Raw genomic sequence first — 57,671 nt, forward strand, 5'->3', positions numbered from 1 at the left:
CCAAGAGAATAGGCCGTTTTAGCCGCTAGCAACTTCGATTTCATACCCCCTGTACCGACTTTTGAACCCGTATCTTCAGCACCGTTCAAAAGAGTATCCGTAATTTCCTCCAAATAATCAAAGCGCTGAGCCGCTGGATTACTATGCGGATTCGCATCATATAGTCCGTTAATATCCGTCAATATAATGAGTCGATCTGCATGAAGCAATCCACTTACAAGTGCAGATAGCATATCATTATCTCCAAACGTCAATTCATCTACAGAGACAGTATCATTTTCGTTAATAATTGGTAAAACACCTCGTTCCAATAACTCTGTCAATGTCGCAAAGGCATTTCTATAACGCTCACGGTTGGAAAAGTCACTGCGTGTCAATAAAATTTGTGCAGGCACAAGATGGTGCTTACGCAATTTCTCAATATAAGATTGCATTAATAAACCTTGCCCCACCGCGGCTGCCGCTTGCTTTCCTTTAATTGTAAGTGGTCTTGACGGATAGCCTAAACCCGCAAATCCCGCCGCCACTGCGCCGGAAGAGACAACAATCACCTCATGCCCTGCTTTTCGTAGTGCTGAAAATGCCTCAATATGATCGTCGAATTTCTCCTGATCGATTTCTCCTTTATCATTCGTTAAGGAGCTGCTTCCTATTTTGACAACAATTCGTTGTTTTTTCATATCAATATCCCCCTATAAGTAAACACAAAAAAGCCCAGTCATCCTTAATATTAAGGACGAAAGAGCTTTACTTCCGCGGTACCACCAAAATTGGATGCGTTTGAACGCACCCCGCTTTCCTCATAACGCCGAGGTTCGCGCCTATATTTTACATAGGACTCCAAAGGCAGGTTCTGTGGCTTGTTTATGGCGAAATCTTTCAGCTAATAAATTTCGCTCTCTGTCACAACAAGTTAGCACATACTAATCCTTCATCACTGTTCAATTTTCTAAGATTGTAAATAATCATACAATACAAAAAGGAATTGTCAAGCACCAACTTACAATTTTTTCTCCTAAAGCAATACTGGCGTTGCCAAAATACAGCCATTACTTTCTTTTATTTAATCAAACCAGCACTACCAGGCTGTCTTTTTTTTCTAATCCACGCGAATACGATTGCGGCAATCAAAGTGAAGCCCAAATAGCCCATTGCCGGGTACACTGTACCAACAAGCGTAATAAAACCGACGAAACTCGCACCATATGCAGCTAGTCCAAATACGACAACAGCACCTTTAAAGCGCATCGTTTCCGGTTTGACCAGGCGTGCTGAGAATGCATACAACATGCCAACTGCGGTGTTATAGATCATACCTAATAAGATAATGGACATGATTGCACCCATCATCGGATTTATATTGTTTGCTAAAAATAGCATCGGCATCGGTATACTAGCAATTTCTTTTAGCTGTGTCAGCATTGAGATATTGATAAGCAGGATAAGGAGTCCAAGACCTAGACCACCGATGATTCCACCCCATGCAGCTACTTTTTCGTTCTTAACCGTTCCCCCCATAACTGTCAGCATCGCCGCTCCAGCAGCAATATTATAGGAAACATATAGAACTGCACCTAATAGCCAATGAGAGGCACCTTGATTGCTCTTCGTAACAGCTGCTTGAATATCAGCTGACGAAAAATCAAAATTGGCAACGGAGTAAACCGTAATCACGATGACGAGCAATAACAAAAACGGTGTAAATGCGCTAATAAGTGTAATCACTTTCCGAACACTCAACATGACAGAGGCAATTGTCAAAACGGCCATAACAATACTTCCGATATAAGCAGGAATGTTAAATTGCTGCTCAAAAATGGCACCTGCACCTGAAAACATCACAACGGTGACTCCAAACAAGAAAAACGTAATAATGAAGTCAACAATCACTCCTAAATAACGTCCACAAATATGATAGATCACATTTTGATGAGATGTTGTCTGTAAACGGCTTCCGAGCTGCGTTAAGTTCATGCCTAGAAAAGCAAATAATGCCGTTGCAACAAGCGATCCAGCGATGCCGATTACACCAAAGCTAGTAAAAAATTGCAATATTTCTTGTCCGGATGCAAAGCCCGCCCCGACAATCACTCCGATGAAAGCCGCTCCGATTTGAAAACTTTTTCTCATACCTTTCCCTCCATTATCGGTGTCTTTCACCTATGTTTTTATTACGAGAATAGTGTTTTACACTAATGAATCAATTTCACAACTACTTGTTTTAATAAAAAAACAAATAATTATATGTTTACTTATTTAAAAATTCGTCATTATGACACTCTACTTTCGTTGATTGGAGCGCAAGTCGGCGACTCCTGCGGGAAGAGCATGAGCCTTGAGACCCCGCAGGGAGCGAAGCGGACGAGGAGGCTCAAGCCATGCCCGCGGAAAGCGTCCGACTGAAGCGAAAATCAACCTTGTTCGCATTTTAGAATTGTTCGTTCTATTATAAAATTGATTCAATTACCCCATAATAAAATATATATTCTGAATACTATAAGCGCAGTGGGTGAACATGCTCACCCAATCTACTTATTCCGCTTTAAAATGCATTTCTTCCACTGTGAAATTATCCATCGCTTCAAGATTTGGCTCATAGCCAATCCCATATGCCGTTGGAACTGTAATATAGCCTTGTTCAACAACAACCTCTGGTGAAATGACATCTTGTTCCCAATAACGAGATGAGCCTGCTGTATCGCCAGGTAGAATAAAGTTTGGTAGTGTAGTTAGCGCAACGTTATGAGCGCGCCCGATACCTGACTCGAGCATGCCGCCACACCAAACCGGAATGTTGCGTTCCATGCAATAATCATGAATTTTTTTCGCTTCAGTCAAGCCGCCGACACGACCAATTTTAATGTTAATGATTTTTGTGCTCCCCAGTTCAATCGCTTTTCGCGTATCTTCCAGAGAATGAATACTTTCATCCAAACAAATGGGTGTCTTCAACTGTTTTTGAAGTGTGGCATGATCGATGATGTCATCTGAAGCAAGCGGTTGTTCAATCATTGTCAAATTAAATTCGTCTAACTGTTTTAACAGCTCCACATCTTCAAGTGTATAAGCCGAGTTGGCATCCGCCATAAGCGGAACGTCTGGGAAATTTTTACGAAGCTCGCGTATAATCTCTACGTCATAGCCTGGTTTAATTTTCACTTTAATACGTTTATAACCTTCCTCAATAAAGCCTCCGACAGTCGCGACTAATTCAGCAACATTCTTCTGGATACCAATACTTATGCCAACTTCTATTCTTTCATGCTTTCCACCTAAAGCTTGTGCCAAAGTCAGTTCATTGCGCTTGGCATACAGGTCCCAAATCGCACCTTCAACAGTCGACTTCGCCATATTATTTTTACGAATGGCACTGAACAATTCACTCACCTCATCCGGGTGATTAATTTCATTCCCCAGTACGAGTGGAATTAAAAAATCTTTAATCATATGCACATTCGTTTCGAGTGTTTCTTCGTTATACCAAGGTGAATGAAAGGCAACCGACTCCCCCCACCCTGTATTGCCAAGCTCATCCTTCACTTCGAGCAAGAGAAAATCCTTATCCTGAAACGTACCAAAGCTTGTTGTAAACGGGTTTTTCATCGTCATTTTCATTTTACGAATATTAATTTCTTTAATAATCATTTAGATTTCCTCCTATTTAACTTGTAATGGAACAGTGCTTCTTTTTACAAATTGGTAGTAATGAACGCCCTCGTCGGTTTTTTTAACGCTTACCGCTACATAACCAGCGCCGAACAATGTTTGAAAAACAGTCCTGATTTTCAGTCGCCAATCTAGCGCAAGGCTTGGCTCTGTTTTTTTGATGAACTGAAAATCTTCTGGCACAGGAACTTCAATACCTTCACTATTTGTCGGAATCTTCGCCGGCTCCACTTCAATCGTTGGATTTCCTTGAGCAGAATAGCCTACTGCAAACGGTTGAACATATCCAGTAATTTTCGGCGTCCATTTCTCATTCACTCGTTCACTTGAAATCCACCACTCGATTTGCAGTCGATCAGACGGAAGTCCTTTATTCAAGCCGTCTTCCATTTCACCATAACAATTTTCTAAATACGTATCACAAATCCCATATAATTTCGACATATTTAAATACGCATTGCGACTTTCCAGCGGGTCAAATGTCCAAATCATTAAATCATAGCCCATCTCCAAGGCAAGTCTTCGCTGTTCCTCTTTCAAAAGCTTGCCAATTCCGATTGACCGATAATCCGGATGAATACCAAGCATATGTGAGCATAAATACGTTTTCCCTTTACTGAATCCAGGGAAAGCATAAGAAAAACCGACAATGTCTTCACCAGAAAATGCCCCTAACATTAATCCACCATTTTTCACTGCTGTAAAGGTTTGGTGTGTTGGAATGGGGTGAATTCCCCAGACTTTTTGCTCGAGCGTTTGGACCCAGCTCATTTCTTCATTCGTTTCTAATTTGCGTATGGATAGATTCGCTTCCATAAACTCACTGCCCCTTCTCTAACAGCTCAAACGTATGCATAACTGTTCGTGCGAGTATTTCAATACCCGTTTGTATACTGTCGTGATTGAATGTCATGTTCGGATGATGAAGCCCTGGCGACAAGTCGCATCCAAGACCGAGCATCGTCGTTTTGACAGTCGGCCTTTTTAACGTGTAATAATGAAAATCCTCGCCACCTGGCGTAACGATGGACGGTGCTAGAAACGCTTCACCGACTGTTTCCCTTATCGCATTTGCCATCAGTTCTACCGCAATCTCATCCACTTGAGCTGCCACAATTTCAGCTTGCACTTCATAATCAATGGTAACATCAGACATCGCCGCAACCGCATGAATGGCTTTTGCCACCTGGCTCATCAGCTGATCCATGACTTCGTTTGTTTGCGCGCGGAGGTCCAGGCTGAAACTTGCATTTCCCGGGATAATGTTCGCCGACTCTCCCCCCGCTTGAAACATCGTCATTTTCGCGGAGTGCGGCACCGTCGGATCGACATGGATGGACTGAATCGCCTGAACAAGACGAGCCATCACTTCAATGGCATTTTGACCGAGATGCGGTCTTGCTCCATGCGTATCTGTTCCAATAATTGACCCTTTTATCATTTTTGCTGAACCGTGCAAAATGGCAGGTGCTGAGTAACCATGACTGATTTCCTGAATCGGGCGCAAATGAATGCCATACAAATAATCGACATCGTTAACGACACCTTTTTCCACGAACGACAATGCACCTGTCCCTTTTTCTTCGGCAGGTTGAAAAATCACTTTCAATCGACCTGTTTTCGGGTAGCCGAGTTTTTTCAGTACAAGCAACGCACCCACCGTGATGGTCATATGCGCGTCATGACCACATGAATGATTCGCTTGGAAAACCCCATCGACTTCTTGCCAGAGTGCATCGATATCCGTACGAAGCCCTACACAATACTCTCCAGTCCCCATTGTCGCAACTAGTCCCGTAGAATCATCGAATGTCGTCACTTGAAGTCCTTCATTCTCCATCAATTGTTTTAGATACTTCGTCGTTTCAACTTCTTGCCAACTGATTTCAGGGTGTGCATGCAAATGATTGAACAACTCTTCGACTGTTGGTTTCACTTCTTGTAATACAGTTTTCAATTTCCTTCTACTCCTTCAACAAATAAGAAATCACTCGATATTGATTGATACGTTTGCTGTCGTTTTTCGAAACTTTCTTTTTCTTTTACAGACAACCCGGCAACAATCGCATTCATAAATGAAAACAAAGAAGCTGTTGCATCAAGCGTCGACTTATTTGGAGAATACATCGGGAATAGCACATCGCTAAACGCATGAATCGGTGCCAACAAAGAATCCGTGATGCCAATCATGAATGCACCTTGCTTATGAGCCAATTGCGCTATTTGTATCGTTTCTTTTAAATAGCGATGAAATGAAATGACAATGACAACGGAGTGATCATTCATTTGACTCAGCGTTTGAACGACATCTTCCGTTTCTGGTCGCAACAACTGGACATTTTCCCTCACTAAACCAAGTGTATAAGAAAGCCAATTGGCTGCGGTATACGATGAACGAAGGCCAAGAACATAGACCGTCTCAGCTGTAGAAAGGCGTTCAATGGCCGTTTCATAATCTGCTTCTTTTATTTGTTTCATTGTCTCCATAATATATCTCTGATCCTGCTCCATCACTTTTTCAAAAAAATGAGGTTCTTGCTCCAGTGCAAGCTTGGATTCTTGATAGGTTGTCAGACTGCTTTCCTGCGAAAACAATTGTTCACGTGTCATCTTCTGCAATTCTGCATAACCCGAAAGAGCCAGGCTATAGCAAAAGCGGATAACTGTCGTTTCACTGACGCCAATGGTCACCCCAACCTCTTGCGCTGAAGCCATCGCAACTCTTTTCGGATGATCAATGACATAGAGCGCAACTTTTTTCTGACTTTTCGACAGTTGGTTGTACTGTTCATGAATACGTGTTTTTAATGTCATTTTCTAACTTCCTTTTTTGAAGTGATACCTTTTTTATTTTATACAATGAAGTTTAAACTTCATATTTATTATAAATTAACTTACCACAAACGTTAGCAGAATTCAAACTATTTTCTGATATTTGTATCAGTGGCTCAGATTTATTCGCCGAACAGCGTGCCTTCTTGCCAATTATGTTAAAATGAAAGTGCTGGAGGGATTAGCATGAGTGAAAATAAAAAAATGCCTGGACATGAACGCCGTCAATTGATTATTGACACATTGCAAGCATCTGTTCAACCAATGACAGGGAAAGAGCTTGGAGAAATGACCAATGTCAGTCGCCAAGTTATTGTCGGGGATATTACATTGCTTAAAGCAAAAAATGAGCCAATCATTGCGACAAGTCAAGGCTACATTTATATGCATACACAAACAACACCGAGTAAAATCGAAAAAGTAATCGTCTGTCAACACAAACCGGAGCAGACCGAAGAGGAATTGAATATTCTTGTCGACAATGGTGTTACTGTTAAAGACGTAAAAATCGAACATCCTGTTTACGGGGATCTTAGCGCCTCAATCATGGTAGCTAATCGCAATGAGGTGCAACAATTTATTAAAAGAATTAGTGAGTCGAGTGCGGTTTACTTATCGAAATTGACGGAAGAAGGTATCCACCTTCACACCATCGTCGCAGACAATGAAGAGCAAATAAAAAATGCCGAAGATGCATTACGAAAAGCGGGTATCCTCGTCGAATGACAGATACCCGAAATTGAGCGAGCAGAGCATTTAGACTCCCTGCTCGCTCAATTTCGCTCGCCTGCGGATATCAATAAAACAGCCACACGAAAACTGGACCTAGAATAGAACCGATGATAGCACATAATGTCATGGAAACCGAGCTCATCGACGCTTCCTGCTCACCAAGTTCCAACGCTTTGGATGTACCAAGTGCATGTGCCCCAGCTCCTAAACCTATGCCCCGCCCCATCGCCGTATCGATTCGAGTCCATTTAAACAACATCGGTCCGAAAATGACTCCCGAAAAACCTGCAATCATGACAAATACAGTTGCTAATGAAGAAATACCTCCTACTGCCGCTGTAATTTGGATTGCAATAGGCGTTGTAATGGATTTCGGTAATAATGATAAAATTACATCTTGTGAAAAACCGAATAACTTGGCAAACAACACGCCACTCACCATTCCAGCAAGTACCCCCATTAACACTCCTCCAATAATCGGGAGTACATTCCTTTTAAGCAAATCCTGCTGTTTATATAACGGAATGGCCAATGCAACGATTGCTGGACCTAACAATACATCCAGCCACTTGCCCCCAATCATATACGTTGAATAAGGGACTTTGAACAACAGAAGGATTACAATTACAGTAACTGTCGATGTCAGGATGGGAATTAAAAAAGAACGACGATATTTTACATAGAAGAAATTCATCACCATATACGTGGAGATTGTCATGAAGAAAAAAAGGACGGTCAGCATCATTATTCGCATGGTACTTCCCCCCTCCTTTTAGCCGCTTTCCGAGCAATGAATTGACTTGTATAGCCCGAAATCCACATCGTCAAAAATGTACTAATTATTGTAATCGGGATTAACAGAAAGCCTTTGCCTTTGAAAATATGTCCATAGTCCATCCCCCCGACTGTCGCAGGTAAAAGAAAAAGCGGGATAAAGGATAAAAGAAAATAAGAGCCCGTTTCAATCCAGTGTAGTCGGAAAATTTTCAACGACAGAGCCGCCCATAGTAATAGCAGCCCAATAATACTACCTGGAAGAGGTATGTGAAAAAAACTTTGTAGCCAGTTGCCTACAAGTACAAAACTATATAATAAAATGACTTGTGCAATGATTTTCACATATTTCATTATTATTCCCCCTCCCATTTTGTCTAAATATATAGATGGATCTCCCGACTATTTATATTAGTATAGAGAAGTAGGTTGTAAATATCAAAGAGGGATTTTTTTGATAGTATGAAAGTTTTGAAACTATTAGTTAACCTAGAACGTATAAAAACTATTCTACTTAAATGTAAGGGGTGATTGTAAATGGGATTTGATCCATTTGGTGATTTCATGTTTTCGGCTGTTCCAATCTTCATCGGCATCGTATTTATTATTGTGTTTGGATTTATTTTAGTCGCAATCATAGGTAGTATTAGTAAGTGGAGTAAAAACAACAACTCACCAAAGCTAACCGTACCTGCTGAAGTGGTTACCAAGCGCACCAATACATCCGGCGGATCGGGTGACTCTTCTGCTAGCACATGGTATTATGTCACCTTTCAAGTCGAAAGTGGCGACCGCATGGAGTTAGGCATGAAAGGCTCTGAATACGGTATGCTTGCCGAAGGAGATGTGGGAATGCTGACATTCCAAGGCACGCGCTATCTCGAATTTAAACGCGTAGTGAATGATTAAAATACAATAAAACAAACAAGCGCCATAGCAAATCCAGTCGCTGTGGCGCTTGTTGCTTGTAATAGTGTCCGATTCAACCTTCTATTCCAATCCGATTTCCCGCTCCAACTGCTTCAAAAAACCTACCATATAATCATGCCGTTGCTCTGCTAAGCACTTGCCCTCTTCTGTCACCATCAATTCTTTCAACAACAGCAATTTTTCATAAAAATGCGTGACCGACGCGGTTTCCTTCCCACGGTATTCCGTTTCAGACATACTGCCACGTGCCGTTTCACTTTTGTCATAAAGCTTTCTACCTCTTGCCCCACCGAATGCAAACGTTCTCGCAATACCAATTGCTCCAATCGCATCCAAACGATCTGCATCGCGAACAATTGCCCCTTCAATCGAGGTAAGCTCCTTAGCATTACCACCGCTGAATGACACACTTTCTACACACGCTAAGACTTGCAGCGCCAAATCTTCTGATGCACCGATTGTCTGTAAAATATCTGTAGCCGTTAACTGCCCCTCCGTTTGATATTTTGCATCATCAATATCGTGCAACAAAACGGCTAGACGAACGACCTCCTCATTCGCAGTTGCTTCTTTTTGTAAAATTTCTTCCGCATTTTTCAATACGCGTTCAATATGCGCAAAATCATGACTTGCATCAAACTGATTGTAAATTCCTTCAACAATTTGCTGACATTTATCTAATAGTACTTCCATAAATTCACCCCATTTTTAATTAATAAAATATTGTACAACCCATTCAGAAAGTTCAGGCATATCATTGACGCAAATTGTCGATTCATGTATAGTTAAATCATCCATGTTATGATGGATTGGACATTGAAACGCCGAGGAGGAGTCTACATGTACCAGGGAAAAGTGAAATGGTTCAGCAATGAAAAAGGCTATGGTTTCATCGAAGCGGATGACGGGGAAGATGTGTTCGTCCACTTTACCGGTATTGTATCAGAAGGCTTTAAAACGCTTGACGAAGGGCAAACTGTATCTTTCGAAATTATCGAAGGAAATCGAGGTCCTCAGGCGGCGAATGTCTTAAAATCTGGAGATGAATGATTGAACACAAAATCCCGCTGATGCAAGTTCCAGCGGGATATTATTTTCCGATTTTATTAATCTCTCGCCCCAAAAACTGAAGCTGCTCGCCGATCGTGCAGGTCTTAATACAAAACTGATGTGCACCTGTCTTTCCCCGCTCTTTGGACAGCTGCTTTTTCAAGAAACAGCCTTCACAATAACTAGTTAAAATACCATCTATTTCACTCATAATTATTGTTTTATTCATAACCTTCCTCCACAAACATGATTCCTCTATTCTAATACGCATTCTCCGAAGACACAACTATTCAATTAAATTGAGGTGGCAAATATGCTTGAAGTATACGTCGATGGTGCCAGCGCTGGCAATCCGGGAAAAAGTGGCATTGGCATCTACATTAAAGGTGAAGGTCATCAGCTAAGATTTTCTGAACCGATTGCACCGACAGATAATCACTCTGCTGAATTCCAAGCCTTACTTCGCGGCATGGAAGAAGCCGCCAAGCTAACGACAGGTATTGTATCCGTGCGTTCCGATTCCCAAATTGTTGTTATGGCTGTAGAAAAAGAATTTGTGAAGAATGAAGCCCATAAACATATTTTGGCACAAATTCTTGCCATCGCCACAACATTTGATTTCTTTTTCATCAAATGGATTTCAGACGCTGACAATCGTGCGGCGGATGCGCTAGCGAGAGAAGCGATTCATAGAAAAGACTGAAGCCAAACTTGCTTCAGTCTTTTTTCATTATACTTTCATAAAAGTAACTGTTTGTTCCTCCACATCGTACAATAGCCATTCACAATCCCCGATAACCACCCCGACATTAACGAGTACTTTCTCGCCTTCAACACTGTACGGAATGCCGTATTCGATTTCTTGTTGAACTCCGTTGATTGACAAACCTGATTGATGGCTATGCCCATAAAAAACAAATGATTGCTCAACGCTTTCATGAACTAATGCCCATGGTTCGCCTCCCCAACGCCACTGATGGCCGTGCATCACTTTAGCGTGACCCATTTCTATTGTTTCTGGCAACGCTGCTAATTTTGCCCGTAGTGGATTATCCGTTTCTGTAATCCATAAAATACGATCCTCTTGATTGCCACTTACTGAAGGAAATCTTAATAACTCCGGAAAACCTTCAGGAATTAGCATAACCTCTTCAAGATTTGTAAATTTATTATCCGTAATATTCTTTTTACTAATGATGCATTCAAACAAGTCACCCGTTCCCATCAGCTCCGCTCCCGGTGCTTTGGCCAAAATATCAGCTAAAACTTTTTCTAAGTCCTGTTTGGATGAATGAATGTCACCTAGTAATGCATAGCGCATAAGTATAGTCCCCTCAATCTTTCTCAATGTTGGCGGCTTCTTGTGAAATCCAGTCACTATAGCTACCGACATATAAACGAACATTGTCAAAGCCATTATGCTTAAGCATGGCGTATAATGGCGCCGCAGTCACACCGCTCCCGCAATAAACGGTTACTTGTTGTGCTGGAGCCACTACTTGGGACAGCTGTGCTTTGACCGCCTCATCCATATTATAGATGCCCTCTTTTTTCAGCAGTTCCCAGTCAAAGTTCAGCGCACCCGGAATTCGTCCCGCAATCGGATCTATCGGCTCTTTTTCACCACGATAGCGTTCGGCAGAGCGAGCATCTAATAAAACACTCGATGTTTCACCGGCAACTGTCTCCTCGACGAACTGGCGAGATGCATAAATCCCTTCATTCCAAGTAGGAGAAACTAAAGTTTCGATAGGCTCTGGTTGTGTACTGTCAACCGAAATACCAGCCTGCTTAATCGCTTCAAATCCTTCGAGCGCGATAACAGCATGACTGAATCCTGCATATTGCAACAGCCACCAAGCACGAGCGGCAAATGGGCTACCTCCATCATCATAAATGACGATAAGGTCATCTAACGACAGTCCACTTTTACGGAAAAGATCCGTTAAGGCTTCCTTCTCCGGCATTGGATGACGTCCAGCTGTTTTTGTCATATCAGACATATCACGCTCTAAGTCCCAATACACTGCTCCTGATACATGACTTTGCGCATACTTCCGCTGACCTTCCTGCACATCCTGCAAGGAAAACCGAGTGTCAATCCATTTCGCAACACGAGAGTCCACATCTTTTACGGAAACAAATACCTTCGTCAATTAAACCAGCTCCTTCACTAGTAGTTTTTCATAAACAGCACGCCATTCATTAAGCTGGTCAGTCCCTTGTAAAAGGGTTCGTTCCGAAGCAATTTGTGTCAAACTTTCCTTTAACAAATGCTGTCTAAGCCCTTCTGCTTCGCTGTCAATCCAACTATCCGTCCACTTTTCAAGCAATTCTTTTTCATGTCCGAGATAAGTAGAGGCGTCTTGCTTGAGCAATTCCTCCAGCTGGTCCTTCAATAGATCTCGTTCTCCTTTTTCAAAGAACGCTTTTTGATTTTTGAATAACTTATTGACACGGGCGTAAACACTTGGGTCTGTGTACGGTGCATCAAATGACAGCATATCCGCATCCTGCGCCTCGTATGGAGAAGGTACAATGGAGCTATCTTTGTCATGTAAATGAGCTACTTCAATGCGTTGACGTTCATTCAATTGTTTTTTCATGAAATTAAGCATCCGTAAATTGGTCACTTTCAGCTCCTGCGTCAAATCAAAGCCAATCATTTGAACCGTTTCAGCAAGTGCCGCCTTCAGTGCCCGATCTGCCGTGTTATTGACGAAGATAGATGGACTGTATGCCTCTTTGAAAAAATCACCGTAGCGTAGAAATACTCGCTGTAAAATATAATAGACAAGCTCACTTAGCTCGTTATTCGTCGCTTTCCTTAACACTTCTGCAAAATTATAAGCAAAATGCTGACGCACTTCCCCCTCAATTTTGTTTAACTCTTCTAGCCGCTCTGCTTTGCGCGTCATATTTGTTTCCGTCCGTGAAATCAGTGACGACAGGCGCTCAATCGTTTTCACTGTTTCCTCTTCCAACGCCTGCACAGCGAGTCCTTTTAAATCATTTTCAAGGAAATGATGAAACTCCTCTTCGAATGGTGACATAAATGGATCCAGTCGATTTTCCACTTTGGCCTCAAGTGCTTGTAAACTTGAAATGCCATGGACCCTCGGATTGCGAATACCGAACTTCTGCAGTTCATCTGAAACGAAGGTTTTGACTGCCTCCGCATCCTCCTCATTGGAAGCCAAGTCAATCGCGTTGACGATGAAGAACATCTTATCGAGCTCAAACGCATCTTTCACCCGTCCTAGTTGGACAAGGAATTCCCGATCCGCTCTGGCAAAGGCATGATTATAATACGTGACGAACAAAATCGCATCGGCATTTCGAATATATTCGAATGCTACATCTGTATGACGCGCGTTTATCGAATCAGCCCCGGGGGTATCAACAAGTGTAATTCCTTTTCGCGTTAACTCGCAGTCATAATAAAAATCGATAGATTCAACAAAACAGCTACGATCTTCTTGCGCAACAAATTTAACGAATTCATCCCGCTCAGCTTTAATAATTGCACCCAATTCATTTTTATAAATCGGATAGCCTTTCTGGAAAGCAGAGACAAATGCTTTATGGATATGGAGGTTTTCATCCTGCAACTCCGTATGAAGGGCTTCATCTACCTTTTGGTAGGCCTCATTCAATTCTGAAACATCAACACCTAATGCTTCAAATGAGCGGCTTACATCCTCTAGCATACGTTCCTCCGTTTTTAACAGAACATCCGCTGTTCCGTCTTCTTTACCGGCAGAAACAGGGCGGATACGGTTAATCGCCGCGGTTGTAGGATTCGGTGAAACCGGCAATACTTTTTCACCGATAAGCGCATTGGAAAATGAAGATTTTCCTGCACTAAATGCACCAAATAATGCGATGGTAAATTCTTGCCCATCCAACCGATCCGCTTTCTTACGTAAATAGTCAGCTGTTTCCAGAAAACCAGGAATACTTTCAACTGAATGTGCGACTTGAATCGCTTGTGCAACGACTTTTTCCGAATCAGAAGTCATTTTTGTCAGCTCTGGCTGCTCAACGTTTTCATTATTCTCTATTATTTCTTCTGGAATACTCGTTACTTGCTCTTCAGTGAATTCCATCGTTTGAAGCGTTTCACGAGTCTCCCATTTTTGAAGGAGTGTATCTCGCCCTGTAATTATCGACTTCGATGGACTTTCCATACTTGTTTCGAGGGTAGCTAATTGGACTTCTACCTCTTCAACTTTCCTTATCGCTTGTAATTTTTCATCCAACCGACGTACCTTCTGCTCAAGCATACCGGCATTGTCGTCGCCTGCTGTCGATGCAATTAGCGCCATATCATGTTTCCATTCGTCTGTTAGTCGACGGAATGTAGCGTGAATAGCCGTTTTCATCCGTTCAGAATAGTTCAGCACGGTGTCACCTGTAATAACATCTGACACGTTGAATTCTTTTTCAATATCCGCAAAAGGAATGGACAAGTCCATTCCGTCAATCGTAAGCGACCGTTCATCCGTTAAAATACCGGCCTCTTTCAATGACTTTTTCATAAGCGTTTTTAAATGAACTTCTATTTGAGCGTGGACGAGTTCCCCCATGTTATTGGCTAATGCTTGTTTACGACGCTCTTTTTCTTCTGCTGTCTTTTTTGCACCGAAAAGTAAACCGACTTTGAAACGAGAGGACAATGACTCCAAATAAGCCTTTAACAGTTCACGGGTTTCATAAGGTGTGATCGCCGCACTTTGCATCAGACTATTGCGCTCATTTTCAAATGTTGTAGCAAATTCATCGCCCGACAAAAGAGTTAACATTTTTTTAGATTCTGTCACTTCTTCTTGTAATTCATCTTGGCTTTGCCATTCACTTTCCGCAACAACTGTGGAATAGGTATTTTTTCGTTCCTCGATTTCATCAGCTAAAAATTGGCTATGCTCATCTTTCAATTTGATAAGCGTTTGCTTCGCATTTTCGACAAAGCGTTGCTGCCAATTTTCCATCGAGCCATCGACAATCGCTTTCACAGCACTGAAATCATTATGTGGATGGTCCACATCCTTCAATGATGTATAAAAGATTCCTTTCGGTACGACGCCCCACATTTTAAATGAATCTTCAACCGATTGTTTGAAATCTTCAAATGACAGTTCACTGTCACGGTGTTTGTCAATCTGGTTGATGATTAAATAAACGTTATCGTTATAACGCATCAATTCCTTCGTAAAACGGAAATTCAATTCCGATTGTACATGGTTATAATCCATCGTATAAAAAACAAGGTCTGCCAAATGGAGTGCAGATTCTGTTGATAAACGATGCGCATCATCCGTTGAATCGACACCGGGCGTATCCATCACCGTAATGCCTTCTGGTAATTGAGATCCCGTATGTCCAATTTCAACTAGCGAAACGGCCACGCCATCTTTACTAAATGATTTGATGGCTGCTGGGAAGCCATGTCCACCGTACTTCACAGCTGTGCCATCTGTCCTGTAAATAACAGCGTAATCTGTATCAGTCTTTCGCACCTTCACGATATTGGCACTCGTAGGGATTGGACTGGATGGCAGCAAATCATCCCCCGTCAATGCGTTAATCATAGATGATTTACCCGCAGAGAAATGGCCCGCAAATCCGATTGTATATTCTTTATCGATTAATTTCGCCGCAAATAGTTCTGTTTTCTTAAATCGTTCTTCATCGTCATGTGCTATAAAGAGCTGACCATAGGTAGCTGCTTGTTTAATTAACTGTGGTAGTTCTTGCATTGTTCACTCGGTCCCTTCATCAATTGCTGTTCCTATCATACCATTTTTCTTAACTCAACTAATGGAAAAAAATAAATCGAGGAATTTTGTCGAATATTGCATTATCAATAGTTTACTATGGTATGATTGGACTATTATAAATTTTAAAAGGTGGGAAGCTAAGTGAGCACTTCTAAACATGTTCAAATGATTTTAAATGGTACTATTGCCTCTCTAACAACTGTCATCCCAGTTAAATTAGATGTTTTATCTCCATCAATGACCGTACAGCCTTATGAACAAAAAGAAATTAGTGTACTAATCGGACTTGTTGGCGGGATAAAAGGGCGTTTAATTCTTGAGACAACTACCGAAGTGATTGGTCAGATTGGACAGGCCATGTTTGGTATGTCCATTGAAGGCGAAATGGTTGAGTCCTTTACCGGTGAACTTGGCAATATGGTTGCCGGAAATTTATGTACGTTGCTTGAAAAAGATGGCCTTATTCTTGATATTTCTCCCCCAACTGTTATGACTGGGACAATGAAGTTCTTTGGTTTCAAACAAGCATTCAAGCTTCCCGTGAGACTTGAAGATGGTTCAATGCTGAATGTTCTACTGACAATTGACGAAGCCTAAACAGAAAGTGCTGTCCATTCACCGATGAATGATACAGCACTTTTTTATTTATAGATTATATAATTTTGTATATTTTTCGGACAAATAATTAGCCAAATAATTAGCATTTAGTCCTTCACCTGTTGTATCTTGAATGATCTCCAACGGCTTTTTCATTTTGCCGTATTGATGTACATGCTCGGTTAACCAGCCTAAAATAGGAGTGAATTCCCCTTGTCCACATAGCTCATCAAAGTTCGGAATGTCTTTTAGCATCGCTACCTTCAACTGTGCCGCGTACATATAACCTAGCGCATAGGAAGGGAAATAACCGAAGTCACCACCTGCCCAGTGAACATCCTGCAGAACACCTTCTCCATCATTTTCTGGACGGACCCCAAGGTACTCTTCATACTTGTCATTCCATATTTGCGGCAAATCCTTCACTTCGTAATCTCCGTTAAATAAGCCTTTTTCAATTTCATAACGAATCATAATATGAAGTGGATACGTTAATTCATCTGCTTCAATTCGAATTAAGGACGGCTTGGAATAATTAATAGCGCGCAAGAACTCCTCCAATGATACACCTTCAAATTGTTCAGGTGATCGGCTCTTTAATAGGTCGAAGTTATACGTCCAAAAATTTTCGTTATGGCCAATAAATTGCTCAAAAAATAATGATTGTGATTCGTGAATGCCCATCGACGTTCCTTGCGCAATCGGTAATCCATCAAGCGCCTTATCAATATTTTGATCATACAATGCATGACCACACTCGTGTATTGTTCCAAATATAGCTGAACGGAAATCATGCTCATCGTATTTGGTTGTGATACGCACGTCGCCAAGATTGATGCCCATTTCAAAGGGATGGACGGTTTCATCTAAACGTCCTGCCTCGAAGTCATAACCAAGTTGTTGCAAAATATCATGGCTAAATGTTTTTTGACCGTCTTTTGGAAACTTCTTGAATAAAAAAGAAGTGTCCGGCTGTTTACCAGATTCCGAAATTCTCTTCACTAACGGCACAATCGTTTCCTTTAACTGGTTAAATACCTTGTCGATAATATCCGTTGTCATGCCCGGCTCGTATTGGTCGAGTAATGTATTGTAAGGATTGCCATCCTTCACACCCCAATAGCCGATAAATTTTTTCTTCGTTGCAACAATTTTTTCGAGATAAGGCAGGAACTTTTCGAAATCTGCTTGGTCTTTCGCTTCTTCCCATGCGGATTCCGCTTGCGAGGCCAACACAACGAATTCCCGATGTTCTTCTGCTGGAATTTTTTCACTTCGATCATACTCTTCTTTTACTGCTTCAACCGTTTTAGCGATAATCGGATCGAGCGAATCCATCTTTTTCCCTAACTCATCTAGATAGCCGCCCATTTCTTCAGAGACACTCATTTTAAACAATTCAGATGACAATGTACCGACTGCCTCAGACCGCGCCGCAATACCCTTTTTCGGTGCCCCCGTCCGCATATCCCAGTACATAATGTTCAGTGCCTCAGAATAAGCACTCATTTTTTTCAGCAACGCTAAAAAGTTCGCTTCAGTCGTCAAATTAATTCCTCCCTCGTAATACCCTGTCTTTATTTTAACATAATTCTTTACTGTCCTATAGTTTGGAGAATGAGTGATTTTACAGAATTCCGCTTCGGCGCTTGGGGATGCCTCCAGCCTAGTTAGTTACTCCTTTGCATTTTCCCTTTTAAGGCGACTACGCTCAGTTAAATTTGGACATCTACCCAACATATATAAGAAAAGGCCCTCCCATTGTACCAGGAGAGCCGTATATCTGTTATTAATTCGTCATTTTCATCTGAACAGGGAAAATCCCCTCAATTTCAGCCTTCATACGCTGTTCTTCGCCTTCAAGTAGCAAATGAACCGTTCCAGAATCGGCAGACGTTCGGATCAGACGTCCTGCACCTTGGCGCAATCTGAGCAGCATGAAAGGTAAATCCACTTCACGGAAAGGATCTTTCGCATGCTGACGTCTTGCATCGAACAATGGATCCGAAGGTGGTAACGGCAAGTCATAAATAATGACGCGCGTCAATGCATCTTGCGGAATGTCTAAGCCTTCCCATAAGTGATACGAACAAAGAACAGGGACTTGCTTTTGCTGGAACTCACGGACAATCGAAGATAATTCCCGTTCCCCTTCAAAAGCAATGCGGTCTTGCCAGTTAGCAGGAACTTGATCTTTAAACTGTTGCATCGCCCGTTCTGACTTGAACAAGATGAGTGTTTGCTCCCCGTCTTCCAATAGCTCAAGCGCACGCTGTGCTTTGCCTCCAACCTCAACATCCGTCGCAAAAACTTTCATCACTTCATCATAGTCAAATGGCGATTCCACTGAAAATGATAGGAAGTCTTGGATACCTAAGCCGTCTGCCAAATAGGTAAACTGTTCTCCTACTGACAATGTTGCAGATGAAAAGACAATCGGTGTTTTCGATGAAAACAATTTTTCTCTTAAAATATCTGTCACAAGGCGCGGCATGATAACAAGCGTCGACTCGCCTTCACGTTCTTCCAACCAATCGACTGCATCATTTTGTGACGTAAACAGCTCCATCGAATAGATGTATTGATCCAAATATTCTTCAACCATTTTCAAATCATACTCTGGAATGATAAACAATTCTCCATCAAATACGAACTCTTCAAGAAGTGCCGTCGAGATTTGAACGGATTCCTTACCAATCGCCAGTAATTCAGCTGTTTTCTCAATCGCTTTACGTTCATTATCCGAATCATCTGCTAGCTTATCAAGCAGTGTGAAAAAGGCTTCATGTGTATCAATTAGACGCTCCATAAGCTGCAACGTGTTCTCACGAATGCCGTCCACCATGATACGCTCTAGCAAATTCAGTAATGTGCTATTTTGCACCTCATACGTCAATGCACGTTGTGCTGAATACTCCAAAAGATGCCCTTCATCAAAAACAATCATCGAAGCTTCTGGCAGTAACGGCAATTGTCCTTGGCGCTTTCGCGATTCCTTCGTCCAAATATGCTCCATATAGAAGTCATGCGAACAAATAACTAGTTCAACTGCTTCACGATAATGGTTACGGTGAATCGTTTGCCCACAGCGATTACGAATATCACATGCTGCACATTGCTGAATCGGGTGGAAATTCACTGTTTTCCACTGTTCATCACTCAAAGCTGGATAATCAGAACGCTCTCCATAAGGATGAATAGATTGCAAGGAAGCATTGCCATGCACGAATTCTGGAAGACTATCTTCAATCCACTCAATATACTCTTCTGTCGACGTATTGCCCGTTTCCTCCAAGCGTTTCAAGCATAAATATTGGTCGCGTGACTTAGCCAAACGCACGTCAATATCTAGCCCAAGCGCCTCACCCACTTTGCGGATATCTCCGTCTTCTTTGACGAGCTGGTCAATGAGCGTCTCATCCGCACATGAAATGAGGGCTGGTTTCCCCGTATATCGCGCATAGGCAATCGCAGGTAGTAAATAAGCAATTGTCTTCCCCGTTCCTACACCCGCCTCTGCAAACAGCACTTTCTTCTCCTTCAGCGCCTGTTCAATTTGAAACGCCATATAGATTTGTTCATCACGGCATTCAAATCCTTTTTCGGTTAAATCATCGTACAACGTGTCCCCTATCCAATCATTCAATGACTCATAAAATGATTTTTCTTTAGATAATGGGAATGGCATCTTACTTTTCATATGAAACCCCTTCCTAATTTACATGCAAAAGGAAGAGGGCTTGTCCTCTTCCACATACCTTAATCTATTGATTATTGGCGTTGTCCCCAGAACTGATACAAATCAGTGCGGATAAAGCCATTGAATAATTTTCTCTTTTTCGTTGCTTTTTTTCCATACATTGTCTCAAAGTTTTCCAATGAAGACAGCATATAAACGGACCAAGACGGATAATTCTTCATAATACGACCCAGCTCCTGTGTAATATCTTCCGCTTCCTCTACTTCACCGAGACGCTCACCATATGGAGGATTGCCCACCATAACACCATTCAAACCATCGACAGTCAAATCCCTTACATCACACTGTCTGAAATTAATCAAATCCATGAAACCAGCTTCTGCTGCGTTTTCCTGTGCGATTTTAACCATTCGAGGGTCGTAATCAGAACCTGTAATATCAACAGGTTGGTCGTATTTTGCAATATCCTCTGCTTCTTCACGCACTTGATGCCAAATACTTTTGTTAATCCAGGGCCATTGTTCTGCCGAGAAGTCACGATTATAGCCAGGAGCAATGTTTTGCCCAATCATCGCTGCTTCAATCGCAATCGTACCAGAACCGCAAAACGGATCAACGAAAGGACGGTCCGGATTCCAACGTGTCAATTTGACAAGTGCTGCCGCCATTGTTTCTTTCAACGGTGCATCACCTTGTCCAACGCGATAGCCGCGTTTGTGAAGCCCTGTGCCACTCGAGTCAATCGTCAGCGTCACTTTATCTTTCAAAATGGACACTTCCAATTTGAACAAAGGTCCAGATTCATCCAAGAAACCAATTCGTTTATAAGCAATCTTTAGACGTTCAACAATTGCCTTTTTAACAATCGCCTGACAATCCGGCACGCTGTATAATGTTGATTTCACAGATTTTCCTGCAACCGGAAATGCTGCATCTACCGGTAAAAAACGTTCCCACGGAATCGCTTTTGTCTGCTCGAACAAATCATCAAACGTTGTTGCATGGAACTCGCCTGCTACAATGCGCACCCGATCTGCTACGCGCAGCCACATATTTGTTTTCGCAATCGCTAATGCATCACCTTGGAAATAAATTTTGCCATTTTCCGAAGTCGTTTGAAAACCTAATGCTTTCACCTCATCCGCAACAATGGATTCTAACCCCATTGCAGACGTAGCCACCAATTTAAATTCACTCATGCCTATCCAGCTCCAATCCTATTCCATCAACTATTTCACTATCGTTTTCATTATTATTGTCTATGCTAAAGGGACTCTATTCGCTAAAGTCATCTAAAATCAAAAAGAAAAGCTCTCCATATTATATAGGAGAGCATTCGATGTAACCATAATACCATAGGAAATTCGATAAGCCATGTTTTGTTCCCGCGTACTCAAACGGCTCACGCCTCGTACTTAGGGTGGTAATCATCTATCTACAGACAGCTGTCTGTCCCTTCATCAGTTCATTTCCTTCAGAAGAGTGCCCCTACCATAATTTGGGTTTCTCACTCGTGGGGTTTACCGCGTTCCATCTGACCCGTTTCCGAATCAGCTACGTCACTGTGGCACTGTTCAGGGAACCTCATCCATATCCGAAGACTTAGGATTTATTCCCGCCGTCAACACGCGATGCGTGAAGCCACGGCTTATTCTTTCGCCGAGCACGAACACTACGGTCATCTCAGAGCCGTGTGAGCATGGACTTTCCTCTACAACTTAGGCGTTGCAGCGATTACCTAAATTACACTATGATAAAATTAGTATACAGTACTTTTAGTACATTTACAACATAGTTGCACTGCATTTTTTTATTCTTGATCGAACAGCTTGCTACCAAATACGTGCTTCTCCAAATTGGAAATACGTTTTAGAAGATCGAAATTTGTTGTGCCCGCGCTTCCTGCCGACGGACGTTTTTGTGCTTCTGCTAACTCTTCTTTCATACGCGCATTTTCAGTACGCAATTCTACAATGGTCTTTTTAAAAGCTTCATAATCTTGAATGACATCATCAAGGAATAGATCGACTTCTTCCTGCTGATAGCCTCGAAGCCCTACCTTAAATTCCTTTTCAAGAATTGTTTTTGAATCCAGTTTAGTATCCATGAAAAATCGCCCTTCCATCTCTGTTTACATATCACTCAGTATACCATGATTTGTCTGCTTTTGTCTTAATTAATCTCCACTTGTCATTTTATGCGCTTGCCCGGGAAATAATTTTCTTTTAATCCTTATTTCCCGTTTCGCAAAATCATTTCCTAGACGGTGCTGGAACGCTTCTGTTAAATCAGTGGCTACTTGCAACAACCAAATTGCCTCTTGTGTTATCTCCAATGCTTTGTTCAACTCTTTTAATCTATGCTCATACAACTTCGTTAATTCCTCAAGCGCAATGATCCGTTCACGTCCAGTCAGGCCATTTGCGGCAATCGTAAAGGAAGCAACAGCATCCTCGTATTGCTGCTCCCTTTTTAGGATAAAACCAAAGTGGAAATGCGTTGCGGGATGATCAACACCATAAGTTGCGATGGTACTTTCAAAAACTTGCTTGCTCCGCTCATGTGACTTCAAATCTGCGAACCATTTCCCGATATTCGTATGCGAAATCGCCGATTCAGGGGTTTCCGTCTTCAACAGTAGATCCGTCGAACGAATATACAGCGCAACAAGCGAAAGAATATCCCATTCATTATGGACGAGTACCTTCATCAGAAGTTCCGCACGACCATTTTTCACCGCATCCTGATATATAATGGGCGCCATATGACCTGGAATATCTCCATCGCGCAGGAAGCCTAATTTCTCTTCCTCAATCGCCGGCAGTCTAAACGTCCCCATTTCATCTTTCCAAATGCGCCTAGAGCCATGTAACAAATCAATCTGTGTATGTTCGAGCAACGGTGGAATTTCTTTGCGATTCATCGTCCAACGCGTTTCTAGCTGGGGAACATCGAAACTTTTACCGTTATACGTCACAAGTGTCGTCGATGTTTCCCATAATTTCGATGCATATAAGAAGGCAGCTTCATGGTCCGGCCCTGGTAAAACATATTGTGTTAGTTTAAAAGAGCTGGCTGTCTCAACGATAAAACCGAGGAGAAAAATGAGCGTTCCAGCTCCTTTTAAACCTGTCGTTTCTGTATCGAAAAAAACGAGTGGCTTCGAAAAATCCGGTGACAAAGGATGCGCTTCACCTGATTTCTTCCACTCTTCCAATGTCGACTTCAATCCTGAAAGAACAATATCGCCATGCTGATAGTCTTTGGCATATTCCACAATGCGCTTATAAACAATGCCATGCTTGTTCACTTCTTTAGTCAGTCCTGCGTCAAGCCATGCTTGCTCATAAGTAGGAGCTTGTGCAACCACTTTGACAACTTCGGGCGCGACTTTACTATCCGTCTTTTTCAGCATTTTCTTCATCTGCATCAGCTTTTGTTCATAGGACATAGTGGGATCCTCCTGCTAGTTCTTGCAACAAAGAACGGACATCTTGCTTCATGCCTATTCCCGCCTCTTGCGCACCGATACACACAGGACATCCCGATGCACAACGACATGACGATACATGATCAGCTGCCCGGCGTAATAATTCATCCCAACGATCAAATATTTTCTCACTCAGCCCAATACCGCCCGGATAACTATCGTAGATAAAGAAGGTTGGCTTGCCAGAATGGATAGCTTTCACTTGTGGCACGACGTGAATATCCGTTTTATCACAGCGCACAAAGAGTGGGATGAATGACTGAATGGCATAAGCCGCACCTGTCATCGCATCCGTTAAGCCGGCACCCGTCCACCCTTCCGGAATATCGAAGGTATACCAAGTAGACGATGTATGTAACTCTTCTGCTGGCAATGAAATCTGCCCAGAGCCGATATTATCGTGAGAATCGAATCGGATTTTTTTGAAAATAGTCGGAATCGCGAGCACGGCAATATCACCGTATGCCGCCTCACGTTGTCCAAATGACTGCACTTGATCTTCATTCATCACTTTTAATTCTACTGCTAGATTAGCATCAGTGAAGTAATCGACATCGATTTCAGTGACGTACGCTTTCTTTTCTTCCCAATCGAGGATCTCGACCTGGAATTGCGTTCCTTGATGAATATAGATAGCTTCTTCGTGAAGAAGCGTCATCGCACTAAAGCGATCCATCTCGCCGATAACTCTTGTAGCTTTCGGATGGGTTTTGTCGATAATGACGACGTTTTCTTGAGAGGCAGAACGCAGGCTTACTTCACTTGCTGGAAAACGCTCCGTCATCCAATGCCATTTGTCTGTCGTCTTGACGAGGACTCCTTCACTTTCAAGAAAAGCTAGTAATTCCTGTACTTCAAACTCTCCATAAGTTTCCGTCGATGAAAAAGGCAATTCAAATGAAGCACATTTCAGATGATCCATTAAAATGAACATATTATCTGGATGAATGCGTGCCTCTTCGGGTGATTGGCCTAACAAATAATCAGGATGTTCAATAATGTATTGATCGAGCGCGACAGATTGGGCGACATAAATAATCAACGCTTCTTCCTGTCGCCTCCCTGCGCGCCCTGCTTGTTGAAAAGCACTTGCAATATTTCCCGGGTAACCGGTCATAATGCACGCCTGCAATTGCCCGATGTCAATGCCAAGCTCCAATGCATTCGTACTAACAACTGTGCGAATCGTTCCTTCACGCAATCCTTTTTCAATCTTGCGTCGTTCAGAAGGTAAATAACCTCCCCGATAGCCCATCACCGTCTCATCGAACAGTTTTTTCTTCGTCAGTTCCTTCATATAAGTAACAAGCATTTCAACTCTTACTCTACTTTTCGCAAAAATAATCGTCTGAATGCCTTCTCGATACAACAATGCCGCAACGTCTCGCACCTCTAAAACAGCACTTCTCCGAATGCCAAACGTCGGATGAACAACTGGTGGATTATAAAATATAAAATGCTTTTTCCCCGCAGGTGCTCCGTTGTTGGCAATCAATTGCATGTCCTTATTCGTCAATGACTCCGAAAGCTCCCGTGGATTGGCAATGGTCGCCGATGTACAAATGAACATGGGATCGCTACCGTAATAGTGACAGATTCGTTGTAGTCTGCGCAGTACATGGGCCACATGACTCCCGAACACACCTTTATACGTATGTAGCTCATCAATGATAATATATTTCAGGTTCTCAAATAACGATACCCATTTCGTATGATGCGGCAAAATCCCCGAATGTAGCATATCTGGGTTCGTCAATACGATATGGCCAGACTTTCTTACTTTAGAACGTAGTCCTGGCGCTGTATCTCCATCATAGGTATAACTGAGAATCGTTTCCTCACTCGCTTCAATTAATTCATGAAGATCGGCTAGTTGATCCTGCGCCAATGCTTTTGTTGGGAATAAATAAATTGCTCGTGAAGATTCATCCTCCAAAATACTTTGCATGACAGGTAGATGATAACAGAGTGATTTTCCCGAAGCTGTCGGTGTAACCGCCGTAAATGACTCCCCCGCAGAAGCCAATTCAAACGCTTCCCGTTGGTGGCTGTATAGTCGATGAATCCCTTTGGACGCCAATGCTTTGATAATCGATGGATGAAGCTCACTTGGGAATTCAGCATAGACAGCCTCTTTCCCTGCAATCGTTTTATAATGAGCCACATTCGGCGAAAAGTCTGGATCCTGCCGTAACTTTTCCAGCACTTCGTGAATAGCTGGTTGCTTCATCATGCTCTATCCTCATTATTAGCAACTTCAATTGCATCTAAAATCGTTTTAAACGTATATTCGGCAGAATTAATGGATAAGACGAAACGTTTTTTCCCTGTCTTCTGATAAAAGGACTGGACAATAAACTGCTTCATCGAATCATTTAAGGAGTCAATTTGAACGGGATGGACATATTTCGGCTTCGCTGTCTTGATGAATTCGGATACTTCCTCTGTCCATTCATCCAACAATGTATGATATTGATCGGCATATGGTTTAACTTCTATGAAAAAATCAGGCTCTCGATTGAGTTCCCTCATTTGTGCGTGGCGTTCGAAACATTCCCTGCAAACTGCAAGTAATCTTTCAGTCTTTTGTTGTAAATTCAACTTCATACACCCCTTCCGGACGTTTCTTTTATTTTAGCAGAAATGAGGGGGTTGTACCATCTTAACAAGAACGTATATTCCTCGTTATATTCGAATCGTACGAATTATGTTCAATTTATGGCAGCGTCGACAAATATTCGACTAGATATGACAACTGTCACTAGTACTCCTTTCATGCGCGGGATACATTAGCGGTAATAGATAGCTTACAATACGCACCATAAGAGGAGTCGTTTGATCATGACGAAGAAAGTTGCTTGGATTACGGATACGGCAGCACAGCTAGAGGAGTCTTTTATCCAAAAACACAATGTACATATTTTACCGTTAAGCGTTGTATTTGATGAGGGCGCTTTTAAAGAAGGCATTGATTTGACACAAGACCTGTTTTATGAAAAATTAAACATAGCTAAAAATCCGCCTAAAACGTCCCAGCCTGCCATTGGTGAAATGGTCGCTCTTTATGAAAGTTTACAGCTACAAGGCTATGACTGCGCCATTGCTTTGCATGTTTCTAGTGGTATGTCAGGTACGTTTGATAGTTCTCAATCAGCTGCACAAATGGTTGACTTCAAGGTCTATCCGATCGATTCAAAAATCGGCTCCTATCCGATGATCAAAATGATTGAATTCGGCAATGAATTGATTAACGAAGGGCATGACGTGGAAGAAGTCGTAATGGCTATCAACAAGATGAAGGAAAATGCAGAATTAGCCTTCATACCTGTTAACCTAAATCAGCTACATAAAAGTGGTCGCGTCTCCGGCACACAAGCATTTTTAAGTAGCTTACTCAACATCAAGCTCATTATTACAATTAAAAACGGCAAGCCTGTGATGCAAGAAAAAGTTCGGGCATATAAGCGTGCTAGAAAAAACATCACCGACTTATTGCGCAGTGACATGACAAAAGGCGACATTCCAGAAATCGCAGTCATCCACTGCAATAACACGGATGATGCGGGTACGTGGAAGGATGAACTATTGCAGGAATTTCCGAACCTAAAAATTCAGGTACTTCCCTTAAGTGTTTGCGTCGGCGTCCATGCTGGCGAAGGGACGACTGGTTTAAGTTGGGTGAGATACTAAGTATTACAATACTCTTGGGGGGAATACTAGATGAAAATCGAACATATCGCGCTCTATGCTACAGATTTAGATGCAATGAAAAAATTCTACGAGGTCTATTTTTCCGCAAAATCAAATGATAAATACTATAATCCTAAGACAGGCTTGGAAACCTATTTCCTAACTTTTGACGAAGGAAGTAGACTCGAATTAATGACCCGACCGGATATGGTATTTCAAGAAAAGCCATTGTTCCGAACCGGCATTACCCATCTTGCTTTTTCAATCGGCTCCAAAGAATTAGTCGATCAAATAACCCAACGATTAAAAAACGACGGCTATGAAGTAATAAGTGGACCAAGAACGACTGGTGATGGGTATTATGAGAGTTGCGTTTTGGATCCGGAAGGTAATCAGATAGAAATAAGCATTTAATCACGTCTGTTGATTAACGATTTACTTGAATAAATCGCAGATAAACAAAGGTATGAAAACTATATTTTTCACTAGCTCAGTTCCGGTTCGCTTTCGGCCAACTATTCAAGACATAATTACCAAGGAGGAATTGGGGTTCATTCCTCCTTCAGGAGTAAGCATGGCTAGAAATGACTTCGTCATTTCTAGCCATGCATTTTCCGGTCATCTTATTATGAATAGTTGCCTGTCACGTATCTACAATATTTAAGTGATAAATACAGTTTCTTGGAAAGAAAAGAATGGATGGCTTTCTATAAAGATTGTAAGTGCCCGAAAATGCAATTTCGGGCACTCTGCACGTTGTACAAGGTTTTCCTACTTTACTCTTAGCAAGCTTTATAGAAAAAATAAAAATGGAAAAGACCATGAGCAAGGCTTCGGCCGCCAAAATTTCATCTTTGGCGGCCCTCTCCAGTTAAGAAGCCCTCTATTCGCTCGTCCCAAAAAGCATTAGCACTTCGTGTATCTACGTTTTTGGAGAGCGACGGATGAACGACCACCATACGATGACCGAAGAAATATATAGGGATGCGGCGTAGTCGTATCCCTGTATATATAAAGCACGGTTATTGTATAGAAGTCGTTCAATCTAAAGTAATCCAAAAGCGATTGAGCATGGAGCCCCTACTATTTGATTAAGTTATTTTTTGGTTAATCAACAGATGTGGCATTTAATATAACTAGCAAAAAGTGATTTGAGGATTTATTTCAAATCACTTTTTTATCTGGATTTCATTCAACTCCCTTCTATTGAAATATTACTTTGGCATTCCCTATATAATTTTCGTCAAGGACACAGAAACTATACAAAGCGAGCACTTAGTAGTTCGATTTGAAACTTTCCCTCCCTTAATTCGTCCAATTGATATGGTATGATAGTAAAATGCGAGGTGGTAACTATGACAATCCGGTATCCGAACGGTAAGAAATACGTGCCCGTTCAGAAAAGTAGCTTGCCGAAAAAAAGCAATCTGTCATTCAGTAATCGTGGGAAATCATTGGAGGATGAATTGAATGACACGAATGAATATTATGTAAGCCACGGCATAGCTGTCATCCATAAAAAGCCCGTGCCTATCCAAATTGTTAACGTCAAGTATCCAGCTAGAAGTGCAGCCGTTATTACAGAAGCCTATTTCCGAACGCCTTCTACAACAGATTTTAATGGCGTATGGCAGGGCAAGTATATTGATTTTGAAGCAAAAGAAACAAAAAGCGTAACGTCTTTCCCATTACAAAATATTCATGAGCATCAGGTCAATCATATGAAAAGTGTGTCAGAACAAGCCGGAATTGTCTTTTTCATCATTAAATTTACTGTACTTGACCGTTATTTCATCATCCATTATGATAGTTTTGAGAAATATTGGGAAAGAATGAAGGCAGGCGGAAGAAAATCGATGACATTGGCAGAGTTTGAGGATGTGGGTATTGAAGTTTTATCCGGTTATAATCCAAGACTCGATTATTTACAAGCTCTATCGCATGTTGCGAATGAAAGGTAGGAAGTAAAATGAGTGATCATATAAATTCAAGAACAGGACGACGTGAAAAAGTTAAAGCCGAGCGCAGCAAGAAGAAAGGCAATAAACCAAGAGGCGTTAAATCTATTATTAAAAAAATCTTTCTTGTGCTTGTCCTCATTGGATTGGCTGGACTCATCGGAGGAGCAGGATTATTTGCTTTTTACGCCAGTTCAGCTCCCGATCTCGATGAAAGTCTATTGAAAGACCCACTATCATCTGAGTTTCTCGATATTAAAGGTAATGTGTTTATGAAGTCTGGCGTGGAAAAACGAGAATTTGTTCCTTACGCGGAAATCCCTCAAACTGTTAAGGATGCCATTTTGGCAACTGAGGATGTTCGATTTTATAAACACCACGGAATGGATTTCTGGCGACTTGGCGGTGCTGTCATTGCCAACTTTAGAGGTGGTTTCGGCTCACAAGGAGCGAGTACCCTCACCCAACAAGTTATTAAGAACTCTTTTCTAACAGAAGAGAAAACATTAAAAAGGAAAGCACAAGAAGCTTGGCTAGCCTTTCAACTTGAACGTAAATATGAAAAAGAAGAAATTTTTGAAATGTACTTTAACAAAATTCTTATGTCAGGAAATACGTATGGTATCGGAACAGCTTCCAAAGAAATTTTCGGTAAAAGTTTAAAAGAGCTTGAACTACCCGAAATTGCTTTATTAGCCGGAATGCCACAAAGTCCAAATGGTTATAATCCTTATAAAAATCCAGAACGGGCAGAAAAACGCCGTAATACCGTTCTCGGGCTTATGTATCAGCATAAAAAAATTACAAAAGCAGAAATGGATGCAGCAAAACTAGTACCCATCACATCATTGCTTCTTTCTGAAGATAAAAGACAAGTGAGCAAAACGAAATATCCAGCCTATGTCGATTTTGTTTTAGCTGAACTAGAAGAAGCCAATCTATCACACTTACTTTCTGAAGGTGTCAAAATTCAAACGTCTTTAGATCCTGCAGCGCAGCAAGCGGTTGAAAATGCGTTAAGTACATCCGACCTATTTGAATCAGATGACATGCAGGCCGCTATGACGGTTGTCGATACAGAAACAGGTGCAATTGCCGCAATTGGCGGAGGTCGAAATTATTCTGGACTCGATTGGAACTTCGCCTCTGACCAAAAGCGCCAACCTGGTTCTACGATTAAGCCCATTCTTTCCTATGGGCCAGCAATTGAAAACTTCAGCTGGTCTACCGGTTATACGACAGTAGATGAGCCATATAACTATAAAGGCACGAACCAACCAATTCGTAACGTTGACGGGAAGTTTTTAGGAAGCATATCCATACGAGACGCCTTATACAAATCTCGTAATATCCCTGCGATTAAAATTTTTGAAGAAGTAGGCACACAAAAAGCAGGAGATTTTGCTAGAAATTTAGGACTGCCGTACGATAAATTAAACTCCTCCAATGCAATTGGTGGAGGAGAATATGATTTCTCTACTGTTCAAATGGCTGGCGCCTTCGCAGCATTTGGCAATAAAGGTATTTACACGAAGCCACATGCCATCCAGAAAATTATTTTTAGAGATGGTACATCCGAGCATAAAATGAAACCAGAATCTAACATTGCCATGAAAGATTCCACTGCCTATATGGTGACGGACATCCTACGCGATGTTATGTCCGTTGGTTCAGGACAACGAGCAAATATTTCAGGATTGGATATTGCAGGAAAAACGGGGACAACTAACTACCCTTCCGAAATTATTCAGAAGAATGGTATGAAAAATACAGATGTTCCTGACTCATGGTTTACAGGCTATACATCAGATTATACTATTGCTGTTTGGGGAGGCTATGAAAAATATACGACGCCAATTCAAACATATGACAAAGGTAGATATGTACCGCAAAATCTTTTCAAAATGGTTATGAGTGATATTTCAGCTGGGAAAAATACAGCCCGCTTCGAAAAACCTAGCACTGTGGAAGAAGCAACTATTGTATTTGGTTCCAAACCACTTCTTTTAGCGAGCAGTACAACACCTGATAATTTAAAGCGTACAGAGTTATTCGTGAAAGGAACTGCACCAACGGAGATGGCTGAAGAAGAAATTACCGAGTTGGAGGCACCCCATAATGTAACAGCTCAGTATGATGTTGACACAAACGCCATTACGTTAAGTTGGGCGCATAACGCACCAGATGTTGAAACACTCGATGAAGTGATTGAATTCACTGTATTTGTTAGTGCAGACGGTGGTGAAATGCAGGAGATGACAACGACACAGGATTTGTCTCTCTTATTCCAAGGCGTTGAACCTGGTCGCCTCTATGCATTTTCTGTTATTGCGAAACTTGGTGAACTCGAAAGTCCTCCAGCAACAACTTCAATTCAAATTGAGGATGTCGTCGAAGAAATTCCTGAGTGGGATCCAAATGACAATAACGGCAATCCCGATGATGGTACGGATGACGGTCAGCCAAATGGTAACGGTAATGAAAACAATGGCAACAACGGTAATAATGGGGACACTGACACCGAGACACCAGCAGATGACGTTCCACCAGTCACTGACGGTACAACCGGTAACAATCCAGGCGATAGCGATGGAACAACGTCCGATAACGGAACACCTTAATGAATAACAAAAAAAGCGTCCAACTAGGGCGCTTTTTTTGTTACTTTTTTTGAATGGCAAGTCTTGCAACTTTCTTTTTTGTTTCTGTCATCAGCGCATCTAATTGCACAAATGCATAATGACTCGCGATTTTATCTTTAACAAACTCAAATCGTTCCTCCCCATTTAATGGGAGTAAGGCAAAGACAGCTTCGCCCTTGCGTTCATCAGAAACCATTCCTCCAAGCTCCAGTAACTTACTGTAATTCGCAATCGCAGCCTGCATTAGCTCGACAGCACGTCGATTTTTTTCCCCATAGCACACTTCTATCTCATCTCGCATTTGCTGCCAGTAATCGAAGTAAGGCGTGAATCGTTCTTTATCAAAGTGCTGATTATGAATCGGCATTAGCTTTCATCCTCTTCTTTCCTTCCCTGCATAACGGCAGAAGTGGACAGACGTTGCACCCTGGATTTTGCGCTTTACAATGGTATCTTCCGAAAAAAATGATTTGATGATGCGTATCCGTCCATTTGTCCTTCGGCGTCCAGCGCATAATTTTTTCTTCGACGGCTAACACAGAATCCTTCCATCTATTCATGCCTAGTCGCTTCGCTACACGTTCTAAATGGGTATCTATGGCGATTGCTGGGATACCAAAGGCATTCGAAACGACAACGTTCGCCGTCTTTCGACCGACGCCAGGCAACGTCATCATGACATCTCGATTGGCGGGAACTTCTCCATCAAACTGGTCAATGAGCATTTGACTAAGCGCTTGAATATTTTTCGCTTTATTGCGGAATAAACCGATTGAACGAATATCTGATTGTAGCTCCTCAATATCAACCGCCAAATAATCCTCTGGTGTTTTATATTTTTTAAATAAATCAGCTGTTACCCGATTGACAAGCACATCAGTACATTGTGCTGATAATAGCGTAGCAATCGTCAATTCAAAAGGATTAGAATGGACCAATTCACAATGTGCATCTGGAAACATGATGCCAAATTGCTCAAGACACACTTCCCATTGTTTTTTTGTAAGCATATTCTCCCTCCTAATCTCGTTCTTCCAACCAATTATAGAAAGGGACACGTTTGACTGAAACGGTCTTTTGCTGCTGTTGTGCTGGACGAATACCGACAGTCCTAAACGATTTTGTTTGACGTTCTACATCAGACAGCGTCCTCACATTCTTCTTTTTCCACTCGAAAAGAATACGATCAATATAGCGAAGACTGATTTTTTGTGCGAGAACCGCTTCTTTCAATGCCGCACGAATAATATCTACACTATGACCGTCGTCGTCAATCCACATCGTGATAGATTCACATTCCATTGGTGATAAAAGTCGTCCAAATTCTTGCTCAAACAGCGAAAAGATTTCTCCTTCTGCATTTTTCTGACTTTCTTTTTCAGCTTTATTGGTCATATTTGTAATATGATCCAGCAGACGGTTCCATAAGGGCTGTAAAGAAAATGACTCATATAAGACACCGTTATCGTCTTCAGCTTGGGTAATTTTTAAAAAGCCGTGCTGCATTAGCTTTTGCAAAATCATTGAAACTTCATTGTCAGTCATATGCATGCGGCTCGCCAAATCCATTGGTGTGGGAAAGTGATTCCCCGCAGTTGCATAGGCAGTCATATGCATGATAAGTGTGGCATCTAAGTCCTTGATGCCTAGGCTTTTATAGTACTGAAAAAAAAGCTGGGGAATAGTTACATTCCCCTGCTCAATCCAAATTCGGAGCCGTTCTTCATATTGCATTGTCCGAACTCCTCTCTATCTAATCAGTTATACACTATCAAAATTTACGCAAGGCATTAAGGATATAGTCTGTTTAACAAGCGTGGGAATGGAATCGTTTCACGCACATGTTCTGCGCCTGATATCCAAGCAACCGTACGTTCAAGTCCAAGTCCAAAACCAGAATGAGGAACAGCCCCATATTTACATAAATCTAAATACCAAGCGTATGCGTCCTCGTCCAAATTATGTTCTTTAATACGCTGTTTCATTAGCTCATAGTCATGCACACGTTCTGAGCCTCCAATGATTTCCCCATAGCCTTCTGGTGCAATCATATCCGCACATAATACAACATCATCGCGTTCGGGATGTGGCTGCATATAGAACGGTTTAATACCTATTGGATAATGTGTAATGAAGACCGGCATGTCATAACTCTCAGCAATGGCTGTTTCGTGTGGTGCCCCAAAATCATCTCCCCATGTAATGTCATTGAAGCCATTATCATGTAGGAATTTAATCGCATCATCATATGAAATGCGTGGAAATGGTGCTTGAATTTTTTCAAGCTTGGATAAATCGCGTCCCAATCTTTCCAATTCAAGTGGGCAGTTTTGCAAGACAGATTGAACAACATGCGTGACATATTGCTCCTGAACTTCTAAGCTTTCTTCAAATTCAATAAATGCCATTTCCGGCTCAATCATCCAAAACTCAATTAAGTGACGACGAGTTTTCGACTTTTCTGCACGGAATGTCGGACCAAATGAAAATACTTTTCCAAGTGCCATCGCCGCCGCTTCCATGTAAAGCTGTCCTGATTGAGACAAAAATGCATCTTCATCGAAATACTTTGTTTTGAACAGCTCAGATGTTCCTTCTGGTGAAGAGCCTGTCAAAATGGGTGGATCGATTTTAACGAAGCCATTCATATGGAAAAATTCATAAGTAGCACGAATGACTTCATCACGAATTTTCATAATGGCATGCTGTTTCCGTGAACGGAGCCATAAATGACGATGATCCATTAAAAATTCAGTACCATGTTCTTTTGGTGTAATTGGGTAGTCCACTGCTTCGTGGATAACCTCAATGTCTTTCACCTGTAATTCATAGCCGAATGATGAACGTTCATCAACTGTGATTTCAGCCGTAATATACAGTGAGCTTTCTTGTGTAATCGATTTTGCTTTTGCAAAGATGTCCTCGCCGACTACTTCTTTGACAACAACACCTTGTACAAATCCTGAACCATCTCGTAATTGCAAGAACGCAATTTTTCCGCTTGAACGTTTATTAGCAAGCCAACCACCGATACGTACAGTTTCACCTGCATGGTTCGGCATTTCGTGTATCATAATTGTTTTCATAGGTACCTCCGAATGTTAAAATCTATTTTTATTCTTTCCAATTTTCTTCTACAAATGTATGAATGCGTCGAATCGCTTCTTCCAATAAATCAATGGATGTTGCGTAGGATAAACGAATCGTTCCTGGTGAACCGAAACCAGATCCAGGGATTACGGCAACATTCGCTTGCTCCAATAAGGCCGTTGCAAACTCATCCACATTGTCAAAGCCCGTTTTCGCAACAGCCTCAGATACTTCTGGTAGTAAATAAAATGCACCTTGTGGCTTAATAACTGAAAATCCAGGAATCGCACATAGCTGCGGATAGACACGGTTTAAGCGTGATTCAAAATCCTTCCGCATCGTTTCAACTGTATCTTGTGGTCCGTTGTATGCTTCGATTGCTCCATATTGTGAGGTCGTTGTTGGGTTAGATGTCGAATGACTCGCAAGGTCTGTCATCGCCTTAACCATCTCTGCATCTCCCGCAACGTAACCAATCCTCCAGCCTGTCATCGAATGGGATTTAGATACGCCATTAATAATAAGTGTTCGTTTTTTAGCATCAGCTGACAGCTGTGCAATGGAATAATGCGTTTCGTCTCCGTAAATTAACTTCTCATAAATTTCATCTGATACAATCCAAATATCCTTCTCTTGACAAACCGTAGCGATTTGCTGCAATTCCTCTTGCGAATAAATCATCCCTGTTGGATTACCGGGAGAGTTAATAATAATCGCTTTTGTTTTAGGTGTAATCGCTTCACTAATTTGGTCAGCTGTCACTTTAAACTGTGCTGTAGCAGTGCCTTCGATATGTACAGGTACTCCACCCGCTAGCTTGACCTGTTCTGGATAACTAACCCAGTAAGGAGTTGGAATGATGACTTCATCACCCGGGTCTAGCATGACTTGAAACATAGTGTATAGAACATGCTTCGCGCCAATTCCAACCATAATTTCTTGTCTAGAATAGCTTAAATTTTGATCCTTTTGCAGTTTGTCAATGATGGCATCTTTTAATGCAGGAAGTCCACCAGCAGGTGTATACTTCGTTCTGCCTTCCTTCAGGGACCTATAAGCCGCTTCAATGATATTATCTGGTGTATTATAATCTGGTTCGCCCGCGCCAAGACCAATCACGTCGATACCAGAATCTTTCATTTCCTTTGCTTTCGCCGTAATGGCAAGCGTTGTTGAAGGTGAAAGTGTATTCACCCTAGATGCTAATCGTTTCGTCAACTGTATCGCTCCCTTATAGGTTTAAAATTCGTTTCCACCATTGTCCTGTGTCGAAAAAGACATAGACGTAATTCAGTTTACCAGTGTCACTTGTGAAAGCGACTTCCCAAACTGGTCCTTCTACCTCTAACCCCAGTGTCACATGCAAAATCTTGTTTACTTGTAACTCTTGTTTAACGTTGGCAATCGCTTTCTCCGCCGTAACGCCATCCGCCAACTTCACTTCCTCAAAGCCGTCCACCCATTGTGGATTCACAAAAACCGCTGTTTCCTCACCTTCTGCATCCACACCAAACACCGTAACCATCGGCACTGTTCCATTGAATGTCTCGGCTGAACTTGCGGAAACAAGTTGCCCCGAGCTAAGCGCAGAATCGATCGCCATCTGTTCGGCCTCGGAAAAAGGCTTATCGGCATTGTAAAAAACGGTAATTATTATGATAGAAGTGAGCACCACAAGGAAAACGACAATGAATTTAATCCAACCTAACATAGTGATCCACGTCCTGTACGTCAAAAGACGTTTTTTCTATTTCAAGTGCTTTCATACTTCACTTACTCAGTATAGCAATTTTCGAGCTCATTCACCATATGTTCGAGCGACACTTTTTTGACTGGTACATCTGGTAGAGAAGCTAAAAAACGTTGACCGTAAGACTTCGTTTCAATCCGTCTATCTAAAATAATGAAACACCCTTTGTCCGACGAAGAACGAATGAGTCGACCGAAACCTTGCCGTAACCGCATAACGGCTTCTGGCAGAGCAAATTCATTGAACGGATTTACTCCACTAGCAGTCAATTTTGCCGCCTTCGCTTTAAAGACCGGCTCGTCTGGAGATGAAAATGGCAGCCTAACGACGATGACCGCAGATAATGCTTCTCCCGGAACGTCCACGCCCTCCCAAAAACTATTTGTACCGAAAAGGACAGATTTATTAAATTGGCGAAAAGACTTCAATAATCGAATGCGACTTCCCGCACTAATTCCCTGAGCAAAAAGTGCATAATCTTCTAATTGCTCACTTTCTATGATCAAATCATAGGTTTTTCGAAGCATATCCTGTGAGGTAAAGAGCACAAATAATCGTCCACCCGTTGCCAATACAGTCTGGACAATAGCATGGGCAACAGCTTCAATATACTCTGATTGCGCCACCTGCTGAATATCAGGCATATCGTCAACGATGACAATTTCAGCCCCAGCATAAAAATCTGAAGGTGCATTAAATGTGAGTAGTGGAATCGAGTCGTCAATGCCGAGTTGCCGAGCTATGAAGCGCTCATTATCTTGGACGGTCAACGTCCCTGATGTCCACACAATCCCCGTCTTCTCCTCTTTCAATCTGTCAATGAGGCCTCTGATAACGGGCGCGCTATCGAGTGAACGCTTAATAACAACTAAACTTCCAGGAATACTTCGCCGATCTTTTTCCATCCAAACTGTGTAATCCTCCGAATCATTATCCAGAAAAATTTCCACCCATTCGCCAGCCTTGATTGTCATTTCACGAACCCAGAAATCCCATTCTGCTACAATCGCTTGCTCTTTTCGCGTCAAATTTTCAAATTGGCCTGTTAAACCGTGAGTAAATTGTTCCGCTTTGCTAATATATTCGGACATCGCTTCAGCCACTTTGGCAAAACAAATTCGATCGTCTACTAATTTACCAAGCGGATACACAATCCGGTTGCCTTGTTGTTTATTATTCATAGCTGGATCAAAAGTCGTCAGTACACTCACTGCACGATCAAATAACGTTGTAAACTTGGTGAACGCTTCATCCAAATGAGCTTTTTTATGTAAGCGTCCTATCATACCAGTTCGTTTGTTAAGTACATTGATCTGATGCAATAATTGTCCAGTCGTATCCGAGCTCATTTGCCCCATCACATACTTCCAATTCGTAAAGGAAAATACGGTTTCATTCAAACGAGAGGCAGTTTGGACGAATTGATGGGCTTCATCGACGACTAATCCTGCCATTGAATTAAAAATTGGTTGGTCACGATTTCCGTCCGACAACAGCATGGCGTGATTGGTAATAATAATATTCGACTGTCCACATGTTTCCATCAGCCTATAGTGAAAATCTGCTTCTTGCTCATCAGCTGCAAGTATATTGGAACGCTTGCGAATCCGATCCACAAACAACTGTCCCCCACCCGATACATTCAATTCTGCCAAATCACCTGTCACCGTTTCTGTTAGCCAAACGAGCACCTGCATGATGGAAAACGTTTCGTCATACGACTCATCCGTAATGCGCTGCAGTTCTTCAAATTTCCCCAATGAAATATACTGCTCTCTGCCTTTTAGTACCGTTGCCGTAACAGTTGACCCGAGCATTGAACTGATTTTGTTCAGTTCCTCAGCCATGATTTTATCGGCCAAATGATTGGTAAAAGTACTTACAACGACGGGCTTCCCCGCTGCGATAGAATGGATGGCCGCCGGTAGCAAATAGGCTGCCGTTTTACCGATACCCGTTGGCACCTCTGCAATCATTTCAGTTCGATTGGAAAGGGAATCCCATACCGCATCCATGAAACCAAACTGAGATTCTCTCCGCTCGAATGCTGGATATGCTTTTTTCAATAATACCGTTTTCTGCTGCTCATCAAATGGATATGTTGGCATTTCAAAATGATCAGTAATTGGAAATGGTATCGGACGGTACGGAATTCCACGAAACGATGAAAAATCCTTACTCGTTCTGGATGTCCGTGCTCGCTTTAACGCTGCATAAAATAATGTCGATAAATCCGATTTCAAGCGAAAAGATCTACGATGTAGAAGGTTTAGTGTTTCTTCTGGCAAACGCTCCATGTTCTCCATACAAGCAAGAAAAAGCTTAGCCGTAGCCTCTGCATCGTCGTCCGCACGGTGGGCAGATGCGAGTGGTATACCTAAATCCTCTGCAATATCCTGCAATCGATAGCTAGCTGCTGAAGGATACATAATTTTAGACAGTTCGACGGTATCAATTTTTTTGCCTACCCACTTTCGAATCCCACATCTGCTAAACTCACTTTGTAGAAAAGATAAGTCAAAGTCTGTATTATGGGCGATGAAAACCGTCCCTTCCAACAAACTAGCAACTTCCTCGGCAATTTCTTCAAAATACGGTGCCTCCGCAACATCTTCATCTATAATCCCCGTCAGTTGACGGATAAAGGCCGGAATTTTTTGTCCTGGATTGACAAAACGGACGTACTTGTCGCCCACTTCCCCATCTTTTATAAACACAATTGCTAGCTGAATGATCCGGTCTCCTTTGACCGGTGAATGACCAGTCGTTTCCAGATCAACAACTGCATACGTTTTGTTGTCCACTCAATCATCAACTTTCTTAATTGAATAAGCCTTGGCGTATTCAGAACTTCCCTTACATGTTCTTCGTATACGGTAAATTGTATCACATTTCAGCGTTTGAAAACAAAAAAGCCCCTATGAAATCATCGTCTACCGATTCCATAGGAGTCCTGTTACGAGATGTTATGCGTACGTCATCCCTTGCTTCTCTTTTATGACTTCTTTCACGCCATTTTTTTCGTCCATAATGAGAACGGTTGGTTCATGCGTCAACGCTTCTTCGTTTGTTACATAGGCATAGGAGATAATAATAACAATATCGCCACGCTGAACGAGTCTCGCTGCTGCTCCGTTTACACAGATGACACCGCTGCCACGTTCGCCTGCAATAATATACGTTTCAAAACGAGCTCCATTATTGTTATTGACGACATGCACTTTCTCATTTGGCAGCATTCCCGCGGCGTCTAGCACGTCACTGTCAATCGTAATGCTTCCTACATAACTTAAATCGGCTTCCGTGACAGTTGCACGGTGCAATTTACTATTCATCATCATTCTGAACATAACACTCATCCTTTTAGTGGAATAATTATATTATCAATCAATCTTGTTTTGCTAAATTTCACTGCACACGCAATGATAATTTCTTTGCTATCGGCATCTACCTTTTTCAACTCAGGATATGCTAGTAATGATACATAGTCAATGCTACCCGAGCTATTTGTAACGATTGCCTTTGACACTTGTTGCTCAATATCATTTGCCGACACGCCTTCCGCAACTAAGCTTGCTCCTAGTCGGAGTGCTTGCTGAATAGCAGGGGCTTCCAAACGCTCAGTCTCCGTCAAATGCACATTACGCGAGCTTTTCGCCAAGCCATCCTGCTCACGAACTGTTGGTACGCGAACAATCTCCGTTCTGAGATTAAAATCACGGACAAATGTCTCAATAATCGCGAGTTGTTGTGCGTCCTTCATGCCAAAATACGAACGGTCTGGGTCAACAATATTGAACAGCTTCAGTACAACTTTCAACACACCATCGAAATGACCTGGTCTAGATGCCCCGCACAGTTCTGCTGATTGAGGACCGGGTAATATACGAATTCCACCTTCTTGCGGATACATTTCCTCTGGCGTTGGCATGAACAGAATATGCACTCCCGCTTCAGCAGCAAGACGTGCATCACGCTCTGTATCACGCGGATACGCCTCAAAATCTTCACCCGGACCGAACTGAGCTGGATTGACAAAAATACTCATGACGATTACATCATTTTTTTGCCGCGCCTGTTCCACTAACGACAAATGTCCTTCATGTAAAAAGCCCATTGTCGGGACGAAACCGACTGATACTCCTTGTTTTCGACGTTCATTCAGCAACTGCTGTAATTCTTGAATCGTATGCACGATTGTAAGGTCCATCACTTCATTCGCCACCTTTTTTACTTCCGTACAAAGCAACTAACTCTTCTTCCTTCATCGTGAAGCGGTGATGCTCAGCAGGAAACGATTGCTCTTTTACTGCCTTGACATACTTGGTAATCCCTTCCCCGATAACTGTTCCAACATCTGCAAATGCTTCAACAAATTTCGGAACACGGTGACTTCCATACGTGACAGTGTCGTGGAAAACAAGTACTTGTCCGTCTGTTCCTGCACCTGCACCAATTCCAATGACTGGAATCGATACTGCCGCTGTCACTTCCTCCGCTAACTGATAAGGGATACATTCCAGTACAATCATGCAAGCTCCCGCCGCTTCACTAGCACGTGCATCTTCAATCAGCTGCTGTGCCGCTGCTGCTGTCTTTCCTTGTACTTTATAACCGCCGACCACTGCTGCTGATTGAGGCAACAACCCGAGATGCCCAACGACAGGGATTCCAACACTTGTCAGTAAACGAATGGTATCAATCACTTTCCCTGCTCCTTCGACTTTCAAGGCATGCGCCCCTGTCTGTTGGAACATACGGACTGCAGCTGTCAACGTACTATCGTCCGATCCATGATAAGAGCCGAACGGCATATCCACGACGATAAACGTATCCGTTGCACCTCTTTTCACTGCTTTCCCGTGGTGAATCATATCATCTACCGTCACAGCAACCGTTGAATCGTAACCGAGAACGACCATACCGAGCGAATCACCAACGAGCAGGACGTCTACCCCTGCTTCTTCTGCAATTTTTGCCGAGGGGTAGTCATAAGCTGTCAGCATGACAATCTTTTCGCCCTCTTTTTTCATGTTAATAAAATCCAGTGTACTTTTCATTTTCACTTGTGCTCCCTTCTCTGGGAGAAAACCGACTATAAAAAACCCTTTTGTCCAAAAATGGACAGAAGGGTTGTATCATCTTGTGATGGTTTCCTCCGTCCCTGTCTTTGGTAAGATCAAGGCAGATCCTATTGAATTTTATGTTTTCCAATATCTCTAACAGGTGCAGTTCACAAACTGATACCGCCCTTCGACACTACTATAACAAATTGGTAGATACATGTATACAAATCAAGGTCAAAACTTTGTCACATTTTCCAAACACTTTCAAGACGTGCTGAATTAAGTTGAAACTTCAATATCTGCAGAGTAAATACCACGGATTGAGCCATCATCTAACCGCAATTCTAGGACACCTTCATCGGATATGCCAATTGCAGTGCCTATCAATGTTTCATTCAACATGACTGCACGAATCCGTTTGCCTGTCGTATTGGAATAGCCTTCCCACAACAGTTTAATGGGGCTAAAACCATGCTTTTCATACATAGTTGTGTACAATTCAAGAAACCCAAGAATTTTCGCGATTAATTGCGCACGGTCAACCGGCTTCCCCATTAGAATCCGCAGTGAAGTAGCAATAGCCAGCAATTCATCTGGGAAATCAGCTAACTCCTGATTGACGTTTATGCCTATGCCAAGAATAATCGCCTTCACTCGGTCAGGGTCTGCTTGCAACTCCGTTAAAATACCGGTCACTTTTTTACCATCCACTAAAATATCATTCGGCCATTTGATCGTTGGTTCAATGCCTGTTAACTCTTCAATCGCACGCGTAACTGCAACTGCCGCAACCAAGGTCATTTGCGGCGCCTGCTGTGGCGTCAACGACGGACGTGAAATGATACTCATCCAAACCCCTTTACCTGATTTGGAACTCCAAGGACGCGCCATGCGTCCCTTTCCCGCCGTTTGTTCTTCCGAAAGAATGACCGTACCGTTTGGCGCGGCATTTTGCGCCTCTTCATGTGCAATAATCTGGGTAGATTCACAGGTTTCAAAATACCGAATATGCTGACCAAAATTATTTGTAGTCAAATATTGTTGGACATTCGCTGCATTCACTCGATCAGGCGAGCCAATAAGTGTATATCCCTTTTTTCGGATCGTCCCAATCTCATACCCTTCCTTTTCAAGCTCCTTGACATATTTCCATATCGCCGTCCTAGATAATCCGTACTCATCAGCGATTTCCTGTCCAGATACCGGTCCACCATTTGCTTCAAACAATCTTTTCAGCAATTCATTTTTCACGTTTGAATTCATTGAGAAACCATTCCTTTATGTTGTTTGAATTATTTTCACATTTCCCATGAAGGACAGCCATTGTGATTTTTTCAATCCATTCCCCCGTCCATCTGCCACCACGTAGTTCTGCCCAAGCCATCAAATCTTTGCCTGTTACAACTAAGTCAGCAACCGATTGAATCGGCAATGATTGTTTCCTCGAGGTAATCTCATCCTCTGACAATGCTTGACTTGAATGTCCTATTATATGAACCCATTTTTCGGCCAACAAAAGAACAGCTAAATCGAAATGATAATAATCGTCAATCGTAAACAAACTGTTGGATCTTCTCACAGATGCCTGATGCACCGTCGATAAAAATGATTTCTCAGCATTCGATAGCTTGTATGCCTTGGCAACCGCCCCAGATGTAAAATCACCTGCAAGCATCAGGCAAGCCCATCCTTCGACAGCTGTCCTAAATGGTACCATTTTGTTAAGCTTACCAAGACTTCTTGGAAATAAAGGCAAGTGATTAGACAGTGTCGTTTGTTCAATAAATTGAAATGCCTTTACAGGATTGACACCCTTAAACAGCTTATCCATCTCTGCTTTTAATCGCTCGACTGAAATATACTGAATTTGTGCTGCATGGGCACGAATTGCTTCAAATGTCTCCTCTTCAATTGCAAAATCGAGAACGGATGTAAAGCGTACAGCTCGAAACATGCGTAGAGCATCTTCGTTAAAACGATCCGCGGCATGACCGACAGCACGAATCAGTTGACGTGCCATATCCTTCTGCCCACCAAATAAATCAATCAGCTCACCATCTTTTGTCATGGCAAGCGCATTCATCGTAAAGTCTCTACGCAGTAAATCTTCTCGCAACGAGGTAACGAACTGCACTTCATCCGGACGACGATGGTCACTATACGTTCCTTCTGTCCGGTACGTCGTCACTTCAATCGGTTCCCCGTCAATCAGCACAAGAACCGTACCATGCGCTGTCCCAATGTCTACAGTCATGGGAAATAAGGCTTTTACTTCTTCGGGCTTTGCCGAAGTGGCAATATCAATATCTGTTGCGGGTTTTCCTAAGACATAATCCCGGACTGCTCCTCCGACAAATACAGCTTCATAGCCAGCTTGTTCAAGCAAACGAATAACCTCACGACTTGACTCTGTTGCGAAATGAGCTGTCATTGGCTTCCCGCCGCTTCATAATATAATTTTTCGTACTGGGTCACGATTGTGGATGAATGGAATTTACTCGCCACTGTCGCTAGCCCATTTTGCTGGAATGTTGCATACAATTGATCATCCGTCAGCAATTGCAGTGCTCGATCTGCAGCCATTGTCACGTCACCAAGTCCTACGAGAAAACCATTGACACCATCCTCGACAACTTCTGGAATTCCTCCAATAGCCGTTGCAACAGATGGCACACCGCAAGCAAATGCCTCCAGTAATACCAATCCAAATGCCTCTTTTTCCGACAATAAAAACATAATATCACTAATCGCCAAAAGCTCTGGCAAATCATCTCGCTTACCCGTGAAGATGACATGTTCTTGAAGACCTAATTTACGAACAAGGTCTTCCATAGCTTTTTTCTTTGGTCCCTCGCCAACTAGTAACAGCTTGGCACCCAGCTCTTGTACCACAAGTCGAAAGCTTTCAATAATATCAGGAATGCGCTTCACGTCCCTGAAATTAGAAATATGAATAATTACTTTTTCATTCTGACGAATACCAAGCTCACTTTTCAGCGTTCCAGGCTCGACTGGATGGTATTTTTCTTCATCGATAAAATTGTAAATCGTCAGCAAATCTCTTTCCGGTCCAATCAATTCAAGCGTTTCTTGTCGTAGTGACTCAGAAACTGTTGTTGTAATGGTCGATTTATTAATCCCATAACGGACGGTATTGCGCAGTGCAGGATCATGCCCAAGAATTGTGACATCCGTCCCATGTAAAGTTGTAATAACGCCTATTGTTGAATTGGCCATATCTTTACCAAGTGCAGCAGATACTGCATGTGGCACAGCATAATGCACATGTAGCAGATCTAGTTTTTCCGTTTCAATCACTTGTGCAATACGATTTGCAAGTGCTATATCATAGGGTGGATATTTAAAAACTGCATAGCCGTCGATTTTAACTTCATGAAAGTGGATGTTAGGATGGGCATCTAGGAAACGGAAAGGCTTACCTGATGTAATGTAATGCATTTCGTGGCCTCTATCTGCCATCATTTTCCCAAGTTCAGTCGCCACAACCCCAGACCCCCCAAGTGAAGGGTAGCAGATTACACCTACTTTCAATTTTTTCAATTTCAACATTTCCTTTCGTTACATGCATCGTGTCCAGTTACTACCACCATTCTTGCCCTCCGAATTGTGGCAGGGGCTGAACACGCACACTGATTAGCAAAGTTCAATTTCAATCAATCAATAATATTCTCAAGCCCATAAACAAGGTCTTTTCTTGTCATTACATCGCGTACTGCCATTAGGATACCTGGCATAAAGCTATTACGGTCGAATGAGTCATGGCGGATTGTCAGCAGTTCCCCTTCGCCCCCGAGTAGCACCTGCTGATGCGCAAGTAATCCCGGTAGTCTAATGCTATGGATTTTCATTCCTTCAACATCTGCACCACGTGCGCCCGCCTGATGCTCCTGCTCCTCTGGATGTCCTTGTAGATGCGGTTCCCTTACCGCTGTAATCATTTCAGCAGTTTTCACTGCCGTTCCTGATGGTGCATCCAGTTTTCGATCATGGTGCATTTCAAGTATTTCAACATCCCCAAGATAGCGTGCTGCCATGACGGAGAATTTCATCATCAGTACCGCACCGATAGAGAAATTCGGTGCAATAATTCCACCGATTTGCGCTGAAGCCGACAATTCAGTTAAAATTAAAATTTGTTCTTTCGTTAGGCCAGATGTTCCAACAACTGGACGAATGCCAAGTTCGATTGCTTCTTTCACATTTATGAAAACAGCATCCGGATCTGTCACGTCGAGCAGAACATCCGGCTGTGTATCAGCTGCCAAATCGGCGAGTGATGTGTAAAACCGAACCCCCACAGGCTCTTCAGTAATCATTGAATTATGTAAATACAATCCTTCAAATTTATAATCAAGTGCAGCTACTACTTCCATATCAGGTGCTGCTGTTATCGCTTGAAGTGCCGCACTTCCCATTCGTCCTCGTACTCCTGCAATTGCAACTTTTAACATTATAATTCCTCCTTTTTTGTCCATCGATCAGCATCGCGCTGTTTGAATTTATGAACGACAGTCGTCAATGCTTTCTCTAAGCTAATCCCTTGTGAATTAGCAAAACAGACAAGCACAAAAAACAAATCTCCCGTTTCTTCTTCAAGTGAGCGAACTGCCTCACTAGACTTTTTCTTTTTCATCCCGTATACATGCTGCACTTCCCTCGACAATTCACCTAGCTCCTCAGTTAAGCGGGCGAGCAATTCCATTGGCGGAAAGTAGCCTTCTTTAAAACTGTTTATGTACAAATCGACTTCCTGTTGTAACGTTTCCAACGATTTTGATGACTCCATTCGTCTCAACTCCCCCTCCTATCGTATAAATTAACGCCACTATTGTCAAAATATAAAATATGGCTGATAATAATCTTAGCTCTAACTTAATTCAGATGAGTTTATTATCTCTCAAAAAATAATAAGAAATATGCAGGGTGTGCAGATAATTTATTGTGGCTAAATCTGAATTAAGTTAAGCCTCCGGCGGATGTCATAGATTTTGTAAGGAATCAATTGTGCACGCACAATTCAAAATCTAGACGCAAATACGCCGAGGCGTATTTGAATTAAGAAAGGTGTGCAGTACATGCTTGACGGAATCAAAGTAAAAAATATTTTTTTCATAATACTCGGTGCTGCCATCTTCAGTTTTGGTCTTGTCCACTTTAATATCCAAAACGAACTTGCCGAAGGTGGGTTTACAGGGATTACACTTATTTTGTTATTCGCATTCAATTGGGACCCCGCTATTATGAACCTTGTGCTCAATATTCCGATGTTCATTATCGGATGGAGATTACTAGGGAAAAGGGTATTCATCTATACTGTTATCGGAACAGTTGCGGTGTCAGTCTTTATCAAAATCTTTATGATTTATCAGATTGATGTCCATCTAAAAGATGATCTTTTCCTTGTCGCTTTGTTTGCCGGTGTGTTTATCGGAATTGGGCTCGGTATTATTTTTAGATACGGCGGCACAACAGGCGGTGTAGATATTATCGCACGTCTTGCTCATAAATACATGGGTTGGAGCATGGGAAAGACGATGTTTTTATTTGATGCAGTCGTTATACTCGTTTCCTGGGCAGTCTATTTGGATCATCGTTCGATGATGTATACACTTGTAGCTTTGTTTGTCGGTGCCCGCGTCATTGACTTTGTACAGGAGGGTGCTTATGCAGCAAGAGGCGCTTTTATCATTTCTGAATCACAAGATGAAATTGCCGCAAAAATTGCAGTAGAAATGGATCGCGGCGTTACTGTCTTAAGAGGCTACGGTCATTATACAAAGGCGAATCGAGAAGTTTTATACTGCGTTGTTGGCAGAAACGAAGTGATGCGCTTAAAAAACATCATCACTTCCATCGATCCACACGCATTCGTCTCACTCATCGATTCCTATGATGTCATGGGTGAAGGCTTTACGCTAGATGACCAGAAGCGTCCGCTTGAACGATAACTAAAAATTGTATTAAAAAATCCGTCTCTCAGCAATTGAGGACGGATTTTTTGTAGGTTTAGTCTCTATTTGTAAAAATCATCAACAGACGAACCAATTCAAGAACGGCTACTGCCGCCGCCGCAACATATGTCATCGCTGCTGCACTTAGCACTTTCTTAGCATGTGGTTCTTCTTCATTACGAATAATATTTAACTCCACGATTTGATTCATTGCGCGAGTCGATGCATTGAATTCCACTGGTAATGTCACAAGTTGAAACACAACCCCAACCGCAAGCAACGCAATCCCAATTCCAAGTAAAGAGTTCATGCTTGAGAAGATAATCCCAATCATAATGAATACCCAAGATGCATTAGACGTAAGGCTTGCCACTGGTGCTAAACGGTGACGGAAACGAAGATACGAATACGCCTCCTTATCTTGAATCGCGTGGCCGACCTCATGTGCTGCGATAGCAGTGCCCGCAACAGATGCTTCGTGATAGTTATGAGATGATAATGCAACAATTTTCGTCATTGGGTTGTAGTGATCACTCAAAAAGCCTTGGCTTTCTACAACTTTCACATTTTGCAAACCATTATAATCCAAAATTCGTCGAGCAACTTCTGCTCCCGTCATTCCTGATGTTGAACGGACTTTTGAATACTTTTTATACGTACTTTTTACTTTAAATTGAGCGTAAAGTGGCAAAATAATAATTGCCGCTAAGTATATCCAAAACATAATCGACTTCCTCCCCTTTTCTCTATATCAAGCAGGCCTTGGCATAATTGCGTCCATTTTTTGAGTTTGCCCGAAAAGCTCCCCTAAAAATCCGTCACATCCGCCGGAGGCTTTATCTGGATTCAGCCGGAGTTTAGACTCACACTGAATGATTTTTTTGCATTCATCCCGACACTTAAGGACGTGGGGACTTCTGTAGCTGACGCTTCGCTTTCAGTACAAAACAATTTGCTGAATTCAGATAAACCTATTCTATAACGGACGAACAACGACTGCAAACATTTCACTTTGACAATATAGTAGTTGCTACTCTTTTCCTCCATACCCAACAAGCAAGTAATATACAAGCTATGGATAACCAGAACGTGAAATAGCCAATTTGATTCATATATTTCATCAAATCACCGTAGATAGGCATTTGGCCAAATACATAATCGATGACATCATTATGAAGTGTCCAAACTGCCGCAATCATAATGTGGACAAAGCTGAAACGATACAGCGAGCTGTACAGTACAGCTTGAACAGCCATCGCAAAATGCGATCCGACAAGCATCCAGCCCACCCAGCTCAATTCACCTGTTTCAATCAGCGTCAATATATTCATAACGACTGCCCATAAGCCATACTTAACGAGCGTAATGATTGCAAGCGCTTCTATTAGTTTAAAATTGCGTCCGATGAGCCAACCAATAATAGTAAGTGTAAAAAACAAGCTCGCTGTTGGACTATCCGGAACAAATATCCAAAACTTTGGCTCAGTCACTTCCAATTGCCACATATACCAGTCATAGCCATACACAGTACCGAGCAAGTTTACAAATAACAAAATCCAAAGAAATGATTTATGTGAAAGTATAAGCCAAACCCGCTGTAACAATAAACCCATAGACATCTCTCCACTCATTTGCGCCTCGGCGTAATTACGTCCAGAGGCTTTTATATGTATACAAAAAAGAGTCAGTTTCCTGACTCTTTTTAAATACTTCTCTTACTCGCTTTTCAATTCTGCAATAAATTCAGCAAGCACTTGAAGTTCTTCCTCTGTTCCCTCAAATGATCCAGCAGGCATATCCCCTTGACCATCGTGAACAATTGTAGTAATTTCTTCAGCTGTTAAACCAGTGTTTATTAATGTCGGACCAAGTGCACCTTGGAACGCATCGCCGTGACACTGGATACATGATGCTCCTGCATAGATTTGATACCCTTCAGACTCTGTATCAAATTGAACTTCTGCCCTAATCGCACCTAGCTCTGCTTGCTTTTCCCAGTCATGGTTCACAACAGATTCCCATGTTAAGTAGAACAAAGCAGCAAATGATAGTAGCATAAATGCTGTTGGAAGTGGACGTTTGAATGGACGACGTTCTTTCGACGTATCCATAAATGGTACAAGCATCAATGCACCAAATGCTAGTCCTGGCATAACAAGTGCTCCAATAATATTATAAGGTCCGGAAGCAAATTCATACTTCAGTAACTGATACATGGAAAGGAAGTACCAGTCTGGAACCGGCGTATACATCGTATCCGTTGGGTCCGCTTGACGTTCTAGCGGAGACGGATGAGCAACCGTTAATATTAAATATCCGATTAAGAAAACGGCACCAATCATCCATTCCTTCAAAAGGAAGTTTGGCCAAAAAGCTTCTGTTTTCCCCGGATATTCCGAGTAATCTTTCGGGACGTTCGGCATCTTGTTCGTAGCCTTAATGCGCGAATCTCCGACAAATTTCATCCCTTTTCCGCGTTGCATGGTGTCCCCTCCTTTACTATCTCTTTAAAATCCTCTTCCCTCTTATAGAGGTCCAGAAATACCTTGTCTTCTGATCATGATAAAGTGTGCTGCAAGCAACCCAAGCAAAGCAGCTGGTAGGAAGAATACATGAATCGCAAAGAAGCGAGTCAATGTTTGTGCACCAAGAATCGTTGAATCTCCTGCAAGCAGAATTTTAATCGATTCTCCAATGAATGGAACAGAAGCTGCAATTTCAATTCCTACTTTCGTAGCGAATAAAGCTTTCATATCCCATGGCAATAAATAACCTGTGAAACCGAGTCCAAGCATAACCATAAAGATTAATACCCCAACAACCCAGTTTAGTTCACGTGGTTTCTTATAAGAACCTGTGAAGAAGACACGCAACGTATGTAGGAACATCATAACGATAACAAGTGACGCCCCCCAATGGTGCATCCCACGCACAATCTCACCGAATGCTACTTCGTTTTGAAGGTAATAAACGGATTTCCATGCATTTTCAATATCCGGTGTATAGTACATTGTAAGGAACATACCGGATAGAATTTGGATAACCGTGACGAAAAACGTCAGTCCTCCGAAACAATAGATGAATGCAGAAAAGTGATGTGCAGGGTTTACGTGCTCAGGTACTTCGTGGTCGGCAATATCACGCCATATCGGGGTGATATCCAACCGTTCGTCAACCCAATCATAAATTTTATTTAGCACTTCGGTCGTACCCCCTTACAATTTTAAACTAATGTGTTCGGTTTTATTAATCCAAGATACACGAATCCATCTACGATACTCACTTCAAACTCGTCAAGAGGTCCTGTCGGTGGAGTTCCTGGTACGTTATTACCATCTTTCGTGTAACGTCCTGCGTGACATGGACAGAAGAACAAGTCAGGGTGCTTTTCGTCACCAGCCCAGTTCACCGTACACCCAAGGTGCTTACAGACAGGAGAAAGCGCAATGACTTTATCGCCTTCTTTATAAACCCAAGCAGCGTTTGATACGTCAGATTTATACCAAGCATCTTTTCGATCTTTAATTGTGAAGTCGACACGAACTGGCGTATCTGTAAGGTCGGCCACTTTTTGCGATGTTGGAATGAAATCTCCACCTGTCGATTCTTGCAAGACTGGGTCAATCGCAAAACGAATCATCGGCATCAGCATTGCAGAAGCCATAAATCCACCAGTTCCCATAAGTGTGTAACTCATGAATTGGCGTCTTGACACTTTGTTGCTCATCATTTTCCCTCCTCTTACTTAAAGGTCAGTCCAACGGACATATTGTTTGCTAATTGTAATACTAGGACATATCTATGATATATCAATACTAAAGGAAATTCAATCATGCTTTCTCTACAGATGTAAGATTGTGAACAAAAATCGAATTTTATCTTCGTTCAGCAAAAAACCTCGCTGAACGAAGATAAAAATCCGGACGCAATTACGCTAAAGAGTAATTGATTATTACTGAGACCACTTCTCAGTAAACCTTGGCAGTACTTGACGAAGCTGATCTTCAATGATTGTTTGACGCAATTGTGGGTCCATGCTCTCTAGTGGAATCGACGGTAACCAAATGACTTCGCCACCCGTTTCAATGCTTGTCCACGCTGAATCTGTTGTCAAGAAAAACACATGTTTAAAGGAGGTTGCTGTAACATCTTTCGAGATTGTTGTTGCCATTGCTTGCAAATCCATCGACTGTGTATAGGCAAATGGAGGCATTAGCATCATACGCCCTTTAAACTGCGTTTCGATAAATGTCGTAAGATGCATCAGGAACTCTGAAGATGACGTACTATTTTTCATCGCTTCAGGCTCGGTTTCCACTTTTAAAAGCGGTACAATTAACGTATCAATATACTCTTTTTGTTGCAAATATGTATCCATATCCTTCGCTGTCCAATTCATGATAAAAAACCTCCAAAAAAATACTAAAGGACTCCATCAAGGAAGGATGGAACTTTATCCTTCCCCAATAAGATGGAGTCTTCAATCCTTCGATACCTTCAAATCATTCAGCATAGCAGATAGTACAAGGAATCTATCTCGATCATTGGCATCTAAAGCTTCGTCAACTCTCTTCATCAAGGTGTCCACCGTTGCAAAGGCGACACTTTCTTCCAGCAATTGCTGGGCAATTTTCCGATCACTTTCGCTCACTTGCAAATAGGCGGGGAGAAATGGATTCTCTTCACGAACACTCGCATACTGCGGGCAAGCATGACTGTTTGGAAAATTAAGTTGGATATACATATTATCCTCTGGGTGAAGTCTCAAATCATGAAATGATTTTTCGGCATCAGCAGTCATCAAATTTCCTTTATAAAAGCGGAATGGAATACTTTCCGACCCCGTTGTAGACATCACCATCGCACGGGGGCAATAATGTGCTTCATCTGTAAAGTGTACATTGTGCAGAAGGTGATCATGGCTAAGAAGATAATTCAATATCCACACACATTCACGGCGCTTCAATTTGTACTGCTTTAAGAACCAGCGAACGAAATCCTTTTTAGCAGCAACAGGAATCATGGCCGTCATGTCACACCTCCTCGTCATTTTGTGCTTCCAGATAAGCTCTCCAATACTCATTTTCAGGAAGAAGATTGACCAATTCCTTTACAACAACAAGCGCTTCTTTCCGTTTTCCTTCTTCCAATAGGAAATTAGCGAAGCTTTCAAGAAACCCGTGATCTTCCTTCATTCCAACATATGCCTTACTATAGGATACGTATGCATCTTCGTATTGTTCCTCACGTTCATAGGCATAAGCAAGAAAAGCATTTAGCAAAGCATGATCATCCCACTCCTCTTTCGTATCTGAAAGGAGCTCAAACAGCTTCGTATCTTCTTCTCTTTCATTATACAATGAAGCAAGTGTAATAAGTGCCTCCATATACTCAGGGTCTAAGGCAAGTGCTTCAAATAAATGCTCTTCCGCTTCTTCAGGCAAGCCAAGTTTTAAAGCCGATTTCCCCGCGGCTAAGCGAAGCTCTTTTTCAAACTCATCTCTTCGAATCCCATCTTTGAACATAGCATATGCTTTTCGGTCTTCCCCCATCACTGATAAGGACTGTCCTGCTAGCATATAAGCCGAAAAGTAATCCGGATCCATGTCGATTAAGTTGGTCAAATGGATAACGGCTCGTTCTGCATTACCACTTTGGAAATAGGCAAATGCAGCCCCGAACAACGTATCAGGCATCACTTGCTCTTCTAGCATTTCCTCATAATAAGGAATTGCTTCTTCGTAAGCTGCACCTGCACTATAAGTCTCCGCGAGCCTAGCCAATATGCTTATCCCACCGATTTCATCTGTTTCCTCATGCAAATCCAAATATAAACGGACTGCCTCTGCATATTTACCTGCATCGAGGAGTAGCTCTGCATAAGCAAAGCGGATAACCGGCTCATAAGGCACAAGTGTATGTGCTTCCTGAATTTTAGACAATGCTGCCTCTGCCATCCCAGACATTTGATAATAGTCAGCTAGTGCCAACAGTGCCTGCACATACTCTTCATCATCTGGACCAACATCTGTCAGTAAAAGGAGCGCCTCATCTTCTTCACCTAGTTCAAGCAACGTACTTGCACGGTCGATTTTAAGCTGCGCTTCATCTGGCAAATGAAGAAGCAATGTCTCATAAATGCGATCTGCCTCACCCATGAAACCATAATCTGCAAGCAATCCCGCCGCTTCGTATAGCATATCGAAATCCGTCGACTCGCTTAACTGATCGATGAGACGACCTAAAGCGTCTACATCGCCTTCCTGAATATATCTTTCAACTTGCTGTAACTGTCCCATATGTTCACCTGTTCTTTCACATTATATACATTCGCTATTATCCTTGACTGTGAATAGGAAAGGCAAGTTTTTCGAGGTCATTGAAAAAAGTAGGATACGAAATATTAATGCACGCAGGATCTTCAATACTAACGGGACCCGATGCCACTAGTGCTGCAATCCCTGCCATCATGCCGATACGATGATCGCCATATGAGGACAATGTGCCACCTGACAGCGCAGTTGGCCCATGAATAATCATACCGTCTTCCGTCTCTTCGATTTTTGCACCCAGCTTCTTTAACTCTGTCGTGACCGCTGTAATGCGGTCCGTTTCTTTAACACGCAGCTCAGCTGCATCTTTAATAACTGTCACACCTTGTGCTTGCGTTGCCAGTAATGCGATGACTGGTAACTCATCAATCAGTCTTGGAATGAGATCACCGCTAATTTCTGTTCCTTGCAATCCATCATGTGAAATCGTTACCGTACCGTATGGTTCACCAGGTCCATCCGATTGCTTAACAATATCAATCTTCGTGCCCATCGCTCGCAAAACGTCCAAAATGCCCGTTCTTGTTTGATTAAGCCCTACGTCCTTGAACGTGACAGAACTGCCTCTAACCATCGCTGCCGCTGCCATAAAAAATGCCGCTGACGAAATATCACCCGGTACACGAACCGCCGTCCCGCTAAGGATACTGCCGCCCTTAACCGAAACTTTGTTGCCTTCCTTACGAACCGGCACTCCAAATTGCTCAAGCATCCGTTCTGTATGATCACGCGACACAGTTTGCTCGCTGACTGACGTTTCACCTTCTGCCGTTAGTCCGGCAAAAAGAATGGCTGATTTTATTTGTGCACTGGCGATAGGCATGTCATAGTCAATAGCAGTTAAAGTACCACCTTTAATAGTTAAAGGTAACAGATTACTACTCTCAGATTCGCCTTCAATTGACGCCCCCATCGACTTTAGCGGCAATGACACTCGATTCATCGGGCGTTTCGACAAGTATTCATCGCCCGTTAGAACGGAAGTTACTTGTGAAGCAGCCAATATACCAAGTATAAGTCGCGCCGTCGTCCCCGAATTACCCGCATATAAATTGCCAGTTGGCTGTTTCCAACCATACATCCCTGGGCTTTCCACGGTTACATCTGTACCATTTCTATCAATGGAGACACCTAGTTGTTTGAATATATCAATCGTTCGCAAGCAATCTTCACCGTCTAGAAATCCTGTTATGGACGTTGTTCCTTTGGCAATAGAGCCAAGCATAACAGCACGGTGTGAAATCGATTTATCACCAGGCACTGTAATTTCACCTTGCAATACTGGTTTGTCAAACGCTACTTTTTTCGTTTCCACCAAAAAGATCCCTCCTAATCAAATACGCCTCGGCGTATTTGCCGTCCAAATTTTGAATTGCGCGAGCGCAATTAACTCCTTTCAAAATTTGTGACATCCGCCGGAGGCTTTAACTTTATTCAGCAAGGAATTGCCCCCAACTGAATTGACTACACTTTTTTGCAAACACTCGCCACCTATAAAGATTGTAGACGATTGCTGAATGAAGTTAAACAATTTGCATACTATAATCCATCGCTTTAGACAGTGCAGTTTTGGCACGCTCTCGGTCATCAGCACTTTGGAAGCTAATAACCAAAATACCGAAGACGTCTGTGCGTGTTTCGACAATGCGAATATTCGTCAAGCTAATTCGTTCATCAGCTAGTATTTTTGTAATTTCTGAAATAATACCCGGGTGGTCAGGAATATCGATATGCAGATCAAATGTTGTGTAAAACGCACCCTGTGAAGCAATAGGCAAGTCATCTCGATATTTCTTTGCTCCAGCAAAGTAATCATAGATTTCAGCAGGATCATTTGATACTAGCATATCCCGTACATTGCTCATTTCTTCCAACCAACCATCCAATTGCTTTAACAGCTCTACCCTATTTTGCGTCGTAATGTCGCGCCACATAACAGGGTCTGCTGAAGCGATGCGCGTTAAATCACGGAAACCGCCCGCCGCCAATTTATTAATGAAAGGCTGTTGCTGTTGCGCTGACAGTCGCCCAACAAGGGACGATGCGACGAGATGTGGGAAATGACTGACAACAGCCGTCATACGATCATGTTCTTCCGCCTCCAACACGACAACCTTGCCCTTTGTTGGTACCAGTAATTGACGTAGACGTTCTACCTTATTACTAGCAGTTTGTGTAGCTGGTGTTAATATGTAATACGCATTTTCAAACAAATGTCCTTTAGCAGCCGTTACGCCACTTTTATGAGATCCCGTCATCGGATGCCCCCCAATGAACGTAATTCCACGGTCGAGCAACGCTTTAGCAGCTTCCATGATCGGACCTTTTGTACTACCAGTATCGGTCATAATGACATCTTCTTTTAGCGCCCAGTTCACTGCCTGCCGCATCATCTCAACTGTCGTATTGACAGGCGTAGCGAAAATAATCACATCGGCCTGCTCACATGCATTATCAATGGATGTAGCAATCGTATCAATGATCCCTCTACGGAATGCCTGATCTAATGTGCTAAACGAGCGGTCATAGCCTGTTATTTCTACATCAGGGTCTCGTTTCAAAGCAAGCCCAAGAGACCCCCCTATCAGGCCAAGCCCGATAATTGTAACCTGTAGTTTCATGTTGCCGAACCCTCTACGACTAACAATGTATCAAACGCAGCGAAGAAATCACTGTTTTGTTGCTCTGTTCCAATCGTCACACGGACATAACCGGGTGTTCCAAGCGCATTGCCACTTCTGATGATAAAACCTTGCTGCAATAATTGCTCTGCCGCTTGGTCTGCATCACCTGGCACTTTTAGTAAAACAAAATTCGTTTGGGAATCAAAAATATGCAAGTTTTTGTCTGCCGCATATTGTGTAAAACGTTGCCGCTGTTCATGATTGACCTGACGGCAATGGTCGATGAAGGCTTGATCTGCCAATGCTTTCTCTGCAACCGCAAGTCCCATTGAGTTATTATTGAATGGACTTCTCACTTTATTAAGATTCGTAATAACCTCAGGCTGACCAATTGCATAACCAATTCTAAATGCGGCTAGTCCATAAGCTTTGGAAAATGTCCGTAGAATAATAATATTCGGGAAACTTTCTAACCACGTAACCGAGTCAACATGATTAGCCGCAGTAATATATTCAAAATAAGCCTCATCTAGAACAACAAGAACCGTTTCAGGCACTTTTTCAAGGAAGGCCTTTAACTGATCACTTGGGAGCAAATTACCTGTTGGGTTATTCGGATTACAGACCCAAATGACAGATGTTTCGCTATCAATCGCTCGGACAAAACCATCTAAATCATGCTGGCCATCCTTCAAAGGTATTTGTCTAATCTCCGCACCTTCAATTTTCGCATTATGTGCGTATTGCGGGAAGGTCGTTGACGCCATAATCGTGTTCGTTCCCTTGCCAAGTAGCGCTCTTGCAATAATCATAATGATTTCGTCCGAACCATTACCGAATAACAATGCATCCTCACTGACACCATGTTTAGCGGCAACCTTACTACGCAATGAACTTGCATAACCATCCGGATAAATTTCATGCAAAATAGCATCCGTTGCGATAAATTCTTTGACAGATGGCGAACAGCCATAAGGATTTTCGTTTGATGCAAGC

At 42.3% G+C, this 57,671-nt stretch carries 56 protein-coding genes and 1 other RNA gene (2 of these 57 cut by a window edge); 10 read left to right on the forward strand and 47 right to left on the reverse strand.

Translation table 11 applies throughout. The features are described from left to right. From proB to R2B77_RS07435, 6 genes are all read right to left on the reverse strand, one after another. On the reverse strand, positions 1 to 680 hold the 5' portion of the coding sequence (gene proB, locus R2B77_RS07410; protein ID WP_203246516.1) for a glutamate 5-kinase. Its footprint begins 409 nt before the window's first position; only the first 680 of its 1,089 coding nucleotides appear in the window; it begins with the start codon at positions 678 to 680; its stop codon lies beyond the left edge, outside the window. 379 nt (positions 681 to 1,059) lie between these two features. After that, the gene (locus R2B77_RS07415) at positions 1,060 to 2,130 is read right to left on the reverse strand and encodes a YkvI family membrane protein (protein ID WP_203246515.1); all 1,071 of its coding nucleotides are present in this window, start codon (positions 2,128 to 2,130) and stop codon (positions 1,060 to 1,062) included. A 402-nt stretch (positions 2,131 to 2,532) separates the two neighbouring features. Then, entirely contained in the window at positions 2,533 to 3,645 is a 1,113-nt protein-coding gene (gene menC / locus R2B77_RS07420) for an o-succinylbenzoate synthase (protein WP_203246514.1), read from the reverse strand. Positions 3,646 to 3,657: 12 nt separating this feature from the next. Then, on the reverse strand, positions 3,658 to 4,482 hold the full coding sequence (locus R2B77_RS07425; protein ID WP_203246513.1) for a GNAT family N-acetyltransferase: 825 nt from the start codon (positions 4,480 to 4,482) through the stop codon (positions 3,658 to 3,660). Between the two features lie 4 nt (positions 4,483 to 4,486). Beyond that, positions 4,487 to 5,623, reverse strand: a complete 1,137-nt coding sequence (locus R2B77_RS07430; RefSeq protein ID WP_203246512.1) for a M20 peptidase aminoacylase family protein — start codon at positions 5,621 to 5,623, stop codon at positions 4,487 to 4,489. Then, positions 5,620 to 6,480: a MurR/RpiR family transcriptional regulator gene (locus R2B77_RS07435; RefSeq protein ID WP_203246511.1), complete on the reverse strand. Its 861-nt coding sequence runs from the start codon at positions 6,478 to 6,480 to the stop codon at positions 5,620 to 5,622. Before R2B77_RS07435 ends, R2B77_RS07430 begins: the two co-directional genes overlap by 4 nt. Before the next feature lie 198 nt (positions 6,481 to 6,678). On the opposite strand from R2B77_RS07435, the gene R2B77_RS07440 reads away from it, so the two are divergent. Next, the gene (locus R2B77_RS07440; RefSeq protein ID WP_322555673.1) at positions 6,679 to 7,224 is read left to right on the forward strand and encodes a transcription repressor NadR; all 546 of its coding nucleotides are present in this window, start codon (positions 6,679 to 6,681) and stop codon (positions 7,222 to 7,224) included. A 70-nt stretch (positions 7,225 to 7,294) separates the two neighbouring features. Here R2B77_RS07440 and R2B77_RS07445 read toward each other — a convergent pair whose 3' ends face one another. Further along, positions 7,295 to 7,984 carry an LrgB family protein gene (locus R2B77_RS07445; protein WP_203246509.1) on the reverse strand — a complete coding sequence of 230 codons (690 nt, stop codon included), beginning with the start codon at positions 7,982 to 7,984 and terminating at the stop codon, positions 7,295 to 7,297. Beyond that, positions 7,975 to 8,358 carry a CidA/LrgA family holin-like protein gene (locus R2B77_RS07450; RefSeq protein WP_203246508.1) on the reverse strand — a complete coding sequence of 128 codons (384 nt, stop codon included), beginning with the start codon at positions 8,356 to 8,358 and terminating at the stop codon, positions 7,975 to 7,977. The genes R2B77_RS07445 and R2B77_RS07450 overlap by 10 nt, the downstream gene beginning before the upstream one ends. 183 nt (positions 8,359 to 8,541) lie before the next feature. Between R2B77_RS07450 and R2B77_RS07455 the strand changes: the two genes are divergently transcribed. Beyond that, the gene (locus R2B77_RS07455; RefSeq protein ID WP_203246507.1) at positions 8,542 to 8,913 is read left to right on the forward strand and encodes a DUF2500 domain-containing protein; all 372 of its coding nucleotides are present in this window, start codon (positions 8,542 to 8,544) and stop codon (positions 8,911 to 8,913) included. Positions 8,914 to 8,994: 81 nt separating this feature from the next. Here R2B77_RS07455 and R2B77_RS07460 read toward each other — a convergent pair whose 3' ends face one another. Then, entirely contained in the window at positions 8,995 to 9,627 is a 633-nt protein-coding gene (locus R2B77_RS07460; RefSeq protein WP_203246506.1) for an HD domain-containing protein, read from the reverse strand. A 147-nt stretch (positions 9,628 to 9,774) separates the two neighbouring features. Between R2B77_RS07460 and R2B77_RS07465 the strand changes: the two genes are divergently transcribed. After that, on the forward strand, positions 9,775 to 9,984 hold the full coding sequence (locus tag R2B77_RS07465; RefSeq protein WP_203246505.1) for a cold-shock protein: 210 nt from the start codon (positions 9,775 to 9,777) through the stop codon (positions 9,982 to 9,984). A gap of 40 nt (positions 9,985 to 10,024) precedes the next feature. On the opposite strand, the gene R2B77_RS07470 is transcribed toward R2B77_RS07465, so the two are convergent. Beyond that, a complete protein-coding gene (locus tag R2B77_RS07470; protein ID WP_203246504.1) occupies positions 10,025 to 10,213 on the reverse strand; it encodes a zinc-finger domain-containing protein in 189 nt (62 codons plus the stop codon). Between the two features lie 84 nt (positions 10,214 to 10,297). Between R2B77_RS07470 and R2B77_RS07475 the strand changes: the two genes are divergently transcribed. Then, the gene (locus R2B77_RS07475) at positions 10,298 to 10,687 is read left to right on the forward strand and encodes a ribonuclease HI family protein (RefSeq protein WP_203246503.1); all 390 of its coding nucleotides are present in this window, start codon (positions 10,298 to 10,300) and stop codon (positions 10,685 to 10,687) included. 27 nt (positions 10,688 to 10,714) lie between these two features. On the opposite strand, the gene R2B77_RS07480 is transcribed toward R2B77_RS07475, so the two are convergent. The 3 genes from R2B77_RS07480 to R2B77_RS07490 are packed head-to-tail and all read right to left on the reverse strand — an operon-like array spanning position 10,715 to position 15,743. After that, a complete protein-coding gene (locus tag R2B77_RS07480; protein ID WP_203246502.1) occupies positions 10,715 to 11,305 on the reverse strand; it encodes a metallophosphoesterase family protein in 591 nt (196 codons plus the stop codon). Positions 11,306 to 11,318: 13 nt separating this feature from the next. Then, entirely contained in the window at positions 11,319 to 12,140 is an 822-nt protein-coding gene (locus R2B77_RS07485) for a sulfurtransferase (RefSeq protein ID WP_203246501.1), read from the reverse strand. Further along, on the reverse strand, positions 12,141 to 15,743 hold the full coding sequence (locus R2B77_RS07490) for a dynamin family protein (protein WP_203246500.1): 3,603 nt from the start codon (positions 15,741 to 15,743) through the stop codon (positions 12,141 to 12,143). A gap of 162 nt (positions 15,744 to 15,905) precedes the next feature. On the opposite strand from R2B77_RS07490, the gene R2B77_RS07495 reads away from it, so the two are divergent. Further along, complete coding sequence (locus tag R2B77_RS07495; protein ID WP_203246499.1) at positions 15,906 to 16,361, forward strand: chemotaxis protein CheX; 456 nt, start codon at positions 15,906 to 15,908, stop codon at positions 16,359 to 16,361. 48 nt (positions 16,362 to 16,409) lie between these two features. Here the strand turns inward: R2B77_RS07495 and R2B77_RS07500 are convergent, their stop codons facing one another. From R2B77_RS07500 to R2B77_RS07535, 8 genes are all read right to left on the reverse strand, one after another. Continuing rightward, the gene (locus R2B77_RS07500; RefSeq protein WP_322555670.1) at positions 16,410 to 17,909 is read right to left on the reverse strand and encodes a carboxypeptidase M32; all 1,500 of its coding nucleotides are present in this window, start codon (positions 17,907 to 17,909) and stop codon (positions 16,410 to 16,412) included. Positions 17,910 to 18,150: 241 nt separating this feature from the next. Then, a complete protein-coding gene (locus tag R2B77_RS07505; RefSeq protein WP_203246498.1) occupies positions 18,151 to 20,061 on the reverse strand; it encodes an ATP-dependent DNA helicase in 1,911 nt (636 codons plus the stop codon). Positions 20,062 to 20,132: 71 nt separating this feature from the next. Continuing rightward, entirely contained in the window at positions 20,133 to 21,260 is a 1,128-nt protein-coding gene (locus R2B77_RS07510; RefSeq protein ID WP_203246497.1) for a THUMP domain-containing class I SAM-dependent RNA methyltransferase, read from the reverse strand. A gap of 164 nt (positions 21,261 to 21,424) precedes the next feature. Continuing rightward, an RNA gene (gene rnpB / locus R2B77_RS07515) (RNase P RNA component class B) lies at positions 21,425 to 21,807 on the reverse strand. A 64-nt stretch (positions 21,808 to 21,871) separates the two neighbouring features. Then, complete coding sequence (gene gpsB, locus R2B77_RS07520) at positions 21,872 to 22,168, reverse strand: cell division regulator GpsB (protein WP_203246496.1); 297 nt, start codon at positions 22,166 to 22,168, stop codon at positions 21,872 to 21,874. Between the two features lie 69 nt (positions 22,169 to 22,237). Then, entirely contained in the window at positions 22,238 to 23,512 is a 1,275-nt protein-coding gene (locus tag R2B77_RS07525; RefSeq protein WP_203246495.1) for a ribonuclease H-like domain-containing protein, read from the reverse strand. Beyond that, on the reverse strand, positions 23,502 to 25,784 hold the full coding sequence (locus R2B77_RS07530; RefSeq protein WP_212391112.1) for a DEAD/DEAH box helicase: 2,283 nt from the start codon (positions 25,782 to 25,784) through the stop codon (positions 23,502 to 23,504). The genes R2B77_RS07525 and R2B77_RS07530 overlap by 11 nt, the downstream gene beginning before the upstream one ends. Continuing rightward, positions 25,781 to 26,152, reverse strand: coding sequence for a YppE family protein (locus R2B77_RS07535; protein WP_203246494.1), 372 nt, complete (start codon positions 26,150 to 26,152; stop codon positions 25,781 to 25,783). The genes R2B77_RS07530 and R2B77_RS07535 overlap by 4 nt, the downstream gene beginning before the upstream one ends. 240 nt (positions 26,153 to 26,392) lie before the next feature. Here R2B77_RS07535 and R2B77_RS07540 point away from each other — a divergent pair, with 240 nt between their 5' ends. The 4 genes from R2B77_RS07540 to R2B77_RS07555 all read left to right on the forward strand — a co-directional run bounded on the left by R2B77_RS07540 (position 26,393) and on the right by R2B77_RS07555 (position 31,820). Then, positions 26,393 to 27,241 carry a DegV family protein gene (locus tag R2B77_RS07540; RefSeq protein WP_203246493.1) on the forward strand — a complete coding sequence of 283 codons (849 nt, stop codon included), beginning with the start codon at positions 26,393 to 26,395 and terminating at the stop codon, positions 27,239 to 27,241. Positions 27,242 to 27,271: 30 nt separating this feature from the next. Beyond that, on the forward strand, positions 27,272 to 27,655 hold the full coding sequence (locus R2B77_RS07545) for a VOC family protein (RefSeq protein WP_203246492.1): 384 nt from the start codon (positions 27,272 to 27,274) through the stop codon (positions 27,653 to 27,655). Positions 27,656 to 28,596: 941 nt separating this feature from the next. Further along, positions 28,597 to 29,202, forward strand: coding sequence for a Holliday junction resolvase RecU (recU, locus tag R2B77_RS07550; protein ID WP_203246491.1), 606 nt, complete (start codon positions 28,597 to 28,599; stop codon positions 29,200 to 29,202). Between the two features lie 8 nt (positions 29,203 to 29,210). Next, positions 29,211 to 31,820 (forward strand): PBP1A family penicillin-binding protein, encoded by a 2,610-nt coding sequence (locus tag R2B77_RS07555; protein ID WP_203246490.1) that lies wholly within the window; start codon positions 29,211 to 29,213, stop codon positions 31,818 to 31,820. Positions 31,821 to 31,860: 40 nt separating this feature from the next. On the opposite strand, the gene R2B77_RS07560 is transcribed toward R2B77_RS07555, so the two are convergent. The 15 genes from R2B77_RS07560 to R2B77_RS07630 all read right to left on the reverse strand — a co-directional run bounded on the left by R2B77_RS07560 (position 31,861) and on the right by R2B77_RS07630 (position 46,554). Further along, a complete protein-coding gene (locus R2B77_RS07560) occupies positions 31,861 to 32,208 on the reverse strand; it encodes a YpoC family protein (protein WP_203246489.1) in 348 nt (115 codons plus the stop codon). Further along, positions 32,195 to 32,851 carry an endonuclease III gene (gene nth / locus R2B77_RS07565; protein WP_203246488.1) on the reverse strand — a complete coding sequence of 219 codons (657 nt, stop codon included), beginning with the start codon at positions 32,849 to 32,851 and terminating at the stop codon, positions 32,195 to 32,197. The genes R2B77_RS07560 and nth overlap by 14 nt, the downstream gene beginning before the upstream one ends. Positions 32,852 to 32,861: 10 nt before the next feature. Continuing rightward, positions 32,862 to 33,575, reverse strand: coding sequence for a DnaD domain protein (locus tag R2B77_RS07570; RefSeq protein WP_203246487.1), 714 nt, complete (start codon positions 33,573 to 33,575; stop codon positions 32,862 to 32,864). A 56-nt stretch (positions 33,576 to 33,631) separates the two neighbouring features. Continuing rightward, positions 33,632 to 34,927 (reverse strand): asparagine--tRNA ligase, encoded by a 1,296-nt coding sequence (gene asnS / locus R2B77_RS07575; protein WP_203246486.1) that lies wholly within the window; start codon positions 34,925 to 34,927, stop codon positions 33,632 to 33,634. Positions 34,928 to 34,955: 28 nt separating this feature from the next. Next, positions 34,956 to 36,149: a pyridoxal phosphate-dependent aminotransferase gene (locus R2B77_RS07580; protein ID WP_232843402.1), complete on the reverse strand. Its 1,194-nt coding sequence runs from the start codon at positions 36,147 to 36,149 to the stop codon at positions 34,956 to 34,958. Between the two features lie 13 nt (positions 36,150 to 36,162). Beyond that, positions 36,163 to 36,642, reverse strand: a complete 480-nt coding sequence (locus tag R2B77_RS07585) for a cell wall elongation regulator TseB-like domain-containing protein (protein ID WP_203246485.1) — start codon at positions 36,640 to 36,642, stop codon at positions 36,163 to 36,165. A gap of 62 nt (positions 36,643 to 36,704) precedes the next feature. Next, positions 36,705 to 39,485, reverse strand: a complete 2,781-nt coding sequence (dinG, locus tag R2B77_RS07590) for an ATP-dependent DNA helicase DinG (protein WP_203246484.1) — start codon at positions 39,483 to 39,485, stop codon at positions 36,705 to 36,707. 162 nt (positions 39,486 to 39,647) lie between these two features. Continuing rightward, the gene (gene panD / locus R2B77_RS07595; RefSeq protein WP_203246483.1) at positions 39,648 to 40,031 is read right to left on the reverse strand and encodes an aspartate 1-decarboxylase; all 384 of its coding nucleotides are present in this window, start codon (positions 40,029 to 40,031) and stop codon (positions 39,648 to 39,650) included. 5 nt (positions 40,032 to 40,036) lie between these two features. Continuing rightward, positions 40,037 to 40,891, reverse strand: a complete 855-nt coding sequence (panC, locus tag R2B77_RS07600) for a pantoate--beta-alanine ligase (RefSeq protein WP_203246596.1) — start codon at positions 40,889 to 40,891, stop codon at positions 40,037 to 40,039. A gap of 4 nt (positions 40,892 to 40,895) precedes the next feature. Continuing rightward, positions 40,896 to 41,741 (reverse strand): 3-methyl-2-oxobutanoate hydroxymethyltransferase, encoded by an 846-nt coding sequence (gene panB / locus R2B77_RS07605; RefSeq protein ID WP_203246595.1) that lies wholly within the window; start codon positions 41,739 to 41,741, stop codon positions 40,896 to 40,898. Positions 41,742 to 42,026: 285 nt separating this feature from the next. Beyond that, complete coding sequence (locus tag R2B77_RS07610; protein WP_203246482.1) at positions 42,027 to 43,010, reverse strand: biotin--[acetyl-CoA-carboxylase] ligase; 984 nt, start codon at positions 43,008 to 43,010, stop codon at positions 42,027 to 42,029. Then, positions 42,988 to 44,178: a CCA tRNA nucleotidyltransferase gene (locus tag R2B77_RS07615; RefSeq protein WP_203246481.1), complete on the reverse strand. Its 1,191-nt coding sequence runs from the start codon at positions 44,176 to 44,178 to the stop codon at positions 42,988 to 42,990. The genes R2B77_RS07610 and R2B77_RS07615 overlap by 23 nt, the downstream gene beginning before the upstream one ends. Next, positions 44,175 to 45,317 carry an N-acetyl-alpha-D-glucosaminyl L-malate synthase BshA gene (gene bshA, locus R2B77_RS07620; protein ID WP_212391108.1) on the reverse strand — a complete coding sequence of 381 codons (1,143 nt, stop codon included), beginning with the start codon at positions 45,315 to 45,317 and terminating at the stop codon, positions 44,175 to 44,177. Before bshA ends, R2B77_RS07615 begins: the two co-directional genes overlap by 4 nt. A 104-nt stretch (positions 45,318 to 45,421) precedes the next feature. Continuing rightward, the gene (gene dapB, locus R2B77_RS07625; RefSeq protein WP_322555674.1) at positions 45,422 to 46,222 is read right to left on the reverse strand and encodes a 4-hydroxy-tetrahydrodipicolinate reductase; all 801 of its coding nucleotides are present in this window, start codon (positions 46,220 to 46,222) and stop codon (positions 45,422 to 45,424) included. Next, the gene (locus tag R2B77_RS07630) at positions 46,219 to 46,554 is read right to left on the reverse strand and encodes a nucleotide pyrophosphohydrolase (RefSeq protein WP_203246479.1); all 336 of its coding nucleotides are present in this window, start codon (positions 46,552 to 46,554) and stop codon (positions 46,219 to 46,221) included. The genes dapB and R2B77_RS07630 overlap by 4 nt, the downstream gene beginning before the upstream one ends. Before the next feature lie 289 nt (positions 46,555 to 46,843). On the opposite strand from R2B77_RS07630, the gene R2B77_RS07635 reads away from it, so the two are divergent. Continuing rightward, positions 46,844 to 47,716 (forward strand): YitT family protein, encoded by an 873-nt coding sequence (locus R2B77_RS07635; RefSeq protein ID WP_203246478.1) that lies wholly within the window; start codon positions 46,844 to 46,846, stop codon positions 47,714 to 47,716. A 58-nt stretch (positions 47,717 to 47,774) separates the two neighbouring features. Here R2B77_RS07635 and R2B77_RS07640 read toward each other — a convergent pair whose 3' ends face one another. The 11 genes from R2B77_RS07640 to hisC form a co-directional block, all read right to left on the reverse strand. Continuing rightward, entirely contained in the window at positions 47,775 to 48,443 is a 669-nt protein-coding gene (locus tag R2B77_RS07640) for a zinc metallopeptidase (protein ID WP_203246477.1), read from the reverse strand. A gap of 283 nt (positions 48,444 to 48,726) precedes the next feature. Beyond that, complete coding sequence (locus R2B77_RS07645) at positions 48,727 to 49,332, reverse strand: DUF1405 domain-containing protein (RefSeq protein ID WP_203246476.1); 606 nt, start codon at positions 49,330 to 49,332, stop codon at positions 48,727 to 48,729. Between the two features lie 102 nt (positions 49,333 to 49,434). Then, positions 49,435 to 50,202 carry a menaquinol-cytochrome c reductase cytochrome b/c subunit gene (locus R2B77_RS07650; RefSeq protein ID WP_203246475.1) on the reverse strand — a complete coding sequence of 256 codons (768 nt, stop codon included), beginning with the start codon at positions 50,200 to 50,202 and terminating at the stop codon, positions 49,435 to 49,437. A gap of 42 nt (positions 50,203 to 50,244) precedes the next feature. Beyond that, complete coding sequence (gene qcrB, locus R2B77_RS07655) at positions 50,245 to 50,919, reverse strand: menaquinol-cytochrome c reductase cytochrome b subunit (protein WP_203246474.1); 675 nt, start codon at positions 50,917 to 50,919, stop codon at positions 50,245 to 50,247. Between the two features lie 23 nt (positions 50,920 to 50,942). Next, a complete protein-coding gene (locus R2B77_RS07660) occupies positions 50,943 to 51,449 on the reverse strand; it encodes a QcrA and Rieske domain-containing protein (RefSeq protein ID WP_203246473.1) in 507 nt (168 codons plus the stop codon). A 222-nt stretch (positions 51,450 to 51,671) separates the two neighbouring features. Further along, positions 51,672 to 52,118, reverse strand: a complete 447-nt coding sequence (locus tag R2B77_RS07665; RefSeq protein ID WP_203246472.1) for a DUF2487 family protein — start codon at positions 52,116 to 52,118, stop codon at positions 51,672 to 51,674. Between the two features lie 81 nt (positions 52,119 to 52,199). Further along, complete coding sequence (locus R2B77_RS07670) at positions 52,200 to 52,751, reverse strand: ReoY family proteolytic degradation factor (protein WP_203246471.1); 552 nt, start codon at positions 52,749 to 52,751, stop codon at positions 52,200 to 52,202. 1 nt (position 52,752) lies between these two features. Then, the gene (locus tag R2B77_RS07675; protein ID WP_203246470.1) at positions 52,753 to 54,018 is read right to left on the reverse strand and encodes a tetratricopeptide repeat protein; all 1,266 of its coding nucleotides are present in this window, start codon (positions 54,016 to 54,018) and stop codon (positions 52,753 to 52,755) included. 37 nt (positions 54,019 to 54,055) lie between these two features. Continuing rightward, the gene (gene aroA / locus R2B77_RS07680; protein ID WP_203246469.1) at positions 54,056 to 55,366 is read right to left on the reverse strand and encodes a 3-phosphoshikimate 1-carboxyvinyltransferase; all 1,311 of its coding nucleotides are present in this window, start codon (positions 55,364 to 55,366) and stop codon (positions 54,056 to 54,058) included. Between the two features lie 208 nt (positions 55,367 to 55,574). Further along, positions 55,575 to 56,672 (reverse strand): prephenate dehydrogenase, encoded by a 1,098-nt coding sequence (locus R2B77_RS07685; RefSeq protein WP_203246468.1) that lies wholly within the window; start codon positions 56,670 to 56,672, stop codon positions 55,575 to 55,577. Then, a protein-coding gene (hisC, locus tag R2B77_RS07690) for a histidinol-phosphate transaminase (protein WP_203246467.1) crosses the window boundary here: on the reverse strand, positions 56,669 to 57,671 show its 3' portion. The gene runs 98 nt beyond the window's last position; the window shows 1,003 of its 1,101 coding nt (coding positions 99–1,101); the start codon falls outside the window, past its right edge; its stop codon occupies positions 56,669 to 56,671. Before hisC ends, R2B77_RS07685 begins: the two co-directional genes overlap by 4 nt.

The sequence above is a fragment of the Sporosarcina beigongshangi genome (assembly GCF_033485195.1).
Taxonomy (GTDB): domain Bacteria; phylum Bacillota; class Bacilli; order Bacillales_A; family Planococcaceae; genus Sporosarcina; species Sporosarcina beigongshangi.

Bases quoted from the DNA above. Each gene is read 5' to 3' on its own strand.
- R2B77_RS07480 (WP_203246502.1), bottom strand. From the start codon at position 11,305: ATGCGCTATGCATTACTAGGTGACATTCATTCATCCAAACAGGACTTA.
- R2B77_RS07650 (WP_203246475.1), bottom strand. From the start codon at position 50,202: ATGCAACGCGGAAAAGGGATGAAATTTGTCGGAGATTCGCGCATTAAG.
- nth (WP_203246488.1), bottom strand. From the start codon at position 32,851: ATGCTTACAAAAAAACAATGGGAAGTGTGTCTTGAGCAATTTGGCATC.
- R2B77_RS07470 (WP_203246504.1), bottom strand. From the start codon at position 10,213: ATGAATAAAACAATAATTATGAGTGAAATAGATGGTATTTTAACTAGT.
- R2B77_RS07570 (WP_203246487.1), bottom strand. From the start codon at position 33,575: ATGCAATATGAAGAACGGCTCCGAATTTGGATTGAGCAGGGGAATGTA.
- R2B77_RS07510 (WP_203246497.1), bottom strand. From the start codon at position 21,260: ATGAGTGAATTTAAATTGGTGGCTACGTCTGCAATGGGGTTAGAATCC.
- R2B77_RS07465 (WP_203246505.1), top strand. From the start codon at position 9,775: ATGTACCAGGGAAAAGTGAAATGGTTCAGCAATGAAAAAGGCTATGGT.
- R2B77_RS07645 (WP_203246476.1), bottom strand. From the start codon at position 49,332: ATGGGTTTATTGTTACAGCGGGTTTGGCTTATACTTTCACATAAATCA.
- R2B77_RS07525 (WP_203246495.1), bottom strand. From the start codon at position 23,512: ATGTCCTATGAACAAAAGCTGATGCAGATGAAGAAAATGCTGAAAAAG.
- panC (WP_203246596.1), bottom strand. From the start codon at position 40,891: ATGGACCTTACAATCGTGCATACGATTCAAGAATTACAGCAGTTGCTG.
- R2B77_RS07505 (WP_203246498.1), bottom strand. From the start codon at position 20,061: ATGAAAAGTAAGATGCCATTCCCATTATCTAAAGAAAAATCATTTTAT.
- R2B77_RS07675 (WP_203246470.1), bottom strand. From the start codon at position 54,018: ATGGGACAGTTACAGCAAGTTGAAAGATATATTCAGGAAGGCGATGTA.
- R2B77_RS07665 (WP_203246472.1), bottom strand. From the start codon at position 52,118: ATGAATTGGACAGCGAAGGATATGGATACATATTTGCAACAAAAAGAG.
- R2B77_RS07635 (WP_203246478.1), top strand. From the start codon at position 46,844: ATGCTTGACGGAATCAAAGTAAAAAATATTTTTTTCATAATACTCGGT.
- R2B77_RS07545 (WP_203246492.1), top strand. From the start codon at position 27,272: ATGAAAATCGAACATATCGCGCTCTATGCTACAGATTTAGATGCAATG.
- R2B77_RS07685 (WP_203246468.1), bottom strand. From the start codon at position 56,672: ATGAAACTACAGGTTACAATTATCGGGCTTGGCCTGATAGGGGGGTCT.
- panB (WP_203246595.1), bottom strand. From the start codon at position 41,741: ATGAAAAGTACACTGGATTTTATTAACATGAAAAAAGAGGGCGAAAAG.
- R2B77_RS07460 (WP_203246506.1), bottom strand. From the start codon at position 9,627: ATGGAAGTACTATTAGATAAATGTCAGCAAATTGTTGAAGGAATTTAC.
- R2B77_RS07660 (WP_203246473.1), bottom strand. From the start codon at position 51,449: ATGATGAGCAACAAAGTGTCAAGACGCCAATTCATGAGTTACACACTT.
- R2B77_RS07435 (WP_203246511.1), bottom strand. From the start codon at position 6,480: ATGACATTAAAAACACGTATTCATGAACAGTACAACCAACTGTCGAAA.
- R2B77_RS07560 (WP_203246489.1), bottom strand. From the start codon at position 32,208: ATGCCGATTCATAATCAGCACTTTGATAAAGAACGATTCACGCCTTAC.
- R2B77_RS07540 (WP_203246493.1), top strand. From the start codon at position 26,393: ATGACGAAGAAAGTTGCTTGGATTACGGATACGGCAGCACAGCTAGAG.
- asnS (WP_203246486.1), bottom strand. From the start codon at position 34,927: ATGAAAACAATTATGATACACGAAATGCCGAACCATGCAGGTGAAACT.
- bshA (WP_212391108.1), bottom strand. From the start codon at position 45,317: ATGTTGAAATTGAAAAAATTGAAAGTAGGTGTAATCTGCTACCCTTCA.
- R2B77_RS07425 (WP_203246513.1), bottom strand. From the start codon at position 4,482: ATGGAAGCGAATCTATCCATACGCAAATTAGAAACGAATGAAGAAATG.
- R2B77_RS07610 (WP_203246482.1), bottom strand. From the start codon at position 43,010: ATGAATTCAAACGTGAAAAATGAATTGCTGAAAAGATTGTTTGAAGCA.
- R2B77_RS07530 (WP_212391112.1), bottom strand. From the start codon at position 25,784: ATGATGAAGCAACCAGCTATTCACGAAGTGCTGGAAAAGTTACGGCAG.
- R2B77_RS07490 (WP_203246500.1), bottom strand. From the start codon at position 15,743: ATGCAAGAACTACCACAGTTAATTAAACAAGCAGCTACCTATGGTCAG.
- recU (WP_203246491.1), top strand. From the start codon at position 28,597: ATGACAATCCGGTATCCGAACGGTAAGAAATACGTGCCCGTTCAGAAA.
- R2B77_RS07555 (WP_203246490.1), top strand. From the start codon at position 29,211: ATGAGTGATCATATAAATTCAAGAACAGGACGACGTGAAAAAGTTAAA.
- R2B77_RS07445 (WP_203246509.1), bottom strand. From the start codon at position 7,984: ATGCGAATAATGATGCTGACCGTCCTTTTTTTCTTCATGACAATCTCC.
- R2B77_RS07615 (WP_203246481.1), bottom strand. From the start codon at position 44,178: ATGACAGCTCATTTCGCAACAGAGTCAAGTCGTGAGGTTATTCGTTTG.
- R2B77_RS07670 (WP_203246471.1), bottom strand. From the start codon at position 52,751: ATGACGGCCATGATTCCTGTTGCTGCTAAAAAGGATTTCGTTCGCTGG.
- menC (WP_203246514.1), bottom strand. From the start codon at position 3,645: ATGATTATTAAAGAAATTAATATTCGTAAAATGAAAATGACGATGAAA.
- R2B77_RS07475 (WP_203246503.1), top strand. From the start codon at position 10,298: ATGCTTGAAGTATACGTCGATGGTGCCAGCGCTGGCAATCCGGGAAAA.
- R2B77_RS07450 (WP_203246508.1), bottom strand. From the start codon at position 8,358: ATGAAATATGTGAAAATCATTGCACAAGTCATTTTATTATATAGTTTT.
- gpsB (WP_203246496.1), bottom strand. From the start codon at position 22,168: ATGGATACTAAACTGGATTCAAAAACAATTCTTGAAAAGGAATTTAAG.
- R2B77_RS07415 (WP_203246515.1), bottom strand. From the start codon at position 2,130: ATGAGAAAAAGTTTTCAAATCGGAGCGGCTTTCATCGGAGTGATTGTC.
- R2B77_RS07630 (WP_203246479.1), bottom strand. From the start codon at position 46,554: ATGGAGTCATCAAAATCGTTGGAAACGTTACAACAGGAAGTCGATTTG.
- R2B77_RS07455 (WP_203246507.1), top strand. From the start codon at position 8,542: ATGGGATTTGATCCATTTGGTGATTTCATGTTTTCGGCTGTTCCAATC.
- R2B77_RS07640 (WP_203246477.1), bottom strand. From the start codon at position 48,443: ATGTTTTGGATATACTTAGCGGCAATTATTATTTTGCCACTTTACGCT.
- R2B77_RS07585 (WP_203246485.1), bottom strand. From the start codon at position 36,642: ATGTTAGGTTGGATTAAATTCATTGTCGTTTTCCTTGTGGTGCTCACT.
- panD (WP_203246483.1), bottom strand. From the start codon at position 40,031: ATGTTCAGAATGATGATGAATAGTAAATTGCACCGTGCAACTGTCACG.